The 40478-nt window shown below is 41.1% G+C and carries 31 protein-coding genes and 1 tRNA gene; 7 read left to right on the top strand and 25 right to left on the bottom strand.

Annotated features, from left to right (window positions below):
* The first annotated feature begins 299 nt into the window (after positions 1-299).
* A tRNA-Pro gene (locus tag RRG12_RS31965) sits at positions 300-373 on the top strand.
* A gap of 284 nt (positions 374-657) precedes the next feature.
* On the opposite strand, the gene RRG12_RS31960 is transcribed toward RRG12_RS31965, so the two are convergent.
* Positions 658-819, bottom strand: coding sequence for a hypothetical protein (locus tag RRG12_RS31960; protein WP_420761981.1), 162 nt, complete (start codon positions 817-819; stop codon positions 658-660).
* Positions 820-1735: 916 nt separating this feature from the next.
* Here RRG12_RS31960 and RRG12_RS31955 point away from each other — a divergent pair.
* Both RRG12_RS31955 and RRG12_RS31950 read left to right on the top strand, forming a co-directional pair.
* Positions 1736-3205 (top strand): efflux RND transporter periplasmic adaptor subunit, encoded by a 1470-nt coding sequence (locus RRG12_RS31955; protein WP_420761980.1) that lies wholly within the window; start codon positions 1736-1738, stop codon positions 3203-3205.
* An 18-nt stretch (positions 3206-3223) separates the two neighbouring features.
* Positions 3224-4441, top strand: coding sequence for an ABC transporter permease (locus RRG12_RS31950; RefSeq protein ID WP_420761979.1), 1218 nt, complete (start codon positions 3224-3226; stop codon positions 4439-4441).
* A gap of 237 nt (positions 4442-4678) precedes the next feature.
* On the opposite strand, the gene RRG12_RS31945 is transcribed toward RRG12_RS31950, so the two are convergent.
* From RRG12_RS31945 to RRG12_RS31840, 22 genes are all read right to left on the bottom strand, one after another.
* Positions 4679-5812: a glycosyltransferase family 4 protein gene (locus tag RRG12_RS31945; RefSeq protein ID WP_420761978.1), complete on the bottom strand. Its 1134-nt coding sequence runs from the start codon at positions 5810-5812 to the stop codon at positions 4679-4681.
* 70 nt (positions 5813-5882) lie between these two features.
* Positions 5883-7325, bottom strand: a complete 1443-nt coding sequence (locus RRG12_RS31940; protein WP_069074614.1) for a glucose-6-phosphate isomerase — start codon at positions 7323-7325, stop codon at positions 5883-5885.
* A 103-nt stretch (positions 7326-7428) separates the two neighbouring features.
* Positions 7429-8358 carry a glycosyltransferase family 2 protein gene (locus tag RRG12_RS31935; RefSeq protein WP_420761977.1) on the bottom strand — a complete coding sequence of 310 codons (930 nt, stop codon included), beginning with the start codon at positions 8356-8358 and terminating at the stop codon, positions 7429-7431.
* Positions 8276-9478 carry a glycosyltransferase family 4 protein gene (locus RRG12_RS31930; RefSeq protein ID WP_069074612.1) on the bottom strand — a complete coding sequence of 401 codons (1203 nt, stop codon included), beginning with the start codon at positions 9476-9478 and terminating at the stop codon, positions 8276-8278. Before RRG12_RS31930 ends, RRG12_RS31935 begins: the two co-directional genes overlap by 83 nt.
* Before the next feature lie 264 nt (positions 9479-9742).
* Positions 9743-10735 carry a glycosyltransferase family 2 protein gene (locus tag RRG12_RS31925; RefSeq protein ID WP_420761976.1) on the bottom strand — a complete coding sequence of 331 codons (993 nt, stop codon included), beginning with the start codon at positions 10733-10735 and terminating at the stop codon, positions 9743-9745.
* A 65-nt stretch (positions 10736-10800) separates the two neighbouring features.
* Positions 10801-11961, bottom strand: a complete 1161-nt coding sequence (locus RRG12_RS31920) for a glycosyltransferase family 4 protein (RefSeq protein ID WP_420761975.1) — start codon at positions 11959-11961, stop codon at positions 10801-10803.
* A gap of 361 nt (positions 11962-12322) precedes the next feature.
* Positions 12323-14173: a heterocyst formation ABC transporter subunit HepA gene (hepA, locus tag RRG12_RS31915; protein ID WP_420761974.1), complete on the bottom strand. Its 1851-nt coding sequence runs from the start codon at positions 14171-14173 to the stop codon at positions 12323-12325.
* Between the two features lie 177 nt (positions 14174-14350).
* Entirely contained in the window at positions 14351-15052 is a 702-nt protein-coding gene (gene hepC, locus RRG12_RS31910; RefSeq protein ID WP_420761973.1) for a heterocyst development glycosyltransferase HepC, read from the bottom strand.
* A 686-nt stretch (positions 15053-15738) separates the two neighbouring features.
* Positions 15739-17967, bottom strand: coding sequence for a GumC family protein (locus RRG12_RS31905; protein ID WP_420761972.1), 2229 nt, complete (start codon positions 17965-17967; stop codon positions 15739-15741).
* 263 nt (positions 17968-18230) lie between these two features.
* Positions 18231-19322: a glycosyltransferase gene (locus tag RRG12_RS31900; protein WP_420761971.1), complete on the bottom strand. Its 1092-nt coding sequence runs from the start codon at positions 19320-19322 to the stop codon at positions 18231-18233.
* 369 nt (positions 19323-19691) lie between these two features.
* Positions 19692-21005 (bottom strand): NAD(P)H-dependent oxidoreductase, encoded by a 1314-nt coding sequence (locus RRG12_RS31895; RefSeq protein ID WP_069071177.1) that lies wholly within the window; start codon positions 21003-21005, stop codon positions 19692-19694.
* 109 nt (positions 21006-21114) lie between these two features.
* Positions 21115-22377, bottom strand: coding sequence for a glycosyltransferase (locus tag RRG12_RS31890; protein ID WP_420761970.1), 1263 nt, complete (start codon positions 22375-22377; stop codon positions 21115-21117).
* 56 nt (positions 22378-22433) lie between these two features.
* Positions 22434-22982, bottom strand: a complete 549-nt coding sequence (gene rfbC / locus RRG12_RS31885) for a dTDP-4-dehydrorhamnose 3,5-epimerase (RefSeq protein WP_069071179.1) — start codon at positions 22980-22982, stop codon at positions 22434-22436.
* Between the two features lie 76 nt (positions 22983-23058).
* The gene (locus tag RRG12_RS31880; protein WP_420761969.1) at positions 23059-23910 is read right to left on the bottom strand and encodes a phytanoyl-CoA dioxygenase; all 852 of its coding nucleotides are present in this window, start codon (positions 23908-23910) and stop codon (positions 23059-23061) included.
* A 50-nt stretch (positions 23911-23960) separates the two neighbouring features.
* Entirely contained in the window at positions 23961-24968 is a 1008-nt protein-coding gene (locus tag RRG12_RS31875) for a glycosyltransferase family 2 protein (protein ID WP_069071181.1), read from the bottom strand.
* A 178-nt stretch (positions 24969-25146) separates the two neighbouring features.
* On the bottom strand, positions 25147-26415 hold the full coding sequence (locus RRG12_RS31870; protein ID WP_420761968.1) for a methyltransferase domain-containing protein: 1269 nt from the start codon (positions 26413-26415) through the stop codon (positions 25147-25149).
* 110 nt (positions 26416-26525) lie between these two features.
* Positions 26526-27554 (bottom strand): NAD-dependent epimerase/dehydratase family protein, encoded by a 1029-nt coding sequence (locus tag RRG12_RS31865; protein ID WP_069071183.1) that lies wholly within the window; start codon positions 27552-27554, stop codon positions 26526-26528.
* A gap of 467 nt (positions 27555-28021) precedes the next feature.
* A complete protein-coding gene (gene lhgO / locus RRG12_RS31860) occupies positions 28022-29236 on the bottom strand; it encodes an L-2-hydroxyglutarate oxidase (RefSeq protein WP_420761967.1) in 1215 nt (404 codons plus the stop codon).
* Positions 29237-29393: 157 nt separating this feature from the next.
* On the bottom strand, positions 29394-30167 hold the full coding sequence (gene rfbF, locus RRG12_RS31855) for a glucose-1-phosphate cytidylyltransferase (protein WP_069071195.1): 774 nt from the start codon (positions 30165-30167) through the stop codon (positions 29394-29396).
* A gap of 483 nt (positions 30168-30650) precedes the next feature.
* Positions 30651-32819 (bottom strand): tetratricopeptide repeat protein, encoded by a 2169-nt coding sequence (locus RRG12_RS31850; protein ID WP_069071185.1) that lies wholly within the window; start codon positions 32817-32819, stop codon positions 30651-30653.
* Between the two features lie 57 nt (positions 32820-32876).
* A complete protein-coding gene (locus tag RRG12_RS31845; protein ID WP_069071186.1) occupies positions 32877-33659 on the bottom strand; it encodes a PP2C family serine/threonine-protein phosphatase in 783 nt (260 codons plus the stop codon).
* A gap of 49 nt (positions 33660-33708) precedes the next feature.
* A complete protein-coding gene (locus tag RRG12_RS31840) occupies positions 33709-34383 on the bottom strand; it encodes a vWA domain-containing protein (RefSeq protein ID WP_069071187.1) in 675 nt (224 codons plus the stop codon).
* Between the two features lie 754 nt (positions 34384-35137).
* Between RRG12_RS31840 and RRG12_RS31835 the strand changes: the two genes are divergently transcribed.
* Genes RRG12_RS31835 through vapC form a run of 3 tightly spaced genes read left to right on the top strand, consistent with a single transcriptional unit; the run spans position 35138 to position 37179 of the window.
* Complete coding sequence (locus RRG12_RS31835; RefSeq protein ID WP_420761966.1) at positions 35138-36523, top strand: response regulator; 1386 nt, start codon at positions 35138-35140, stop codon at positions 36521-36523.
* A gap of 54 nt (positions 36524-36577) precedes the next feature.
* Positions 36578-36778, top strand: a complete 201-nt coding sequence (locus tag RRG12_RS31830) for a type II toxin-antitoxin system VapB family antitoxin (protein WP_069071189.1) — start codon at positions 36578-36580, stop codon at positions 36776-36778.
* Positions 36775-37179 carry a type II toxin-antitoxin system VapC family toxin gene (vapC, locus tag RRG12_RS31825; RefSeq protein ID WP_420761965.1) on the top strand — a complete coding sequence of 135 codons (405 nt, stop codon included), beginning with the start codon at positions 36775-36777 and terminating at the stop codon, positions 37177-37179. Before RRG12_RS31830 ends, vapC begins: the two co-directional genes overlap by 4 nt.
* Before the next feature lie 49 nt (positions 37180-37228).
* Here the strand turns inward: vapC and RRG12_RS31820 are convergent, their stop codons facing one another.
* Entirely contained in the window at positions 37229-37411 is a 183-nt protein-coding gene (locus tag RRG12_RS31820) for a DUF6887 family protein (RefSeq protein WP_069071191.1), read from the bottom strand.
* Positions 37408-37584, bottom strand: coding sequence for a DUF6888 family protein (locus RRG12_RS31815; protein WP_176727039.1), 177 nt, complete (start codon positions 37582-37584; stop codon positions 37408-37410). Before RRG12_RS31815 ends, RRG12_RS31820 begins: the two co-directional genes overlap by 4 nt.
* Before the next feature lie 223 nt (positions 37585-37807).
* Between RRG12_RS31815 and pheT the strand changes: the two genes are divergently transcribed.
* Complete coding sequence (gene pheT, locus RRG12_RS31810) at positions 37808-40258, top strand: phenylalanine--tRNA ligase subunit beta (RefSeq protein WP_420761964.1); 2451 nt, start codon at positions 37808-37810, stop codon at positions 40256-40258.
* Positions 40259-40478: the final 220 nt, after the last annotated feature.

The following is a 40478-nucleotide window of genomic DNA, read 5'->3' as shown; positions in this document are numbered from 1 at the left end:
GGTGCTTTCACCCGCAACCAGTCTGGTTTTACAGTCACAATCCGCTTTTACCATTAGAGTTATACAAATTCAATCGTAGCAAGCAAACCCTTGGATGAAGTGATCATATATATAGGAATCCGCTTTGATTTCTGAACTAATTTGCGTAGGCAGGCAATAGGCAATAGGCAATAGTCAAGAAGGCTTCTTAGTTGTACTGAGTTTTTTCAGAAATCAAATATGAGTCCTATATATATAGATGTAATTCTGCTATTTGCCGCAGGTTGTGATATTGTTAATTTACAATGCCATTTTTATGGCGGGATGTGGCGCAGCTTGGTAGCGCACTTCGTTCGGGACGAAGGGGCCGCTGGTTCGAATCCAGTCATCCCGATTTTTGTACTTTCGCAAATTAATGTCGTTTTTTGCAAATTAGTGTCGCGCTGGCTGTTTTTTAAAGTCGATTATAATCCATTTTGTTGGGATGTTGAAAGCCTCTAATAACTCGTATGTAAACGAATTGAGGATAAACTCAAGCTCGGTTTTTATGATGTTCTGTTGGAGTTTTTCGCTCTTTTTATGATAAGTGGTCGTTTTTAAACCCTTTCTTCTTATTGGCTTTTATGTCTGGTTTACCTTCTTCGCCCAAAAGAAAAGGTTGTTTTCGTCCCGCAGTTTTTAGTTTTCTGACTGTAGCTCTTTGATTTCTACTTGTTGCTGCTCTATCAAGTTGAGTAATATTTCTACTGTCCGACGCATTGATTCATCTGCAATCTCTTTGGTGTCGATGGTTTGCAGCACTTCAAATACTAAGTTCTTAGCAGATGGTTTTTGCGTCATGTGTCATATTTGATAACGCCGTATGTACCAATCTACATTCCGATTTTTTCTTTCTACCCCGATTTACCGAGCAGATACGTTTGAAGAATATTTACTTAAACCATTCGTTTATTTCCATAATTGGGAATCAAATACAGAAAAATATGGCGGAAAACTTTCGCCACGATGTACTAGTTTTACAGTAGTAGATCAAGTTTAAGCATCTATGTTGCTTGCCCACAGCATCATAAATTTCTGGACTGCATGGCTACAGTCGTTTAGTGTTGGAAAATGAAACTTGTATGATCGTTGTTAAAGTTCCTCTTTCGCAATGTTATAAGCGAATTACAGACCGAACTAGCAACAGATACCTGGATAGCATTGCTATTGAAAACCAAGGTATTAAGCGGATTAGCAATTTCTTTATTAAACGATGCATTATGGCAGACTCGTCAAATAAATCAAAGTCAAGTTGGTGCTTGGTTATTAACCAAATTTCAGTAATAATTACAAATCGGTTTGGAATGGGGAGTGGGGAGTGGGGAGTGTGGGGAGATAGAAAAAAGTAACAAACCTCCCACACTATAATCCGGGCTGGGGGTTAGGTCTGTATTGGACTCAACCCAGAAGCGCTACAATGCCTAGTTGCACCATAGCAATCCTATTTGATTGGTGAGAATTGCAAGCCGTAGAATCTCGCGAATGGTTCAGGATTGCACTAATACATTGTGGCTAAAGTCACCCATTCAGGTGAAGACATACAGAAATACTAATGCCTAGTATGAAGGAAGATTAAGCAATTATGAAGCACACTATGCGTCTAATTGTTTCTTCACTCATAAAAATTTAATCCTAAAGCTTTAACAACTCCATATTTTCAACTTTTCATCTAACTAAAGGCTACTCTTATATAGCAAGATTTACAGGCTTCTTTAATATGGCTACGCACATAGAAATTCCAGTTATTGGCAAAGTTAAGTATCCATTACGTTGGCTGATGGGGCTGATGGCAGGGGGTGCTTTGGTTGTGGCTACAGTTACAACCTATACCTTGGTAAATCAAGGGACAAACAAAGAAGATATTGCTCAATTAACAGTGCCAGTGGCAGCACAAAATGTGACATTGCGGATTACAGCTAGTGGCAAAGTCGTACCAGTTCAAAGCGTAAATATTAGTCCGAAGAACCCCGGTGTGCTGTCGCAATTATACGTGGAACAAGGCGATCGCATTCAACAAGGGCAAATTCTCGCCCGGATGGATAGTGCCAGCATCGAAGCTCAAAGGAGCCAGTACCGTGCCAACTTAGCCCAAAGTCAAGCACAGCTAGCCCAAGCTGTTGCTGGTAGTCGTCCTCAAGAAATCGCTCAAGCTAGGGCGCGATTAGCACAAGCTCAAGCTCAACTAGCTGCGGCTAAGGCTGGTAATCGTCCTCAAGAGATTGCTCAATCTCAATCACAAGTGGATGCGGCTCAAGCAAGGGTGAATTACACCGGTGAACAGGTAAAGCGTTATCAATACTTATATAAAGAGGGAGCAGAGAGAAAACAATTACTCGATCAAGCCATCAGCGACGACAAAAGTGCTAGAGCTAGTCTAGAAGAAGCTAAAAAACGATTGTCGTTAGTCCAAAGTGGCACTAGGACTGAGGAAATCGACCAACGTCAAGCCGCTGTGAATGAAGCGCGAGCAGCATTGGTACTGTTAGAAGATGGCACCCGTTCTGAAGAAATTGTCCAGCGTCAAGCCGCTGTTGCATCCGCTGAGGCTCAATTGAAGGGTGTGCAAGTGCAGTTAGATGAGACTATTATTCGCGCTCCTCTTTCGGGAATTGTTACCCAAAAGTATGCTGATCCAGGGGCGTTTGTCACACCCACAACTTCTGCTTCTGCTAGTGCGTCGGCAACTTCCAGTTCAATTGTGGCTGTAGCAAGGGGTTTAGAAGTATTAGCTCAAGTTCCCGAAGCCGATATTGGCAGAATTAAGCAGGGACAGCAAGTGGAAATTGTCGCCGACGCTTATCCCGATCAAGTTTTTAAAGGTAAAGTGCGCCTGATTGCTCCCGAAGCAGTGGTGGAACAAGGTGTAACATCCTTCCAGGTGCGGGTTGCTCTCGATACTGGGACAGATGAGCTGCGTTCTGGCCTAAATGTGGATCTGACTTTCTTAGGCGATCGCGTTAATAATGCCTTAGTGTTACCAACGGTGTCAATCGTCACCGAAAAGGGTCAAACTGGGGTACTCATACCAGATGCAAACAATAAACCCCAGTTCCGCGAAGTTACAATTGGGGCGCAAATTCAAAATCAAACTCAGATTTTAGGGGGAATTAAAGAAGGCGATCGCGTTTTTGTGAACCCACCTAAAGACTACAAAATTGAAAAAGCGAAAGAACAGAATAATTCGTAATTCGTAATTGTTTAAGATATGAATTTTTTAGAAAGTGTCCAAATGGCGGGGAAAACTCTGCTATCGAATAAGCTGCGTAGCGCCCTCACTATGTTGGGTATAGTTATTGGCAACGCCTCAGTGATTGCCATGATTGGGATTGGCGAAGGTGGGCAAAAGTTCGTTAATAAACAGCTGGAGTCACTAGGGCCAAATGTGCTATTTGTACTGCCAGGTAATCGAGAAACTCAGCGGATATCCTTTGAAGTGCCAAAAACTCTGGTGTTGCAAGATGCGGAAGCGATCGCTTCTCAAGTACCAACAGTAGTAGGAGTTGCGCCAGAGTTAAACAGAAGACAGGTAGTTACATACCGCAATAAAAACACCGATGTCAACATCATTGGCACAACTCCCAGCTTCCTATCAGTGCGGGATTTTGAAACTGCCAAAGGTAGGTTTTTCTCTGAGGTAGACATCAAGCGAAGTAACCAAGTTGTAGTGCTGGGTGGAGACTTGGCAGAAAAACTATTTGGCAGTAGTAACCCGATAGGACAGCAATTGCGAGTTGGAAATACCAGTTTTCAAGTGATTGGGACGCTAATAGCCAAAGGTTCCAGCGTGGGAGCAGATTATGATGATGCTGCTTTAATACCGATTACGACTTCAGCAAACCGACTTGTGGGAAAGAATTCTCCTTATGGTATTGCTTTAGATTATCTTGTTGCTGCCGCTCGTGATTCCGAGAGCGTAGATGCAGCAGAATTTCAAATTACTAATTTGCTGCGTCTACGGCACAAAATTAATGGTGAAGATGACTTTACTCTTCGCACCCAGAAAGATGCTTTGCAAACTGTCGGTCAAATTACAGGTGCATTGACAATTATGCTAGCTGCGATCGCAGGCATATCGTTATTTGTTGGCGGCATCGGCATCATGAATATTATGCTAGTTTCCGTCACCGAACGCACCCAAGAAATCGGATTGCGAAAAGCGATCGGGGCAACTGAGCAAGATATTTTGCTACAGTTCATCATTGAGGCAGTGATAGTTTCCGCAGCTGGCGGTTTAGTTGGGACTGCGGTTGGTATTAGTGGCATCCTATTAGTGGGAGCCTTGACACCTTTAGAAGCGAGTCTTTCTCCTGTAGCGATTACTATGGCAGTTGGTGTCTCTGGAGGTATTGGTTTATTTTTTGGCGTTGTTCCTGCACGTCGCGCTGCTAAACTCGACCCCATTGTGGCTTTGAGAAGTGCTTAGTTGAGTAATGAGTAATGAGTAATGAGTAATGAGTAATTAGTAAAAATAAATTTAGGACTAGCCCTTTCAAGGTGATGAAATTTGGAACGAAGATTGGGTGATTTCAACCTTCAAAAAGCTCAAAATTTGGGCGGAGGATTCAAGATGCTAGCATTGAAACAACGTATCTTCGTTGGTCACCTTGAAAGGGCTAGTCCTAAAATTAATAATCGCACTCAGCACTGTTTACGACAAGTATTAAAACTTTTGCGATAGAGTGCTAGGCATTGCAGAACGAATTGCATTAATAAAATTTTGGGCATAATTCTGCGTTGAAAAATCGAGGGCGCGTTGTCTGGCGGCTACTCCCGCACTCTGGGCAAATTCTTGTTCGTCAAGATAGCGGAGAATTGCGATCGCTAATTTATCTGCATCGCCGTAAGGTGTTAATAGTCCATTCATCCCATCGGTAATAATCTCTGTCGGGCCGCCTGCATCTCCAGCAATCACAGGTTTACCCAACGCCATCGCCTCAATAATCACAATCCCAAACGGCTCTTTATCCGATGCATGAACGAATACATCCATCGCCTGCACCCACTCCGGGATATTACGTTGTAGCCCAGCCATAATTACTTGCTCTTTCAAGCCCAAGGTTGCGATTTCGGCTTTTAAGAAGTCCTCATAATCCGGCTCCAAATCATGCTTACCGCCAACCACAACACAATGGGCATCGGGATACTTCTGTAAAATTTTGGGCATTGCTTGCACCAATACGTGCATTCCCTTCCATCGTTGCAATCGCCCAACAATTCCAATCAACGGCCCGTGTAAAGGTAAGCCCAGTTTCCGGCGTGCTTCTTCTGGAGTTGGTAAAGCATTAGGCTCAAATCGGTCTAATGCGACACCAGGGTAAACCAAAGGTGTTGGCCTGTGGGGCCAAATTTCTGCCTGTGCTTGCTTACCATCTTGAGAAAGAGTGATAATTGCCCGCGCTGGGATTAAAGTAGCGAATCGTACCAACCAAGTCTTATCACTAGGTACTTCTAGTTGATACCATATAGCAGGTAAGCCCGCCAGCATTGCCGCCAAACCTCCAGATATATGCGTGATCCACATCCAATTGACAATTATATCTGCACGTTCGCGGCGTGCGATCGCAGCTATCCGAAAAACAGCACCAATAAAACGGTGGATTTGGCGTAAACGTCCACTTTCCACAACTCGCGCATCAATACCAAGAGACTTTACTTGTTCGACCATCGGGCCGTTTTCCAAAAATATCACCAGCCACTCAACACCGACATTACGTCCCTGCTTCACCAAGTCCCAAAGCATCATTTCACCGCCACCTCGTTGTTCAGCCAGCGGCATTACAATAATTACTTTCATAATCTATATCATTCCTATTTAAGTTATAAGTTTCGTCTTTTAACAAAATCCAATGACAAATGACAAATGACTAATGACCACTTAACGAATTATTTTGATGTTGATAATATTTATGTCCCGCCATAGCCATAGCTAAAAATCCCCAAAGAATCATCCCTGCGACGCTTAACATCCCACTACCAATAACTAGCTGAGTAGCAGAACTAATACCGATGGCGCGGGCAGCACTGATAAAACTATCAAAACGACCTTCACCATATTTGCTGACACTAATAATTAAAAAAATTAATCCACCCATATAAAAAATGGCTCCAAACCAACCAAGAGTGAAAAACATATCTAAAATGCCACTGTCAATCACCACTACTTCAATTTGACCAGTTTTTTCATTGACTTTCCAAATATTTCCTAACCCATTACCTAAACCATTAGAAAGGGCTAAACCAAGATTTTTGTCATAACTTCCCGATCTATCTTGAAAGCTGCCATCATCTTCAAGACTAGACAAAGTTTCCAAACGCGTTGCTACAACCCCAGCAATTGGCTCGATAGTTGTCAATGGCACAACACAAATTGCCATCACCACGATTATGCCAATTAAGCGCATTTGAATTCGGGTTTTGACTGAACCCATAATCATAATTACTCCAAATAACCAACCTCCCCAATTAGTACGTGCTTGTGTCAATAAAAAAGACAAGTAACCAACAGCTGAAGCAGGAAAAATTAAGTTTCCTGAACTAGTAAATAACAACAGTAACCCAGCTTGCATAACAGCACCAAAGGGGCCGACTGAGTGCAATGTACTCCAGACGCGCATCCCGAAAGGTACGGGGTTTCCAGAACTGGTAAATAATTTTGATTCAATGAGCCAATATCTGTCCCACTCTGGAGCTACCACGAATTGGTATACGCCATAAGCCCCTAAAATCAACACACACCAGAGGAATGTCCGCTGAATATTCTGGCGATAGCTGGGATAATCTCGCCAATTAGTAAATAAGTGAAAAGCGAAGATGATCGGACTGAGCCAATCCAATAAACCGCGGGCTACAGGGATAGGTGGGTTATAAATCAGACCTACCAGAAAACCATAGAACACTCCAATAAAAGCCAAAACAAAGGGTAATCCCCCTTGGCGAGAGGCGCGGGGAAGGTGTCGTAAAAAAGTTGCTATGGTGACAAACACCACTAAATAGGGTGCTATGAGCATTTGACGGCTAGCATCCCAACCAACTCGATAGTCAACTAAGCGGGTAGCTAAGGGCGTAAGAAACCAGATCCACCAGGTAAAGCTGATGTAGAGAATGGGATGCCGCAAGTATAAAAACACGGCTACTACTAAAGCTGTCACTGGATAAATTAGGCGTAATGCAGCAGTAGCCCCAGCAAAATAGCAAACTACAGTCAGTAATAGAAAACCTGCGATCGCCATCCAACCCTGTAGCGATCGCTCTTGGGGAGAATAGTTTTCTTGTGAAAAACTATTAAAAAGTATCTGTCTAGAATTCATTCAATTTTAGATTTTGGATTTACCAAAGGTTTGTAGTAAGCACTTTAGTGCTTAAAAAATAAGGACTAAAGTCCTTACTACAAACTTCTTTTTTAATTACGAATTACGAATTACGAATTACAAATTCTTTATATCCTTGCCAACGTCCCCGCCAAGATGCTAGCAATTTTTTCCCCGCCAACTGCCCTTGACTAGGTAAAAATCTCAACCATTGTACGAAGCCCAAACTATCGCATGTACCCACGAATATTGCCCAGAATAAAAATACAATTCGGCGGATAAATGGCAAATGCTCTAATAAAACTAAGGTTTCATTATGGACTAAATTAATAAAGGCAATTTCATTAAAGTTATTGCGCTGATCTTCATCAAAACGTTGTGCTGGATAGTGATCTACAGCAACGTTAGGATCATAAATTATCTTCCAACCAGCTCGCTTTAATGCGAGAGTAAATGCCATTTCAAAGTGTACTTGCGCTCCAGTACCACGCATCCGCTCGTCAAAGCGTAATTGTCCGATTGCCTCTTTACGAAAACTCATGTTTACGCCTTTGAGAATATCGACTTCGCGCGGTTCTCCCACTCCCAGGTGATGGTTGCCAATCACTCGCCCAAACCACTGCAACTGTCCGACTACTGGGCGGGATGCGTCTTCTAATTTGCTGCCGTGGTGTATCCAATCACGCCCTCCCAGACCGCCGAGGCGACTATCTGAGGTAAAGTAAGCGGCGATCCGCTCTAACCAATCTGGGTGAGGTGCGGCATCATCATCAGTAATAGAAACAATATCGCCTTCTACTGCTGCCAATCCGGCGTTGAGGGCTGCTACTACTCCCGGTTGTGTCACTTTCACAGTATGCAGTGGCAAGTTGGGCGCGTTTAATTGCGCCAGGAATTGCCAAGTTTCTGCATCCGTGTCGCGGACAACCACTATCACCTGATCAACGGGTTTAATTTGCTCCTGTAGCGCCAAAAGGCAACGTGATAGGTCTTGTGGACGGCGATAAGTCGGTATCAGAACAGTGTTCCGCATTCTTGCTTAACTCCTCGAATAGATCCACATAAGTTTGTGCCATAGTAATCCAGCTATGTTGTTCTGCCACAGAACGAGCTGCTTTGCTCATTTGCTGCATCAATGGGACATCGTTCACCAAAGACATCAGCGCCACAGCTAAAGCATCAATATCATCTGAGTCGGGTAAGACGATGCCACATTCTGGTGTCACCAACTCTGCGCCTCCGGTAGCTGTGGCAGTAATTACTGGTAGTCCTGAAGAAAGTGCTTCTAACAATACGAGGCTACAAGCTTCATATCGGGAAGGAAAAACAAATAAATCTACTGACCGCATAATTTCGGGGATATCACGACGATATCCGACAAAATGCACGCGATCGCTTAACCCCAAAGAAGCCGCTAGTTGAGGGAAGGGACTACCTTCGATGTAACCCACTACCGCCAGATGTAAATCGGGAACTTTCACCAAGGCGTGCAGTATGGTATCTAAGTTCTTTCTGGGCGTGCGGATATCTCCAGCGAACAATGCTAGGGTGACGTTTTCCGGTAAACCTAATTTTTGGCGGTCGCTTTGGCCAGGGGTAAACTCTTCTAAGTCTACGCCATTGACAATTACGCGAATCCGAGAACGGGGTACACCAATATTGACTAATTCGTGACCGATTTTTTCTGATACAGCCACAACAACCTGTGCTTTTTGGAAAGCCCGTTTTTCCCAATGGGCATTAAAAGCCGTAAACAGCCATTGGTAGAAACCATATAAGTCTCGGCGGTTGCGGGAAATATGAACAGGCGATCGCAACCATGAACTGTGGACAAAATGTACAGCATTCACATCAGCCGCAGCCAGATTAATTGCTCCATTGACTTTAACTAAATCAATCTCAGAGCGATGTTGACGTAACCAATCTGCACTTTTTTGAGCAAATACGAAATTACGCACAAATTCTGTGGGATAGCCTTTGACTGGAATTTTAATCCAATTAACTTGGCTATTGTCTTCTAGTTCTGGAGCGACTTCACTAGCTAATAATGTCAGTTCATGACCACGACGAATTGCTTCATTAGCAACTTCATAGTTTACCCGCCCCTGACCATCACCTTTTTTGATTTTATGAGTAACAATACAAAGTTTCATACTCTATTTTCCTTAGTAATATCAACTCACGCCAAGACGCAAAATAAGATTTTTATTTTCTCTGTCTCTGCTGATTAATCAAGGTTTTACCCCACCCTAACCCTCCCCTTATAAAGGGGAGGGAACTAAATAGATTTCTTTTTCCCCCCTTTATAAGGGGGGATTAAGGGGGGTAATTAGCCCTTTTTAACGGGGTTAGAGAGGATCAAAAGTGCCTAAAGTTACAGACACTTTGCAAATATCCTCTTAGATATGATTGCTCTATTATTTCGGCATTTTGATTAACTTACTTGCCACAACTCGCGGAGTGAAACTAAGAGTAAGTGCCGCTATAGTTCGTGCATTAAATTTTTGTTGATGCAGCGCTTGCCAAAAATAAGGACGGGCTGCGGCTATCTGTTCACTTCGCAGCAAACCGATTCCCAAAGTAGTGTTAGCTTCTAACCATTTACGTTGAAAGTACGTCTTAAAGTGCTGTAAGCGAGGGTCTTCCATAAAGACTTGATAACAAAACATTTCGCTTTTAGCTTTGCGAATTTTTGCCTGTACATCTCGACTACCACTGAGCATAGTATCAGTTTGCTCATGGGCGCGATATTGCGTCAATCTTTCGGGATAGTAATAAGCGCTACCACCAGATATACAGCATAGATAAGTTAAATATAAATCCCACATCCCGCCAACTTCTGAGGGAATGCTATCCCAATCAATAAAATTATTGCGAATTACACAAGATGCAGCAGTAGGTATGCTTTTATCTATCAATCCAATTTTATAAAAAGATTGATGAATTCCTTTTGCTAGTTTGTCCCGTTTGTAACCGCGTGTATTTTCTTCGGTTCCAATTTTATTAATTTTCCCAGATGCATCTATAATATATTGGTCGCAAAAAGCGATAACTAACTCAGAGTTTGCTTCCAGTAGTGGTACTAACTTTGCTAAAAAATCTTTATTCCAAATATCATCATCATGGAGACTAGCAACATATTTACCTCGCGCCATCTTAAAGCCATGCTGCTGATTAGCAAGCATACCCACATTTTCCTGATGTCGCCAAAATCTGATGCGTGAATCACCAAAAGATTCGACAAGTGATTGAGGATTTTCTGGACTACAATTATCAGAAATAATAATTTCGATATTTTGATAAGTTTGGTTTACAGCACTAGCGATCGCTAGCTTAAGATACTCTGAACGATTATAGGTGGGAATAATCACGCTAACTAAAGGTGGTTCGCATTCTTGCTGCAATGACATATTGTTCTCCCTTGATTTTTTCTAAGTAGAAGATTGCACTAATTGATATTTTTAGCGAACTCAGATTATTTAGCTTGAGGAATGCTATATAACCTTTTCGCTCTCGAAGGAAATTCAGCTATTGTTTTTGCATAAATTGTTCGGAGATTATTTACATGAGCAGCCATTGTAAATTCTTTCATCAATAAAGCATGACCTTGTATGCCCATGTAGCGGCTTTTTTGATAATCTCTATACAACTCATGGATAGCATCAGCCAGTTTTTGAATATCATTACCTGGAACTAAAATGCCCGTTTCTCCATCTCGTAAATGTTCTGGAATTCCTCCGACTGCACTACCAATTACAGGTCGATAACGAGAGTATGCTTCGAGAGTTACAAGACCAGCAGGTTCAGGCCAAACACTAGGAAAAACGACTGCAAAACACTGTTGATAAAGTTGATTTATTTTATCGCGATCGCACCAACCATGCCAAGTAATTCGGTGATTCAATCCGAGAGTCTTTGCTAACTTTTCTAAGCGGGGTCGTTCCCAGCCTTCACCTGCAATATCAAGTTGAATTTTTGGGTCTGTATGTATTAAGGTTTTAAGTAACCATTCCAGACCTTTATCAGAAACAATTCGTCCAGCAAACAAAATTCTATGATTTTGATGGACTTCTAAACTTAGGGGTATAGTTGCTGTTTTCGGTACAGATATACCACAGTGTAGTGTTACAGTTTGTTCAGGGGGTACACCATTTTGAATTAATTCTTGGCGCACGTATTCGCTATTAGCAATAAAAGTAATTTTTACCTTTTTTAATAAATCTAATAATTGATGAGTGTTTTGAAGTTCTCTAAGAGTTCTTAAAGGTCTACGGCTACCACATTTATCTATTAACTTACCCCAGGTACATCCTAAGTAAGAAAAATTGCGATCGCAGATTGTCCGCTGCTCCGCTAAATACTTTGTGCCACTAGGACAGTAGAATGAGTGATTATGAACGCTGAAAACTGCGGGACATTCGCCTGTAAGCTGCAATAGCAAATCTGGGCTGTGGATATGCAACAGTTTAAACTGGCTTTGATCTATATTCTTGAGCGATTTTATCACGCGATCGCTAACTTCGTGTGGTCGATGTTCAAATAGAGAAGCTAAATAAGTTTCAACACCTCCGCCCTCACCTACATCAAAATTGGAGCATTGATAAATCAGGTCTGGATCAATTATTTTCTGGTACATATTTTCTGTTATTTTTTAGTATATTTAACCAAGTTTGATAGTTGCTAAAAACTTATTATCAAAGATAATAAGGCTTTAGAATACTGTTTTTTGGCGAGAGGATGTCTGAAAAGTATTTTTGATAACATCTAAGCCTCGGAAACCTAACCCCATAGCTACAAGGGAATAGGGGTTTCAAAGCCTCTCTCCGTTTCGGGGAAAGGTTTGGAGAGGGGTTCACAGTATACTTTGCGACTTTTCAGACATCCTCCGATACAATTTCACCCAATTACTGTTACAGATACATAGCTAGGGTCATACGGCTGTAGAAATATACAGCCGATTTATAGGTTGCAAGTCTTTGGGTAATCGGATATTGCTTCTAATCCGATTGTCTTACTTCATACTGCATTTGATGATATTTCCAAAGCTTACCTTTGAGTTCTAAAAGTTCTTGATACTTACCTTGTTCTACTATCCGTCCCTGTTCTAAAACTACAACTTTATCTGCTTTAGAAATGGTAGAAAGACGGTGAGCGATCGCAATTACTGTTTTACCAACAGATAGCTTTTCTAATGAATCTTGAATTAACCGCTCAGATAGCGAATCTAAGGCGCTAGTTGCTTCATCCAAAATCAAAATTTCGGGGTTCCGTAGTAAAGCTCGTGCAATAGCAATTCGCTGTCTTTGTCCTCCAGATAATCTAACACCCCGATCTCCCAATTGGGTGTTGAAACCTTCGGGCATTTCTAAAATAAATTCTAGTGCATTCGCTAGTTTAGCTGCTTCTTGAATTTCCTCATTAGTCGCTTCTGAAGTCCCGTAAGAAATATTCTCCCAAACATTAGTATTGAAGATAAAAGTATCTTGACTAACAACAGCTATTTTGCGACGCAGGGAATTAATTTCAAACTGCCGGATATCAATTTCATCAATATACAGATATCCATCTGTAGCATTATAAAATCTGGGAATTAAATCCGCAAGAGTTGTTTTACCCGCACCAGAGGCTCCGACTAATGCTGTCATTTTTCCCTTTTCAATAGTCAGGGTAATATTATGCAGCACTAGATTTTCATCATCATAGCCAAAATCTACAGATACTAAATCTATTGATCTTTTTAAACCAGTAAACTGAACTTTGCCATTTTTAAAGTAATATTTCTCCTCCGTTGTCAGCAGCTTTTTAATATTGTCTGCCGAACCATGTAAAGTACTGAGATATGCTCTCGTCCCATTGATATCTTGAACGAAGGGAATAAAGCGAAAAAGCACAAAGAAAAAAGTTAACAAAGAAGCAACTTGTAGTGTTCCATTGGTAACAAGGCTAGTGAAAGCCAAAATAATCATTCCTACCAATACCGTAGTTGCTACCCCTTCGGCAATTGGCTTCACAAGTGTCCAAGTAAATACAACTTTTGTTGTAGAACTTATTACTTTGTCGCTAGCTTTGTAGTAACGTTGACGCTCAAATTCTTGAGTACCACAGGTGTGAACAGTCCGAATTCCATTAATAAATTCTATGGCTGTTGATGTAAAATTAGCATTAGCAGTTGTCATCCCAAAACTTGATTCTCTGACTCTAGCGTTCAGATTAGACAACCCCACACCTAAAAGTGTAAATAGTAATGCTGAAATTAGCGTCAGTTGCCATGATATCAAAAACATTGATATTAAGTAGACAAGAGTTGTCAATCCTCTTGTTACTAAAAAAGCACCGCCACTGAAACCCTGTCTGATCTTTTCGATTTCTGTGGTAATTGTGTTAATTAGTTCACCAGAACGAGTTTTGGCAAAGTAACTTAGCGATAAAGATTGTAACTGTTCAAAGATTTGCTTACGTAAGCGGTCGGCAAGATGTAGTTGAGATAATTCAGTATAGACTTGAGAAAAATAATTGAAGGTGGCACGTAACCAAGTACTCAATAAAATCAGCAAAGATACGCGGTAGAGGCGATTAATCGCTGATGTCTTGGCTCCCAAAATCCAAATATCAAACCATTCTATTCCTGTTTGGACAGGTTGAGCATTAGGGCTGGTTAAGCTTTGCAAAAATGAAAGTAAGAAACCAATACTCACACCTTCAAAAGTTGCCGCCAAAATCGAAAATATCAGAGCTAAAATTGCAATTTTGCGAAAGTGTTTAAATTCTCGCAATATCAAATAGTTTTCTTGCCAAAAGCTGGTAGCTTTGAGCAAATTACGGAATTGTTGAGGAAGTTGGGAATGCATGAATTTTATAATAATAGTTTGGCAAAGTAGATAGACCGCTATAGATGCTACACAACCAATTTTTGCTTTCGCCTAAGTGCGGTAGATGAAATCATCAATTACCGAAGAAGAATTCAGGAGCCAGAATCCAGAATGGATTCTGTTGAGGTATTCTGAATTCTGAATTCTGACTCCTTTTCATAGGGTTTGGCTATCCAGATGTAACAGGTGAGACTGTGCCTCTACTTCCCATGAAGTTGGTAGTTTATTTAGCTGTACTGCATCTTCTAAAGTCCAACAACGAGAGCCGGTTAAACTCATGTCACCCCGCAGCACATTAAATAACTGTGGCAGATTGTTGAGATTGTATTTACTCATCCAACGCTCTAGTGATGTGGTGTTGTACGTGCAAAAACTCATCGCTTGAAAGAGTTTACCCCGTTCTCCAACACGCCATTCATGACAAAAAAGTGATCCTGGTGAGTAAACCTGCATCAACACAATCAATCCCAGCATTACTGGACTCAGTAATAGCAGCAACCCTAAAGCAGCAATCCAATCAATTAGTCGCTGCAACTGTCTGAAGGGTAGTTTTTTGCCAGTGGGTATGCTGAGGAATATTGGCTTTTGAGCTTCTTCACATGCATCTGCCCAAAACCGGAGCGAAGCTTCACCCAGTTTTGGATCTATGCTCACCAAACTTACAGGAGAATGTTGTAAGCATTCTACTAGCGATCGCTTACTATCTAATGCAGGTAGATATGGTTGTTTAACTTGTCCAGGCACTTTCACCAACAGCTTACCGCGCCGCCATTGGAGTGTGCAGTACCCACGATTATCTTGGTTTTCCTGGGTTACATCATATAAATTCTGTAGAGTTGGAATTATTGAAGTTGTCATAATGTCTTTGGGTTTATACAGGAGTGAATTACTGAGGCGTTATCAAAGGCTATCAATGCCAAAGACCCAAATCCGAATCTTGTTGTCAGTCCAAAAAGATTGAGGGCAAAAATATGCTATTGCTATTTGCCACTCAGCCAAGCACACATCGTGCAGAATTCTGCTGGTGTAGAGGTGTACAAATCAACGTTACTATCAATATTCATGGGTAATTGGTATTTTTCCGGTAACTACTGAAAGTAGAAATGTGTAGAGGGAAATTACCCATAAATCTATATATACGTTTAATCGTACTGAGGTGTTTCTTGTATCGATAGATTTACCAAAACCAGTCCACTCTTGTCTTCTAGCCTTTATGAAGGTGCTTTAATCTCTAGAATATAAGACTATGTAGAAATAGCGATCGCTCAAATAAATTCTTTATTTACTCTTTAAAGAGCCAGTGATTTCTCTGAAAACCCATAAAGATAGCATAAATATACTGAAATTTTCCTGATAGCAATAAAATTAAATTTTGGTCATAAAAATGTAGGGGCAATTCATGAATTGCCCCTACAACGTGTAGTTTTTACCTCGTTCCCAGTCTCCGACTGGGAATGCCATCCTAGAGGCTCCGCCTCCCTTACTCGCGGCAGAGCCGCTTTGAATGCATTTCCAGCCAGAGGCTAGAAACGAGAAATTACGAATTACTTTTCTACAGCTTGTCGCAGGGCTAATTGCTGTTGTTTGATATAAGGTACGTAATTACTGCTAGAGTTTGATACCCCATTAGCTACAACCCCAATCAGATTTAACTTACTCAGCATGGCTGTCGCTTGATTAAGCTGACTCCGCGTCACAATACCAATGCTTGCTACCATAACCACGCTACGACAAGATGAGGCGGTAAGCATCGCATCCACCAGACCGAGAACTGGGGGAGCATCTATCAGTACCAAATCATAGTTTTCCTCAAATGCTGCCATTAATTGCATCATCCGAGGAGAACTCAACAGATTAGCTGGGTCAGCAGGTTTGGGGCCAGCGGTCAAAATATCGATGTAGGCGGAACCTGAGTATTGCAGACTAATCTGGTTGGGTAGACTTGCATCACTCGCCAATAGAGTTGAAAGCCCCTGCTCATTAGGAAGATTCAGTTGGTGGTGCAGACTGGGATCGCGTAAATTGGCATCAATCAGTAACACCCTTTTGTGTAAACGGGCAGCACTCATCGCCAAACCCAACGCCAAAGCTGATTTACCCTCATCGGCTAAAGCCGAGGTGATCATCAAAGATTTTAAGCTAGTAACAGTGTTTAAAAGTTCAATGTTTTTGTAAATCAGATCCAGCGATTCCCAGCGCGGTGGAGATTGCAATACCTGAATCGTCCAGGGGGCAAGAACTTCTGGCTTGCCAAAAGGCAACTTGATCATTGATTCTCTGGGTTTGGCTGGCGGTAATTTGGGAGTTGTTCCCAACAACGGCATAGCCATTTGCTTCTCCAACTCAGCAGTGGTGTGAACTGCATCATCAGCCGATTCCCGAATAAAGGCAGCAATACCTCCTAACATTAACCCAACCACAGCACCTAACAGCAAATTCTGCTGAAGATTGGGGCCTAATTGTGTGCCCTGTTGGGGATCTTCTACCACTTCCCAATTAAATCCACCCTTGGAAAGTTCTTGCCGCAATTGCTGTTCTGCTCTTAAAAGCTGCTCTAACCTTTCACGACTAAATTGCAACTGCGGTAGCATCCGATTGTAATAAGCCAACAGAGGCGGGAAGCGTTTAATTTCCAAACGTAGCTCGTTTTCTTTCTGAACTAAAGTTTGATCACGAGCAGTTAAGGCAACTATATTAGTTTGCGTTTCTACTAACTGACCAGCAAGGCTAAGATCAATTTCACCAAGTTGTCCTCGTTCGAGAAGAGAGTCTCCAGAAGTGAAAGCACCAGCAGACTTTCCGCCTAAAGTTCTTCCTACTTCTTGTTGCAATAATTCCTTCTGTCCCTGAAGCTGTTCTTTGAGCTTTTGCACACTCGGAGTTTGATCTGTAAAGCGTAGACGTTCTTGTGCTAGTGCTAGTTCAGTTTTTTGGATTTCGTTGAGTAAGCTTTGGTAGCGAGTAGACTGACTCAGACGAGAAGCAACTAGAGCATTTTGGGGAGAACGATTAAGTTGTTCTTCTAAAGATTTTTGGCGTGCTAAAGCTTCTCCATATTGGGCGCGAGTTGTCTGTCTTTCTTGGCCAATATTGTTCAAAGCTGTCTCAATAGCTTTCGCCTGTGACTCTGGATCAATTAAGTTCTGATTTCTCCGAAACCTTTGTAAATTTGTTTCCGCTGCGTTTACTTCTTCACTGGCTTTACTTAACTGTTCCCTGATAATTTGCAGACCTTTTTGCAAACGCGTAGTCTGTTGTTGTTTGTTATATTCCACATAAACTTGTCGAATCGCACCCAGAACTTTTTGTGTCTTTTCTGGATCTCCAGCGGTGTATTCAACTTGAAATATTTTAGTAGCAATATTATCTTCTTTGCTTCTTAATTGAGTTAAGACCAAAGAAGCTTTAATCTCAGCTGCACTGATATCTGGATAGTCAGACTGAAGTTTATCAACTGCTTTTTGGATGAGTCCTGAACTCTGCATCAAGTTAAGCTGAGTTGCAGTATCTATGACCACATTAGAGTCAGTAAATTGGTTATCTACCCCAGCACCTTCTGTCTTACCTTGATAGTTAGGTTCTACTAACAGTTGCATGGAACTTCTATAAGTAGGTTTGGTCTTTAAAGTTACCATACTTGCAATAGCAACAGAAGCAACAAATACTGCTAAGAACCAAGGAAATCTCCGCATAAATACGGCAAATATTTGTCCGTAACTTGGTTCAGTTTCAGATGATGGGGTTATTTGAGGATTTAGACTAGTTTGAACCACTTTTATTATCCTTGTCTTTTCTACGAAAGGCTACGCCAACAAGATTTACGCTAAGAGATAAAGAAGAATTCAGAATTCAGAATTCAGAATTCAGAATTCAGAAGTCAGAATGTAATCAGTAGATAATTTAAATGTGTCACTGGTTGAAGACTAGTAAATTTAACCTATGATTTTGCTAATTTGGCAGAGTTCATGCTGTTAGCGGAGCGTTTAGCCCATTCTGAATTCTGACTCCTGACTCCTGACTCCTGAATTATTTATTACTAAAGATGCACACCACAAGCTTGGTTAACAATTTGCTCAACTTTACCAAAGAAGGCATTCTCTGAAAAATTTGCTACTGCGTGATTACGGATGCGATCGTAATCCCAAGAAATGCCATTGGCTTCTAGTAATGCAACTTGGAGAGATTCGGGTGTTTGTCTTTTGAAAAAGACTCCTGTTTCACCTGGAATTTGAGTATCTAATACTCCACCTGCTCCATAAGCAATGACTGGCGTGCCGCTAGCATTAGCCTCTACTGGAACTAATCCATAATCTTCTAGGGCTGCGACAATAATAGACTTGGCTTTGGAAAACAAGTCTTTGCGGGTTCTATCACTTACGTGTCCCAAGAATTCAATATTTTGTAATGCTTTGGATTTTAACCGTGCTTGTTCTGGCCCATCACCAGATATTAATAACCGCCACCCCAACCAATTAAAAGCTTCGACTATTATATCAAGTCGCTTATAACTGATCATCCGAGCGGAGGCCAGATAATATTCATCTTTTATATCTGAAAAAACAAATTTACTAGTATCAATTGGATAGTTCACCATCATTGCCTTTTTGCCATAAATATTTTCAATACGGCGGGCAACAACACTAGAATTTGCAATGTAAAGGTCAGGTTCCTGGGCATATTTCAGGTCTACCTTTCTCATTACTTGAAATACTTGTTCGATTAAAGGAGCAAAATATCTATAGTCTCCGTACTCTCTTAAATAAGTTGCTGTATCCCATAAAAAACGGGTGACGTTATGGCAAAAACAAATGTGGCGGGCATTGGGATTTTTTCGCACAGCTTTGGCGAAGCTGGTGCTACTACTAATAATTAGATCATAGTCTTGCAGATCCAAGGCACGAAAGGCAGGAAAATATAGAGGAGCCATCGACCTAAAATATTTTGCTGCACCAGGAATTTTTTGCAAGAAAGTTGTGTTGACTATGCGATCGCCTAAATCAATAGTTTTTTGTGGATCATACAGAGATGTGAAAATATCTGCTTCAGGATAGCGCTTACAAAGCAGTTCAAACACACGCTCTGCCCCACCTCGCTGGGTTAAATAATCGTGGACTAGAGCAATTTTCATGAATTTAACCTAAAGTTTCGATCAGGTTTGTTTCAACGCTCCCCAGCAAATTATTATCAACAACTTTAGTATTCAGCAGTATAGCAAAAGGCAGGAGGCAGGAGGCAGGAGGCAAAAGTATTACTATTCCTAGCCTTGGAGTTTTCAAAATGTCCTAACCTATGTGGCTACGGCTATATAACTTCTTATCCTCTTCACGAAATTCTAGCGACAAATATGTTGGTAAAGGACTTGGAGATCCCCCCAACCCCCCTTAAAAAGGGGGGCTTTTTCTGATTCTTTCACCCCCCTTTTTAAGGGGGATCTTATCCAAACCGTATTAGGGGCGTACAGCTAATTTATTTGTTGCGAATATTTTTGGAACCGATATTATCCAACTGCTACCAAGATTTTTTCTGAGGCGAAATAGTTGTTTTGCTCAGTTCGTAGTTGGTCGCAAAGTCTGCCTTCAGGTAATTCTACATCCTCATAAGTGAGGACTTGATCCTTAGAAATGTCTCGTTTCAGGCGACATCCTTCGGCTAAACCAATCGGTAGGAGATTTTGCTGTTGGACGATATTGGAATTTTCACATTGTCCATAGGTCATGTAGTAACCGATGCCATCCAGGGTTTCTCCTGCTTTCAGGTCGATTTTGGCGGTGGTGACAACATCTACTAGCGGGCCTGCTAGTGGAGACATAACGGCATCACCGAATAGGACAGCACGTGCTACGGACAGGGGAACTTCAAAATGACAGAGGTGATAAGGAGTATAGAAGCTGTAAAGTGGGCCTTCGCCTAATTTGTATAAGTTGAGATAATGGCGTTGCTTGGGGTCGTCGTGAGTGGCAAATACATATACGCCTGGGCCTGGTTTTGCTCCAACTACATAATCGACAATGCCGCCTAGTTCTTTGAGTTGTTCAACATCATATAACTGGGTCATTTCATCGACAGAACCGCTGAAGTCATATCCCAACATTCCCCGTTTGGCGACTTTCATCCCTGTGGCATTGGCTACGATCGCTTGCTCGAAGGAAATTTTGGTTCCGTCGGCGAAGCTAGCCACCATGTGGGGCTTTTGACCCCAACGTTTAGCAAATCCTTCCTGGGTGGTGGGATTGCGATAGGGGTCTTGGAGTCCTTTAATGTTACCGCACAATAAGGGAGTTAAACCAATGCTTTTGACAAAGCGGTAAAGGTTCATTTGTACCCCTGGCTGGTCGCCATCGCAAGCGCTGAGAATCACGCCTGCTTTGTCGGCATACACTTTCAAGATGGGGCCAATAGTGCCGTCGAGTTCGGCATTCATCATGATCACATGCTTGCAATGGGCGATCGCTTCCATAACGATGTGAGCGCCAAATTCCACTGCTCCTGTGACTTCGATTAATGCATCGATGCCCTCTGCCCGACACAGTAACTTTGCGTCTTCTGTGACTGCATACTTACCGTTAGCGATCGCATCTTCTAATTCGCTGACAGTTGCAACAACTTGAATATCTTCAATTCCGGCTTCCGAATAAGCTTGTTTGGCTGCGTCAATCTTGCGATTGGAGATAGCAACTAACTCCATTCCTGGCACTGAATTGACAATTTGGTTGGCAATTCCTCTACCCATGAAACCAGCACCGATCATTCCCACTTTAATAGGATTTCCTGCTGCTGCTCTGGCTTGTAAGGCGCGATCGATAATAATCATGAACTAAACTCCTTTTTGGAACTGTTGGTTGTGATACAAATTCTCTATAAACTTGCACTTAATAATTTTTACAACTAAATATTAAGTACATTTTCATAGTTAATTGGTGTTAGCGTAGGCGTAGCCCGCCGGAGGCATCGCTACTAACTAGTTGTTTGCTAGATGTAGATGTCTGTTTTTTCTGGCTGTGGTTTTCGAGAATTTGCTCTATAGTATTTCGGTATACTTGGGTAAAATTCTCTTTAGTATGATTTGCTCTTACATATTCCCACACCTTCCGAGACATACTTTTCAGGTCTTCTACAGGCAAATTAGAAATTCTTCTAACTGCTGCTTGAATTTCTGCGATCGAAGAATTCTTTAATAGGACACCATAATCCTCATGGACATCAACGCTAGTTTCGTAATTGACTATCGGGATTAACCCTGTATGCATACAAGTGATAACGCTGCCGGCTCCACCTTCTGCTGCTGAAACTAATACGGTACCAATACAACTATTGGTAACTTCTATAAACTCAGGGCTAGTAACATCAATCCAACCATAAGTATGAATATTTGGTGTTTCGTAAAGCTCTTGATGGAAAGCTTGTTCAAATTCTGGTTCCTGCTTAATTGGTCCACAAACTGTTAAATGGAAATCTGGCATTTGTGCAAATGCTTCTAAAACTAAATCCAGACCTTTATGAACAAACCCGTGACTAGCAAACCATAAAAAATGTTTTCTTGCGGCTTCAAAATCTTTTTGTTCTGGCCAAGGATAGACAGTAGGATTAGAAAGCGGTACACGATAAATCGGTTTATTCGCGTATTTGAAAGTATTGATGGTAAATTCATTACCTAAAACTATGCCATAGTCGGCATATTCAATTCCCAAATTAGGCACTTCATATCGCTGTGGAGAGAGAGTAATTCCTCGCCGTTGTTGTAGTTCTAAATGTCTATGACATTCAGCTGCATTACGAAACACCATATTAGCAATGTCAACGTGGAAAATTTTCACACAATCTCTATTGAGTTTTGGTGCTAGTTCTTGCATCCGGTGACGGACATCAATGAAAAATGAATAATGTTTTTCAGGAACGAATTCATCATTGTAGAACTGAATAACATCAACGTTATAACCAAGATCCAAAAAAGTTTGCACCATCCGCCAAACCTCCCAATACCAAGTGTGGTCATGAGGTATGGGCTGACCAGCTTTTAACAGGAATGGCTCAATCCGGTAAGAAAAAAGTACATTCCCTCTAGAAGGCTGGTTTGGTTTAAGTGAAACAACCTTTAAGCCTTTGATGTAATTAATGCGAGTTACTACTTTTTTTAACAACGAATTGATAGAAGTAGTCAGATGGGATAGAGTATTATTTGGCATTTGATACCTCTTGTAATTGTGAAGTTAAGCAAAGAGTATTTGCAACATTGAAACAGCTATTTTGCTCCAACAGTCATCATTCTCAACAGAGGCCAATTTAAATCTTTCTCGGAAATTTCAGTTACATCTAGAGGCCAATTAATGTCAAAAAATGGGTCATCATAACGTAAACCTCTTTCATACCCTGGCGTATAAAATTCACCCACTTGATATACAACCTCGGTTTCATCTGTGAGCGCTTGATAACCGTGAGCAAACATTTCTGGAACATACAAGGCGCGGCGGTTTTCTGGAGTTAGTTCTACACCGATGTGTGATAAGAAAGTAGGAGATTCAGGACGCATATCAATAATTACGTCATAGATTGCGCCTTTGGTGCAGCGAATTAATTTTGTTTCGGCTGCTGGCAGAATTTGATAGTGCATTCCCCGGATAGTGCCTTTTTTGTAGTTAAAAGATAGGTTGCATTGGGCAACTGTTGGCTTTAATCCGTGTGCCTCAAATTCTTGAGCGCAGAAAGATCGAGCAAAAAAACCACGGTGGTCTGGTTTTTCTTCTAAATCAATAATAAATGCGTCTTTGAGTGCGGTTTCGGTGAAAATCATGTGATTCCTTTAAGATGAATGTTTAGTACAGAAAATAACAGTAATGAAGATGGATTTAATAACCTACAAAAGGTTACTAAGTCGGAAGTTTTACTGGATCAGATGCAGAACGTAATTCTGCTCTGGGATATGTATCATCCCAATATTGGGTACAAAGGTCTGGTCGTTCGGGGGGATTAGCTGTGTAACAAAAGAATAGTGTTGACCTGTCTTCTGTGCGAATTGTGCCGTGATGCAAAGCATTTTTCGTATCTACAATAATGACTGTACCTGCTGGGCCGGGACAGGATTTCCAAGCTGATTTGGGGATGACTGCTTTTACTTCTTCGTCATCGATACCCATATATCTTGACTTATAAAGCTTGTAGTAAAGTTGAAAATATTTCCAGCTAAATAAGGGAGTTAAAGAGCGGGGAATATATTCAAAAGGCCCAGTTTTTTCTTCTACGTCATTCAAGTAAATAAAGATTTTGATAATGCGGCGGTCTTCCGCATCACTATGCCATAGGAGCGTTCCAAACTGATGTTTACTCTTGAAATCTTTGCGTAAATGTACACCATGAAAAGCTATCGGAAGACCGATATAATTTTCGATGATGTTGACCAGTCTTTTCTCGATTCCCCAAGCATAAAATTCTGGTAAACCTGTAACTGTGTAAATTTGTGGTAACCTTTCGTCTAGATGGTCGTTGTTGGGATTTTCCATCTGAGACAATTGATGGTAAGCAGCTTTGAGCAGTTCGGAGGTAGAGTTTAACCCTAAATCTGCCAGTGTTGTGACGTAAACACCATCTTTTTTGAGAGCATTAAGGATGTTGCGATCGCATTCTTCCAAGGCTGGCAGATTTCTGCTATGCTTCCAACGGGCTACGTAGTATTTAAAGTCAGAAGACAGTGTAGATATTTTGCGTTGAATTGCACTAAACATGACGTAAATTCCTTCTAGATCCGATGTGTTTTTATCAGTAATTTAATAGTTTATGACTTATATTTCCGTATTTCTTGAGTAGAGACTTCGCTTGATTCTGCTAACCCAAACTCTTTAAAAACGATCACATCCAAAGCACATAAGCTAACTAAAGCTAAGAATGGAACTACTGTCTTAATCGCGGACATAGGCCATCTTCTTAACGCACCTAAGAAAACTTTCAAGTTAACTTCTTTACCGTTCTGCAACAGCATCCGTCTACAAAACTGCTTAGAATATCCATTTTCTTCCAGTTTCAAAATCACTTCGGGTATGTGTTTGTATTGCATTAAAAGTGCAGATTTTGGTTCTTTCTGCCAATAACTCACACCAACAACACATTCCAAATAAGTCTCTTTAGTGACAATTACACTACCATTAGCAGCACAATATCCGGCTAAATATGCTAAAGATATCCAGTTATTCTCAGCATCTTGCCAATTTTGGAGAGCGCGTTTCACTAAATCAGTGCGGTAGATTGTAGCAGTCAGAAAAATGACTGCACCAACACTTTTTGAAAAACAATGCTCAAATATAGCTTTACCATCACCCTTACCATCTTCACTATCTACATCAAACCAGCGATTACCAATAATTGTCGGTGGATGAACTGGTTCACCAGTAATTTGGTTCCGACCAGAAAAATTGAGGAACAATAATGATAAATCTTCATGCTGCTTGAGTTTATTAATCACATAAGCAATGGCTCTATCTTGAATTGGATCATCATCACCAATTGTCCAAACATATTTTGTTGTTGTAGATTTTAGGCAATGCATAATATTTTTTACAACGCCTAAATTTTTAGGATTTTTATTAGAATTAAATGTGATATTGCTAAGTGTTACTTGCCATTTTTTGATTACCTCCTGAGTATTGTCTGTTGAACAATTATCAGAAACTAAAATTTCACAATCATCTTCAAAACCTTTGATAGCTTGAGCTAGCCATGCTAACTGTTTATTAAGTAATTCAGCACGATTGAATGTAGGAATGGCAATGGTAAGTAATTTGTTCATATTAAAAGGATGTAGTTAATAAAAATTGCTATTTACAGCAGCTTGGTCTAATTATTTGTGGTTTGGTAGCCAGATTTTTAAAGGAGTACGCCTTTTAATTGCTTTTTCCAAACTATCTATTGCCAAGACAATTAAATAATTAGTAATAAAAGGCGTTATTTGTGCTTATGTTTAGTAATTACGACGCTATTAAAAGCCTACCCGGAAAAGGAGATGGATAAATTTGTACTTCAGGGATTGGCACTACAAACTGTCCACCCCATTCACCAATAAATGCCATTTGTTCCATAATTTCCTCCTTAATATTCCAAGGTAAAATTAGGAGATAATCTGGTTTAGTTTCGCGGATTTTATCTGGTTCAAAGATGGGGATATGAGTTCCAGGGAGAAATAAACCTTGTTTGTAGGGACTGCGGTCTACTGTATAATCGATAAAATCTTTCCCAATTCCACAGTAATTGAGCAATGTATTACCTTTAGCTGGTGCGCCATAACCAGCGATTGATTTACCTTCTGCTTTAGCAGTCAAGAGAAAATTTAACAGCTTGTGCTTTGTTTGTTTGACTTTTTCGGCAAATGTAATGTAAGTCTCTATGCGATGTAGCCCAGCGGCGATTTCTTTTGCTTTTAAATGGCTAACTCGCTCACTAATGCTAGGATTTGCAGTATGATCATGTTTGGCATAAATTCTGAGTGAACCGCCATGAGTTGATAATTCTTCTACATCAAAAACTTGCAAGTTGTGCGCGGCAAAAATCTTTTCGATAGTGAGGAGTGAGAAGTAAGAAAAATGCTCATGATAAATAGTATCAAACTGATTTTCTTGAATGAGTTGTAAAATATGAGGAAACTCCATCGTCAAGATGCCATTGGGTTTGAGGATGAGTTTTATTCCACCAATGAAATCGTTTAAATCTGGTACATGAGCTAAAACATTATTACCTATTAAAAGGTCAGCTACTTTTCCTTGTATCACTAGTTCTTTGGCAGTTTCAACCCCAAAAAACTTGTTAATACAAGGAATGCCTCTGCCTTCAGCAACTTTGGCAATATTTGCTGCTGGTTCTATTCCTAAGACGGGGATTCCCTTCTCTAAAAAATATTGTAGTAGGTAGCCGTCGTTACTGGCGATTTCAATAACTTGAGTATGATGATTAAAGCCAAACTTTTCTACCATCATATTGGTGTAAGCCTTAGCATGATTTAGCCAACTTACAGAGTAGGAAGAAAAGTAAGCATAGTCACTAAAAATGTGGTCTGGAGTTTCAAATTGTTCTAATTGAACTAAGAGAGTGTCTTCAGAAATATAAGCATGGAGAGGATAAAACTTTTCGGCATTATTTAGCTGTTCTGCTTTAAGATAAGCATTGGCTAAAGGTGACATTCCGAGATCAATAAAGGTTTGGTGCAGAGGTTGACCACTAAAACGACATTTTGCGATCGCCATAAATTTCAACTCACTGATTGCAAATAATTTAAGAGATGGGATAAGTCCGAATCAAATAGTATTGATTCGGAAACTTAGGTTATTTGTTCACTCTTACTAGAGGAATCTAGCTACTTTTTATTCCAAAAGAAATCTTGGTCAATTTGCTCGGTGCGAATCAGATACTCTAGCTGTTTTAAGCGAGTAAATCCTCTAAACAAAAAGGTATCTTCAGCCATGTGTATTTGACTGAATAAATCAAATAGTTGCTGTGCCCCAAGTCGGGCATTCCAATCACACTTAAATCCGGGTAAGATTGTGTTGATTTTCTCGAAGGATACTCGATAGCTGCGGTTATCTGAACCGTTGTCACCAAAAGACAATTTACAATCTGGGAAAACATCAGCAATAATTTCCGCGATTTCTTTAACGCGATAGTTGTTTGCTGTATCTCCCACATTGAAGATTTGATTATGTACAATGTCCCGTGGTGCTTCTAAGGTGCAGACTATTGCTTTGCAAATATCCAGTGCATGGACTAATGGCCGCCAAGGTGTACCATCACTGGTCATTTTGATTTGTTTGCTAGTCCATGCCAACCCTGCTAAGTTGTTTAAAACAATATCAAAGCGCATCCTGGGGGAAGCACCAAAGGCTGTTGCATTCCGCATAAAGGTGGGAGAGAAATCATCGTCAGCGAGTGGTCTGACATCTCTTTCTACCAGAGTTTTGCATTCTGCGTAGGCTGTTTGAGGATTAATTGGCGATTCTTCTGTAACATCACCTGCGGTAGCAACACCGTAAACACTGCACGAAGACATATATACGAAGCGACGCACACCCATAGCCTTAGCCAGACTAGCTAGGCGAACTGAACCTACATGATTAATTTCGTAGGTAATATTAGGTGCTAATTGTCCGGCTGGGTCGTTGGAGAGTTCCGCCATGTGAACTATTGCTTCAACACCTTCCAAATCATCAGGGGTGATGTTGCGGATATCTTTATTGAGGGTTTTGGGTGTCACCCCATTAGCGTTGTATAGCCAACCAACTTTATAAAAACCGGTATCTAGACCGATAACTTCATGTCCCCGTTCAATTAACAGAGGTGGTAATAATGAACCGAGATAGCCTTCTGTACCAGTTACTAATATTTTCATTGTGGTTAATGCCTTTGTATTGATGAGTTAAATTTTTCGTTTAGTAGGGGCGCACAGATGTTCGCCCTAAAGGGTGTTGCATCCAAGAGGGAACCGCTATATTTTTCGTTTGTATGCAATAACTTGACCTCTCTTCAAACCTCTCTCTTAAAAGGAGAGAGGCTTTGAATCTTACTCCCCAACGCTAGTAGGGAAGGGGTTGGGAGTTAGGTGTTAACTTAAGCTAAAAGCCTTTTCAACTCTCGTTTCTAGCCTCTGGGCTGGAAATACTGCTCTTGGCGGCTCTGCCGCCAGCAAGGGAGGCGGAGCCTCTAGGACGGCATTCCCAGTCGGAGACTGGGAACGAGACAATATCTAAAAGCTGGTTTTAGACTGGCTTTCATGTTAAGTTGACACCAATGCAAAGATGCCCACTATACAAGATTCATGCCTTAATTCAGCAGTCCCGGAAATAACAACTATGATATCTATGCAGTGACTACACTATCTAGATGCGAAAGTTGCGGAATTTCTGCCACAAGCGCTTTGCCAATTTCTAGAGAAGATGTGGCCGCAGGAGAAGGAGCATTGCAAACATGAATGGAGTTTTGACCGGAAACAATCAAAAAGTCGTCTACAAGCTTGCCATCGTTCATTAAGGCTTGAGCGCGAACTCCTGCATGGGTGGGAACTAAGTCTTCTGCTTGGACTTCGGGAATTAGTTTTTGCAAACTTCTGGTGAAGGCTGCTTTACTAAAGGAACGAATGATTTCTTGGATGCCTTCATCAGCGTGTTTGGCTGCCAATTTCCAGAAACCAGGATAAGTGATGACTTCCAGAAAATCTCGTAAGTCAAAGTCGGTTTTTTTGTAACCTTCGCGTTTGAGGGAGAGAACCGCGTTTGGCCCTGCATGGACGCTACCATCAATCATCCGGGTAAAGTGGACACCCAGGAAGGGAAAATCTGGATTGGGTACTGGATAAATTAGTGTCTTGACCAGATAGCGTTTTTCTGGGGTGAGTTCGTAATATTCTCCCCGGAATGGGACGATTTTGGCTTGGGGTTCAACTTGACCTAGTTTGGCGGTGCGATCGCTATGCAATCCAGTACAATTAATTACAAACCGTGTTTCAAAGCTACCCTTGTTTGTTTGTAGTACCTGATTTTTACCACTTGGGGAGATTTTCAGAACTTTTGTATTCAGGTGTAAATCTCCACCCTGCTGTTGAATTAGCTGGGCGTATTTCAAACAAACTTGCTTGTAATTAACAATACCAGTTGAAGATACCCGAATTCCACCTACACATTTTACGTGAGGTTCAATTTCTTTGACTTCTTCGGGGCTGATTCTCTGGACTTCTATGCCATTGTCTAAGCCACGTTGGTAGAGATTTTCTAAGCGTGGTAGTTCTTGTTCTTCAGTTGCAACAATTACCTTACCACAAACTTCATGGTCAATTCCATGCTCTTGGCAGAATTCTACCATTGAACGAGAACCATCACGACAAAATTTAGCTTTGAAACTACCTGGCTTGTAGTAAATACCAGAATGAATCACCCCACTATTATTGCCGGTTTGGTGAAATGCCCATTGACTCTCTTTTTCTAGTACTAAAATACGCGCATTGGGATAGCGTTTTCCTAGAGCTAACGCTGTAGAGAGTCCAACTATTCCCCCACCTATAATCGCAAAATCATACATCAGTATTTCGCACTTCAAATTACAGTAAATTTATAAAGTTATTTGGGATTGGGTACTGGGTATTGGGTAATGGGTAAGAAAATATGAGTAAGATTTGGTTTGGATGTGAATCTTCATTCAAATCTTCCCAATCCCCAGTCCCCAATCCCCAGTTCCCTCACCATACCTTCCAAGGAGCTTGGTTGTTTTTCCACAGCCCTTCAAGATAGTTTTTATCACGTAAAGTATCCATTGGTTGCCAAAATCCATCGTGTTTAAAAGCAGATAGCTGTTCCATATCAGCTAGCTTTTCTAATGGCTCTTGTTCCCACACTGTAGAGTCATCGGCTATTAAGTTAATTACTTCTGGTTCTAACACAAAATAACCGCCATTAATCCAGGCTCCATCACCTTCAGGTTTTTCCCGAAAGCTGGTGATTTTAGTTTGCTCATATCCTAAGGAAATAGCACCAAAACGTCCGGCTGGTTGAACGGCTGTGAGTGTTCCTAAGCTATTTTGTTCTTTGTGAAACTTAACTAGCTCGGTGATATTAATATTACTTACACCATCACCATAAGTAAAGCAAAAAGTCTCATTACCAAGATGTTCACTGATTCGCTTTAAGCGTCCGCCTGTCATTGTATTATCACCCGTATTTACTAAGGTGACACGCCAAGGTTCAGCATACCCAGAATGCACGTTCATCTGGTTAAAGCGCATATCAAAGGTTACATCTGACATGTGTAAGAAGTAGTTAGCAAAATACTCTTTAATTATGTAACCTTTGTAACCACAACAAATGATGAAGTCATTAATGCCGTGGGCTGAGTAAGTTTTCATTATGTGCCAGAGAATTGGCTTACCACCAATTTCAACCATCGGCTTGGGTCTGATACTAGTTTCTTCACTGAGGCGTGTACCAAGCCCTCCAGCCAAAATCACCGCTTTCATGCAATTACCTCGGAGATTTGTAGGGATATGATTATTTGACCGTGCCAATTTTAGATTTTTGATTTGCAATTTGGGATTAGTCATCGAACGTCACGAGCCTATGAGTAGATTTGTTCTGCCCAGTTTCATCGTGGGGCATGTAACAAAAAACTCTTTTAATCCAAAATCCAAAATCCAAAATCCAAAATCGGTTGACTTTATCGATATGAAGAGGATGCACTTAGGTGGAGAAAAATTGATTTCTGATTTCTGTTTCTCCGTCAATAATCTAACTGTAATTTCCGTCAAAATTATAAAGGGAATATAAATTAAAATCTTTTCTATATAAAAGCTGTATGAATATCTATAAAGATAAAAATAAATGGCTCAATTAAATAAAAATGATACCTATCAAATAAATAGGGTTAGCATCCGCTAACCCTAGTCAGGCTTGATTTTTTCAATCACAACCGATAATTTACTAGTAATAAAACTTACTTGTTTCTAGTTAGTTTTTTCACTATTACTTGAGCCTTGGAATAAAGGGTCACATTTGTTTTCTACAACTACGCACATGTTACTGAGTGCTTGTTGATAATTATCCATATCATCTTGCTCAAGAAAGATTTTGGCAGATGACTGTATATCTTCGACAGCTTTTGTCTGATTTTTGTTAGATTCACTACCGCCATATTGTGCCAGTTCATAACGAACCATACCTCGTTTAAGATATGCTTTTGCTAGTTTGGGGCTGATAGTTAAGGCTTGGTTAAAGTCAGCGATCGCTTGATTGTATTCTTGCTCATAATTGCTGCTATATTGAGCAATTTGATAAAAGACAACACCCCGCTGAAAGTAAGCTTCTGCTTTGGATACGTTAAGTTTTATTGCCTGAGTAAAATCTTTGATCGCTCTTTTGTACTCTTGTTGAGATTCACCGCTGTATTTAGCCATTTGGGCGCGGACAATTCCCCGTCTGATATAAGCTTCAATTTCATTATTATCCAGACCGATGGCCCGATTATAGTCTGCGATCGCTAGGTTATATTCTAGATCGGGATCGTTACTATATTCGGCGAGCATATAACGGGCATTGCCCCGATTCACCAAAGCTTTGATTTGATTGGGCTGGATTGTAAGAGCTTGGCTATAATCTTTAACTGCTCCTTCGTAGTCTTTCAAGTTATAGCGGGCATTGCCACGATTTACAACCGCTCTGGCATGTTTAGGTTCTTGTTCAATTGCTGCGGTAAAGCTGGCAATTGCTTTGTCATAGTCTCGCTCTTTGTAAGCTGTATAACCTTGCTGATAGGAATCAGCAAAGCTGAGTTTGTTATTTGTCTGGCGAGACTTCAATGTTTGTTGAGTGTAAGCATTTTGGGAAACCAACGGCTGAGTAAATTTAATCATTACGTCCGCATATCCCAATAAACCAAAACCCATCAAACAAAAAATAATCGGGTACAGTTTTGACTTCTTGGAACGTTTATAAGATGAACTGCTGGGAGTCATTACTGGCTGCCAGTAATTAGTTAGGTGGGGCGACATGGCCCGCTGTGGAAAACGCGGTGTCTGGGTGTAATGTTTTCTTGGTTTGATTCGCGGTTGAAGATGTTCTCTAGCTTCGATAGCCCGATGTGATGGGAAGGGGTCGCGTCCACCTAATCGCACAGTACGTTCACACCACGGACAGCTACGCATGTGGTTGTTGTAGCGATGCTGGGGATTTGTCGTGCAGGTAATCAAGGAATCTTCGGCTTCAGCGATTGCTGAGAGCCAAGTCTGGGCACTGGGACGTAGTTGTGGGTTGTTGTGACCCTCTTCAAAACAACGGACAAATAGTTCTTGTAGGCTGGGATGAAGAATTTCCCAAGGGGGTGCAATGGGTGTCGGTAGGTAGGGTACGTAACGCTTTTGGCTGTATGTGAAATGACCCGATGCAATCCGGGCTTCGTAAGGTGGTGGCTCAATAGCACCTTGAAAAATCCCCGAAAATGGGTGAGTGCCTTCCATTAAGAGTTGGAATACTAGCACCGCTAACCCAAATAAATCGTGAGAGATTTCGCGATCGTGCTGGGCAAAAGTTTTATTCTGTAGTTCTGGTGGGGTAAACTCTGGTTTACCCACTGGGCAGCGATAAACAACATTATTGCTTGGGTCGGTTACTTGGAAAGAGTCTGTGTCTATCAAAGTCACCAGTGCGGTGTCACTGACGAGGATATTGGACTCGTTCACATCACCAATACAATATCCACTAGCGTGTAAAGCTGCAAAAGCCGCCGCCAGGTTACGAGCCGTGCGGAGCAGGTACTGATAGTTGAATAGGGGGCAGTGTTGGCGACGGGTTCTAGGGTTGTAAAAGTCGATGATTGGACGCATCCCCTCGATGCGTGGCATCAAAAAGCCCAGGATGCTATTTTTGCCATCTGCTGCCCGTAATAAATCCTCTGGCCAAGCGATAGAGATATGCCCCAAACTAGCTGTAGGGTTTTCTGGCGGGTTGGCCAGCATCGCCTGGAGTTTCTCTGCATGGGCTTTGGTTGGCTTGTGGTATATCTTCGCCACCAAGTTATTATCGGATGGCACTGTGTACACACAAGCTTCACCGCCACGCCCCAAACTGACATTGAGGCTGAGGATTTCTTTTCTGGGGGAACAACGTAGTACCTGCATAATGAAATTACCGCTAACGGAAGTTATTGTAAGATGTTAAACCTGTAGATTTATCGCTCATGAGTCGTTGAATGCAGCTATGATGAGTGTCAAATCATCATCAGTGCGTTGCGTAATCCGCTCTGAGTGTAAAAATTTTACCAATTGTTCCTTGGCTACTGTCTTATCTTCGGTATTGGCTACGAATTCAAACAGCGGAAAAAAGAAGGGTTTGTGAGGTTCGCCAACAACCATATTCAAAGCCAGCATTTGTAGTCCGTCAGTAATTATACCAACATTTACTATGTCTGTGCGCCACAATCTCATCTGCGCGGTATCTAAAGCACTAGGCGAAGTTAAGAAGGTGGTTTCGTTGATATATTCACCACTGTCAGGCATAGTCAGGGCCAGCAGATTACCCATACGATCTTTTGCCACTGCCAAACCATCACCTATCTGTACTACAGCTACAACTTCTGGTGTGGCGACTAGCATAATTAAGGTAGTTGCTAAGTCTTGAGGCTGTTTGTCACACGTAGCCGCTTCAGCCTCCACAGCTTTTTTCGCCGCTAGTATGGCATCATTTAAAAGCGATCGCACCAATGCATCATCAGTCAAACTTTTTCGGGTCAGTCCTTTAGTGGAAATGTTTTCTATTGCTGTCTCCACAGCAATCATCGCTCCCACTTTCCCCAGTAATGCAGAACCCGCACCATCTGCCGCGGCCGCCACTAAAACATTATCTGATAATATCTGCCAGTGATGAGCATCCTGACATAATTGATTGTTTTTTAAGTGACTTGTACCACATACAGAAGCAGCCACAATCCGCCATTGAGCAATCTGTTTTGATATGTTCATAAATTTTTTCCAGCAGCTTGATGTTTACACAGCTAGCTGCAATTTTTAATTAAACAGTCCCCCAACCTATTGGCGGTAGTGCTACCTGTTCATCCACTTGTGAATGAGAAACAGCTGACATACTAGTTGATAGCCAGACAAACATCTCAATAAAATTTAATCCTTTGAGCTTCAGGGGTGTACGCACGGTTATTTGATTTAAACGCGTCATATTCGCATTTTCTACGCCCACTGTAAAAAATGCTACCCGTTTATTCGCCTCGTCTCCCTGTAACCGCTGGGACGCTTGCTCTACCACATGATCTAACTCACCTTGCGGTTCCCCATCAGTAATCATAAATACCCAAGGACGATAGTAAGCAATCCCATTGGCACGATACTGAGATTTCCGCTCTTGAATTATGTCCAAAGCTTTATGAATTCCTGCACCCATAGTAGTCAAGCCCTGTGCTGTCAAAATAGGTGGGTTGAATTGATCAGCAGTCACAAAATCTTGTACTACATTGATATTACTATCAAACGTGACGATCGCCACTTCTACCCGTCTTGCAGCTAAGGAATTTTTGACTAATTCATCCTTCAAACTCAGTAAACCCTGATTTAAAGCCTCAATCGGATCTCCTTGCATCGACCCAGATGTGTCTAGTAAAAGTACACAAGGACAACGTGGTTCTGGGTTCTCAGCAAATTCTACTACTTCATCAAGTCTTAATGTATCATGCATAACTTTTTGTGTTATGTTAAAATTCAACGTTTTATTTTCCTTTGTTCAAAGTATATAATTCTCAGTCGCCGAGGCGACTACAGAATATAGTATCTAGTGGTAGATGCTCTAATCTTTATTAAACAAATTATTTTCATGAAGTTCTCTATATATTTAAGATGAACTTGAACACAGCTTAGTTTAGCAAAAAAGAGTTTATCAAAACCCAGCATTACCTGTTGTAATGTATCTACCAAAAACTTATATCCACTAAACCTACAGTACAATAAATACGTAAACTTTCCTAGGTAACTTCTTAAAGATTTTATGTAGAAGAATGGTTTCTTTATCGAAAAATAATTAGCCATAATTAAGATCATTAACTTTAGAAGTATACCAGCGTAACTGCGCGAACTTGGAATAAGATTTACCTGCTTTTTGGAAGTGGGAATCAATAAACGTGATGATTAAGGTCTTCACTCAAGAGTTGTTAGTAGTGAGTAAAGCCTAGAAGCAACAATATCTACTGTTAGTCATAGCTATGACAGGTGTTTACTTTTATTCATACCCACCTACTTATTTTTTGAGATAAATTAAGTAGTACGTACAAAATGTAACAGATAGGTTGCAAAACTTATTCCTTTTAATATATATACATATTTTAAAAGAAATAAGTTGTGCATAAAGACATATTACAAAGAAGAAAATACTTCATAGCTCATATTTTCACTCTACAAATGTTCAGTTGTTGATTCCGCAAAAAAACTTGAAAAATATGAATAACTCAGGTGCATTCACCAAACTACGTCCCCTAAGTTTGTTAAGACAGTTATCAAATTGCTCCGATAGTACTTGTTTACAAGCATTGAGTAACTCAGTTACTTGGACGATTTACTTAGAACAGGGCAAAATAACTTACGCTACTCATTCCGTAGAACCCTTTGATCGACTAGAACGCCATTTGCGTCGTCTCAGCCACCAAATTCCACTCCTTACTAATGAGGTTCGTATTCAAGCAAGGTTGATGTTTGAACCTGATTCACACAGTCAGTTAATCGAAGATGACAGAAATTCCAGAAGCCATCCCCCTGAGTATCAGGCTATATCCTGGCTTATTAGTCAACAACATTTACATTCTACACAAGCAGCAGTGCTGATTCAGGAATTAGTTAAAGAGGTGATTGAATCATTTTTGCTCATCAAAGAAGGTACTTATGAATTAGCAGAACCACTTAATCGAATGCCAAAAATTTGCAGGCTAGATGTAGAAAAAATTCTAGACCGTTGTCAAATAAGATTACAGAATTGGCAGGCTTTTGTTCCCCAAATTTCTTCTCCATATCAACGTCCATATATGTTGATTAACAGTAAACTTGAGAAGCAAGACTTACCAAAACTTCAGCCAGATTTAATTAACTGGATGAAGGGCTTTAGCCTGTGTCATCTGGCCGCGATTTTGAATCAAGATGAAATTCAACTGGCTCGCAATTTATACCCTTACATCCTTCAGGGTGCAATTATCCTGCATGAACCCGATCCACCATTTGATAAATTACCAAAGATTTTTGAAGATAAATCGCTTTTCTCAAAATTAATTCCAGAGTTAGTTGACACCAAAGAAAAACTAAGTACCAGCGTCACCTCTTACCCAAATATTTCTGAAGAGAATATAGCTCCTGTTCAGCGATTACCACAGATATCTACTCCTCCAAAAGGAAACTTTCAGGAACCAACAATATCAAATAACATAAATTCTGCTTCCCAAAGAGTAACGGCTGCTACTGTAACCGCACAAAAAGTCCACAAAATAGTTTCTGTAGATGATAGCCCCACAATTCTCAAAGAAATTAGCCATTTCTTAGAAAATGAAAATTTTTCTGTAGTGACTATCAACGATCCACTAAAAGCCGTTTTATCAATTATAAGGCACAAACCGGACTTAATTTTGCTGGATTTAAACATGTTAGGAATCGATGGTTATGAATTGTGTCGGATTATACGAAATAATTCACTATTTCAGAAGACTCCTATCATCTTCGTCACTGGAAGTAAAGGGATTGTAGACAAAGTAAAAGCGAAATTAGTAGGAGCATCTGGCTATCTGACTAAACCGTTTACCCGCGCCGAATTACTGAAAATAGTCTTCATGCATTTGACTTAAATTAACTACTCCAATGAGTTTTTACTGCACATTATTTTATGCGATAATCTACACATGACTACTAATCTAGAAATTGACGAAAACTTAATTAAGGAAGCTCTCGAACTTGGTGGTCATCCAACTAAGGATGCTGTTGTAGAAGAGGCATTAAGAGAGTATGTACAACGTCGAAAGCAACTGAAAATCCTGGAGCTATTTGGTACGATTGAATACGAAGATGATTATGACTACAAGCAACAGCGCCAAAGTGGATGAAAGTCATTGTTGATACTTCAGTCTGGTCTTTAGCTCTCAGACGCAATTATAAAGTTGACGACTCACCCCATGTTGTCGTGTTGCGAGAATTAATTACTGATGATCAAGTTGCTTTAGTCGGTGCTGTTCGGCAAGAAATACTCTCAGGAATTCGTGACGCAAACCAATACAATCAGCTAAAAAATTATCTCCGCGCATTTCCCAATATTGAGTTAGATATGGAAGACTATGAACTTGCTTCTAAATTTTATAATACTTGCAGAAGCAATGGTATTCAAGGTGCAAACACAGATTTTCTAATTTGTGCCGCAGCCTCTCGGAGAAATTACACAATAGTAACCACAGATAAAGATTTTGAGAATTTCAGTCAGCATATTCCCATAACATTGTTTCAATGCTAGGTCTACGCTACTTAACCCTACACTCAAATTAGAGGATAAAGGGTTTTGCTTATAATGCCAGTCTTTTCCTTAACTCAGCCTCTAACTGTTCGCCTGTGCTAACCACAACCCTATTTGGTCTGGCTCTAACAATCCTTAAATAGTGTTGAAAAGCTTCTTCATCCTGGGGATGATGCTTTACATATTCCCGTAATTCCGCTTCAGTTAATTGCTGATAATCTAAATTACTCATTGGATGATTTCCTCTCCATTACTCAAAATTTCTACTTGAATTGTTTGGCCTATTAGCACTACTATTCTTTGCGATCGCTTGTCGTACCTGGTTAGCTCAATTGTTTGTAGTAGGTTACTTACTCGCACACATAAATCGTAGAAAGCTTTTAACTGTTCAATCGTGGGTTCCATTTGTATAGATTAGCTACTGAATCTCTCGTAGCAAACATCTAACTCACATTGACTGACACAAGTCAAGACGAAAAGAAAAGATTAGCATGAGAGATTGTTCTGCCAGTCTAACGTAGTAGGATTGTTCAAGTGAAAGGGTACGCTTTGCAGGATGAGTAGCCATCGAGCGCTTCTTGCACCCTAAAATAAGAGCAAAAGACGATTCCTAAAACAATCACACTCCATGCGTATTTCTCTAAATTGGCTGCGCGAACTAGTAGAGATAAAACTAAGTCCAGAAGAATTAGCCGAAACCCTGACAATGGCAGGGTTTGAGGTAGAAGATATTGAAGACCGCCGCACTTGGGCAAATGGCGTGGTGATCGGGAAAGTGCTTGAGCGTCAACCCCATCCCAACGCCGATAAATTGAGTGTTTGCCAAGTGGATATCGGTGCAGATGAGATTTTAAATATTGTCTGTGGCGCTGCCAATGTGAAGGCAGATATCTATGTACCTGTGGCAACTACGGGTACTTACTTACCCAATATTGATTTAAAAATTAAACCTGCAAAACTACGTGGTGTCCCATCTCAGGGCATGATTTGTTCTTTAAAGGAACTCGGTTTGCCTACCGATGTAGACGGAATTCATATTTTTACCCAGGAAAATTTACCATTGGGTAGTGATGTGCGGCCGCTGTTGGGTCTAGATGATGTAATTTTAGACCTTACCGCAACTGCCAACCGCGCTGATGCTCTAAGTATGGTTGGCGTAGCACGGGAAGTAGCAGCTTTGACTGGTGGAAAGTTGAGCATTCCTGAACCTGGTGAAGTCTCTATTCCCAAAAGTGCCGGAAATTTAGCTTTAAAAATTGCCGATACCCAAGCTTGTCCTGCATACATTGGTACGGTAATTGCACAGGTGAAAATTGCTCCATCTCCCGAATGGTTGCAACAGCGTTTACGCGCTGCTGGTGTACGTCCCATCAGTAATGTGGTGGACATTACTAACTACGTTTTGTTGGAATGGGGACAACCACTGCACGCCTTTGACTGCGATCGCCTAAAATCTGTTGCAAGTAGCGAAAATTTAACCATCGGCGTCCGTTTCGCCACTGCGGGGGAATCCCTCAAAACCCTAGATGGACAAACTCGCACCCTAGCATCCCAAAATTTGTTAATTACCGCTAACGACAAACCTGTTGCACTGGCGGGAGTCATGGGTGGAGAAGAAACAGAAGTCCACGCAGGTACTCAAAGCCTAGTTTTAGAAGCAGCTTTATTTGATTCCGTGGCAATTCGCCGTTCTTCCCGGAGTGTTGGGTTAAGAAGTGAGGCTTCTGGCAGATACGAACGGGGAGTTAACCGCGCTGAGTTGGAAATAGCTAATCGCCGCGCCTTATCTTTAATTAGCGAATTAGCGAATGGAATTTTTGTCCAGCAAGAAATTGCCGACACCCGCCCCGATCCGTCTACCTGGAGTCGTTCTATCGCCCTGCGTTTAGACCGAGTTAATCAGATATTGGGGCCAATTGAATTAGAAGAGGATACAGGTGAACTCCAAGAACAAGATGTGGAGCGCATCCTGACTGCATTGGGATGTAATTTAACTCCTTCAGGAGAAGATAGCAGCCATCAACCCACATGGTCTGTCTCTGTTCCACCTTATCGTTACCGCGACTTAGAGCGAGAAATTGATTTAATTGAAGAAATTGCCCGTCTCTATGGTTACAACAAATTCTGTGATACTCTACCAGAAAAAGCGGAAGCTGGCTATCTGCCTTTAGATCAAGAACTAGTTCGCAAGTTACGAGCTTTCTTGCGGGCTGAAGGGTTGACAGAATTAATCCACTATTCTTTAGTCAAACCAGGAGAAGACAGAAATATAGTCCTGTCAAACCCCTTATTTGTCGAATATTCAGCGCTACGAACCGATTTGTTATCTGGGTTAATTGATGCTTTTCAATACAATTTAGAGCAGGGTAATGGTGCGCTGAACGGCTTTGAAATCGGGCAAATTTTCTGGCGAGAAGAAGATGGTTTGCAAGAGACAGAAGCCCTTGCAGGGATTGTGGGAGGGGATATTTCCCTTGGCAAATGGTCAAAAAGTGGACGCGAAGAACCCATCACTTGGTTTGAAGCCAAAGGCATTTTAGAAAGTGTATTTCGGCAACTTGCCTTGGAGGTAGAATTTCAACCCGATCGCCGCGACGATCGCTTACATCCAGGACGCACCGCTTCTTTGTGGATTCGGGGTAACAGACTGGGTATTTTTGGGCAACTCCATCCCCAACTGCGACGAGAAAAAGGTTTACCAGATTCCGTTTATGTTTTCCAGTTGGATCTAGATGTACTTTTAGATTCGCTAGGACAAGATGAAGTTCTTGTGCCAACATTCCAGCCCTATTCTACCTATCCAGCTAGCGATCGCGACATCGCCTTTTTCGCACCCGTGAAAATCTCAGTTGCCGAAATTCAAAAAGTAATTACCAAAGCGGGTAAAGATTTGCTCGACTCGGTGGAATTATTTGATGAATATCGGGGTGAAAATGTCCCCGAAGGACAGCGGAGTTTAGCATTCCGCTTAATTTATCGGGCTAGCGATCGCACTCTGACTGAGGCAGAAGTTGAACCAGTACACAATAAAGTCCGCGAAGCTTTAGTGGAAAAATTCGGCGTGAACTTGAGAAGTTAGAAGTTATAAGTTATATCATGTCCGGCTGATTCTGGTCGAATTACCCCCCTTAATCCCCCCTTGCCAAGGGGGGAAAAAGAAATCTAGTTCCCTCCCCTTTCCAAGGGGAGGGTTAGGGTGGGGTAAAATCCTGGTTAATCAGCTATTTCAGACTTGTTGACACGCCAAAATAGCAAATGGGTTCACCGAAATAGCAAATTGGGTTCGCCGAAACAAGAAA

The organism is Nostoc sp. CALU 546 (assembly GCF_048836525.1).
This window is presented reverse-complemented; position numbering and strand designations above follow the sequence as displayed.

Bases quoted from the DNA above. Each gene is read 5' to 3' on its own strand.
- RRG12_RS31960 (WP_420761981.1), bottom strand. From the start codon at position 819: ATGACGCAAAAACCATCTGCTAAGAACTTAGTATTTGAAGTGCTGCAA.
- RRG12_RS31955 (WP_420761980.1), top strand. From the start codon at position 1,736: ATGGCTACGCACATAGAAATTCCAGTTATTGGCAAAGTTAAGTATCCA.
- RRG12_RS31950 (WP_420761979.1), top strand. From the start codon at position 3,224: ATGAATTTTTTAGAAAGTGTCCAAATGGCGGGGAAAACTCTGCTATCG.
- RRG12_RS31945 (WP_420761978.1), bottom strand. From the start codon at position 5,812: ATGAAAGTAATTATTGTAATGCCGCTGGCTGAACAACGAGGTGGCGGT.
- RRG12_RS31940 (WP_069074614.1), bottom strand. From the start codon at position 7,325: ATGAATTCTAGACAGATACTTTTTAATAGTTTTTCACAAGAAAACTAT.
- RRG12_RS31935 (WP_420761977.1), bottom strand. From the start codon at position 8,358: ATGCGGAACACTGTTCTGATACCGACTTATCGCCGTCCACAAGACCTA.
- RRG12_RS31930 (WP_069074612.1), bottom strand. From the start codon at position 9,478: ATGAAACTTTGTATTGTTACTCATAAAATCAAAAAAGGTGATGGTCAG.
- RRG12_RS31925 (WP_420761976.1), bottom strand. From the start codon at position 10,735: ATGTCATTGCAGCAAGAATGCGAACCACCTTTAGTTAGCGTGATTATT.
- RRG12_RS31920 (WP_420761975.1), bottom strand. From the start codon at position 11,961: ATGTACCAGAAAATAATTGATCCAGACCTGATTTATCAATGCTCCAAT.
- hepA (WP_420761974.1), bottom strand. From the start codon at position 14,173: ATGCATTCCCAACTTCCTCAACAATTCCGTAATTTGCTCAAAGCTACC.
- hepC (WP_420761973.1), bottom strand. From the start codon at position 15,052: ATGACAACTTCAATAATTCCAACTCTACAGAATTTATATGATGTAACC.
- RRG12_RS31900 (WP_420761971.1), bottom strand. From the start codon at position 19,322: ATGAAAATTGCTCTAGTCCACGATTATTTAACCCAGCGAGGTGGGGCA.
- RRG12_RS31895 (WP_069071177.1), bottom strand. From the start codon at position 21,005: ATGATTATTATCGATCGCGCCTTACAAGCCAGAGCAGCAGCAGGAAAT.
- RRG12_RS31890 (WP_420761970.1), bottom strand. From the start codon at position 22,377: ATGCCAAATAATACTCTATCCCATCTGACTACTTCTATCAATTCGTTG.
- rfbC (WP_069071179.1), bottom strand. From the start codon at position 22,982: ATGATTTTCACCGAAACCGCACTCAAAGACGCATTTATTATTGATTTA.
- RRG12_RS31880 (WP_420761969.1), bottom strand. From the start codon at position 23,910: ATGTTTAGTGCAATTCAACGCAAAATATCTACACTGTCTTCTGACTTT.
- RRG12_RS31875 (WP_069071181.1), bottom strand. From the start codon at position 24,968: ATGAACAAATTACTTACCATTGCCATTCCTACATTCAATCGTGCTGAA.
- RRG12_RS31870 (WP_420761968.1), bottom strand. From the start codon at position 26,415: ATGGCGATCGCAAAATGTCGTTTTAGTGGTCAACCTCTGCACCAAACC.
- RRG12_RS31865 (WP_069071183.1), bottom strand. From the start codon at position 27,554: ATGAAAATATTAGTAACTGGTACAGAAGGCTATCTCGGTTCATTATTA.
- lhgO (WP_420761967.1), bottom strand. From the start codon at position 29,236: ATGTATGATTTTGCGATTATAGGTGGGGGAATAGTTGGACTCTCTACA.
- rfbF (WP_069071195.1), bottom strand. From the start codon at position 30,167: ATGAAAGCGGTGATTTTGGCTGGAGGGCTTGGTACACGCCTCAGTGAA.
- RRG12_RS31850 (WP_069071185.1), bottom strand. From the start codon at position 32,819: ATGCAGGTACTACGTTGTTCCCCCAGAAAAGAAATCCTCAGCCTCAAT.
- RRG12_RS31845 (WP_069071186.1), bottom strand. From the start codon at position 33,659: ATGAACATATCAAAACAGATTGCTCAATGGCGGATTGTGGCTGCTTCT.
- RRG12_RS31840 (WP_069071187.1), bottom strand. From the start codon at position 34,383: ATGCATGATACATTAAGACTTGATGAAGTAGTAGAATTTGCTGAGAAC.
- RRG12_RS31835 (WP_420761966.1), top strand. From the start codon at position 35,138: ATGAATAACTCAGGTGCATTCACCAAACTACGTCCCCTAAGTTTGTTA.
- RRG12_RS31830 (WP_069071189.1), top strand. From the start codon at position 36,578: ATGACTACTAATCTAGAAATTGACGAAAACTTAATTAAGGAAGCTCTC.
- vapC (WP_420761965.1), top strand. From the start codon at position 36,775: ATGAAAGTCATTGTTGATACTTCAGTCTGGTCTTTAGCTCTCAGACGC.
- RRG12_RS31820 (WP_069071191.1), bottom strand. From the start codon at position 37,411: ATGAGTAATTTAGATTATCAGCAATTAACTGAAGCGGAATTACGGGAA.
- RRG12_RS31815 (WP_176727039.1), bottom strand. From the start codon at position 37,584: ATGGAACCCACGATTGAACAGTTAAAAGCTTTCTACGATTTATGTGTG.
- pheT (WP_420761964.1), top strand. From the start codon at position 37,808: ATGCGTATTTCTCTAAATTGGCTGCGCGAACTAGTAGAGATAAAACTA.